The following is a 49,959-nucleotide window of genomic DNA, read 5'->3' on the forward strand; positions in this document are numbered from 1 at the left end:
CCGCGCGGCTACGATCCGGCCAACCTCGCCCTCGACATCACCGGTGTGATCCGCTCCCTGGGCGAGCCGGACGCCGCGCTGGTCGGCCACGACCTGGGCGGCTATCTGGCGTGGACGGCGGCCGTGATGCGCCCCAAGCTCGTCCGCAGGCTCGCCGTCTCCTCGATGCCGCATCCGCGGCGCTGGCGCTCGGCGATGCTCGCCGACGTCCGGCAGACGACCGCGAGCTCCCACATCTGGGGATTCCAGCGGCCGTGGATCCCCGAACGGCAGCTCACCGCCGACGACGGCGAACTGGTGGGCCGGCTGATCCGGGACTGGTCCGGGCCGCGGCTGCCGGAGGACGAGGCGGTGGAGACCTACCAGCGGGCCATGTGCATCCCCTCCACCGCGCACTGCGCCGTCGAGCCGTACCGGTGGCTGGTGCGCTCGATGGCCCGGCCGGACGGCGTCCAGTTCTACCGGCGCATGAAGCGGCCCGTGCGTGTGCCCACGCTGCATCTGCACGGGTCCCTCGATCCGGTGATGCGCACCCGGAGCGCGGCAGGCTCCGGGGAGTACGTCGAAGCGCCGTACCGCTGGCGGCTGTTCGACGGGCTCGGCCACTTCCCGCACGAAGAGGATCCGGTCGCTTTCTCGACCGAACTGGTCAATTGGCTGAAGGATCCCGAGCCCGATCGGTGACCACGCCGTCGCGCCCGGCACCCGGTTCTGAACGTCTGTACGACGAACAGCCAAATGCCCGGCGCATAGGCCAATTGGCCGCTCCGATAACGGTTATCGACCTTGGGGCAGGGGCAGACGTCGGTGTATGGGCTGGACGCACGACTACAGTGACGCACCACGCAACCGCCGCTCGGCCAACGGCCTGAGCCCCCACCAACGAGGTGCCGACCCGCAACTGCCGGGCTCAGACCTGCGGGTGGGTATTCCGCGCATCCTGCGCCGCCGGGCCCGCTGGGTCTCGGTCCGCCTGCGTCACCCTCGAGGCTGACCCGGCAGAGGATCGCCGAAGGGGCCCTGCGCGGGCCCCTGTGCGACCTCCTCAGCGGGGTGCTCCCGACGGTTCCTCAAAGGGCGCAGCTGTCACTGTCCACCTGCTGGCCCGCGGTACGCCCCTCGGTGATGTCCCGCTGGATCTCGTCCGCGGTGAGGGCGTAGCCGGTCTCGGCGTCGTCGAGGGACTTCGCGAAGACCACGCCGTACACCTTGCCGTCCGGGGTGAGCAGCGGTCCTCCGGAGTTGCCCTGACGGACCGTCGTGAACAGCGAGTACACGTCACGGCGCACAGTGGTGCGGTGGTAGATGTCCGGGCCGTTGGCCGTGATACGACCACGCACACGCGCGGCACGGACGTCGTACGACCCGTTCTCCGGGAACCCGGCGATGATCGCGTCGTCGCTGCTCACCGCGTCCTTGGCGGTGAACTGCAGTACGGGCGCGTCCAGATCCGGTACGTCCAGGACGGCGATGTCGCGCTTCCAGTCGTACAGGACGACCTTGGCGTCGTACTTGCGGCCCTCGCCGCCTATCTGGACGGTGGGTTCGTCGACCCCGCCCACGACGTGCGCGTTGGTCATGACGCGGCGCTCGCCGAAGACGAAGCCGGTGCCCTCCAGAACCTTGCCGCAGCTCTCCGCGGTGCCCATGACCTTGACGATGGAACGCTGCGCGCGCTTGGCCACCGCACTGTTCGCCAAGGCCGGGTCGGGCGGCTGGACGTCGGGGATCGGCTCGTTGGAGAACGGGCTGAAGACCTGCGGGAAGCCGTTCTGCGCGAGGACGGAGGAGAAGTCGGCGAACCAGGTGTCGGCCTGGTCGGGCAGCGCGTCGGACACCCCGTGCAGCACCCTGGAGCTACGGACCTCCTTGCCCAGCGTGGGCAGGGTGGTACCGGCGAGGGCGGACCCGATCAACCACGCCACCAGCAGCATCGCCACGACGTTGACCAGCGCGCCGCCGGTCGCGTCCAGCGCGCGGGCCGGTGACCAGGTGATGTAACGGCGCAGCTTGTTGCCGAGGTGGGTGGTGAGCGCCTGGCCGATCGAGGCGCAGACGATCACGACGATGACCGCGACGACGGCGGCCGTGGTGCTCACCTCTGCGTTGTCGGTCAGCGCGTCCCAGATCACGGGCAGCAGGTAGACGGCGACGAGGCCGCCCCCCAGGAAACCGATCACCGACAGGATGCCGACGACGAAGCCCTGGCGGTAGCCGACGACCGCGAACCAGACGGCCGCAACCAACAACAGGATGTCCAGCACGTTCACCGCTTCGCGCCTCGCCTCATCAATTCGCGGTCACCACAGGTCGGCCGGGGGTCCGACCCGCCGCGAAGCGGCGATGGGGCAGAGCTTCCCCCGGGCAGACACAGCACGGTGGACACCCTGTCATGACCGCCAGTCGAGCGGGACCTGCTTCTCGCGGTCCCAGGGATGCTCCCAGCCCGCGAAGTGCAGCAGGCGGTCGATCACCCCGGCCGTGAAACCCCACACAAGGGCGGATTCGACCAGAAATGCCGGGCCGCGGTGGCCACTGGGGTGCACGGTCATGGCGCGGTTCTCCGCGTCCGTGAGATCCGCCACGGGAACGGTGAAGACGCGGGCCGTCTCCGCCGGGTCGACGACGCCGACCGGGCTCGGCTCGCGCCACCAGCCCAGGACCGGGGTGACGACGAAGCCGCTGACCGGGATGTAGAGCTTGGGCAGCACGCCGAAGAGCTGGACGCCGGCCGGATCGAGCCCGGTCTCCTCCTCGGCCTCGCGAAGCGCGGCCCGCAGCGGCCCGTCACCGTGCGGGTCGCCGTCCTCCGGGTCGAGGGCGCCGCCCGGGAAGGAGGGCTGGCCGGCGTGGGAGCGCAGGGAACTGGCGCGCTCCATGAGCAGCAGCTCGGGGCCGCGCTCGCCCTCGCCGAACAGGATCAGGACGGCCGACTGGCGCCCCGCGCCGTTCTCCGGGGGCAGGAAGCGGCTGAGCTGGAGCGGCTGGACCGTCTCCACCGCGTGCACCACCGGGTCCAGCCAGGCGGGCAGGCCCTCTTTGCTGAGCGTCACCGCACCGCCCTGCGTGTTGCTCGCGCGTGTCATCGCCACACCACCCCCCGTTCTGCCCTCTCCAACGCCCGGGAACCGACAGATCGTTCCGCCTGCCGTCCCCCGATCGCGCGTGTACTGCGTGTCCCGTGTGTCCTGCGGGTCATTCGCGTCGCGCGGGTCGCATGTGTCCTGCGGGTCGTACGAGTCGCACGGGTCGCGGGCATACGTAGGCCGGTGCGGACCGCCGTCCGCTCTTCCGTCAGCCCTTCCGTCATCCGGCCCCCAGCGGCGGGGCCGGCCTGCCGCCCGCGTCCAGGTAGGACTGGGGCGGGTTCAGGCGCTGGCCGGGGAAGCCGCCCTTCTCGTACTTCAGGAGCTCCTTCGCCTTCTCCGGGTCCGTCTCGCCCTCGCCGTACGCCGGGCAGAGCGGGGCGATGGGGCAGGCGCCGCAGGCGGGCTTGCGGGCGTGGCAGATGCGGCGGCCGTGGAAGATCACGTGGTGCGAGAGCATCGTCCAGTCACTCTTGGGGAAGAGCGCGCCGACGGCCGCCTCGATCTTGTCGGGCTCGGTCGCCTCGGTCCACTTCCAGCGCCGTACGAGCCGCTGGAAGTGCGTGTCCACGGTGATCCCGGGCCGGCCGAACGCGTTCCCCAGCACCACGAAGGCGGTCTTGCGACCGACGCCGGGCAGCTTGACCAGGTCCTCGAGCCGACCGGGGACCTCCCCGCCGAACTCCTCGACCAGGGCCTTGGACAGACCCATCACCGACTTGGTCTTGGCCCGGAAGAACCCGGTGGGGCGGAGGATCTCCTCTACCTCCTGCGGGTCTGCGGCGGCCAGATCCTCGGGGGTGGGGTACTTGGCGAAGAGGGCGGGGGTCGTCTGGTTCACCCGGAGGTCGGTGGTCTGGGCGGACAGGACCGTGGCGACCACCAGTTGGAAGGGGTTCTCGAAGTCCAGTTCGGGGTGGGCGTAGGGATAGACCTCGGCGAGCTCGCGGTTGACGCGTCGGGCACGACGGACGAGAGCGGTGTGGGACTCGGGCTTCCTGACAGCGGCGCCCTTGCTCGCCCCCTTGCCCGCGCTCCTGCTCGCGGCACCTTTGCTCGCGGCGCCTTTGCTCACGGCGTCCTTGCCCGCACCCCGCCCGGCCGCGACCTTCTCGACGGCCGCTTTACCGCTGTCGGCCTCTTCCCCGCTGACGGCCGTGTTCCCACTGACGGCCGCTTTCTTCGCAGGCATTTCGTTTGTCACCTTTGCCGTTTTCCTGCCACCGCCGGGGTCTTGTTCGCCCACAGCGGAAACGCGACGTACAACCACCCGCCCAGCCCCCTTGGCCTGTGCTCTCACCGGCGATTTGGACACTCGGCCAGCCTAAAGCCCGGCACCGACATCCGCTCCGGACCCTGAAGATCGGCCCCCAATTGGACCCCTGCCGCTTACCTCGGGACACGTGTGCGGCATCCTTGTGACAGATCACACTGTTTGGACCGTCCAGCAAAATGGGGAACACGGACCCCTGGTAAGCGGGGGAGCAAGATCCCCTGAGCAGGTCGACAAGGAGAGAACTCGTGGACGACGTTCTGCGGCGCAACCCGCTCTTCGCGGCACTCGACGACGAGCAGGCCGCGGAACTGCGCGCCTCCATGAGCGAGGTGACCCTGGCCCGTGGTGACTCCCTCTTCCACGAGGGCGACCCGGGCGACCGGCTCTATGTCGTCACCGAGGGCAAGGTCAAGCTGCACCGCACTTCCCCGGACGGCCGGGAGAACATGCTGGCCGTGGTGGGTCCCAGCGAGCTCATCGGAGAGCTGTCGCTCTTCGACCCGGGTCCGCGCACGGCGACGGCCACCGCCCTCACCGAGGTCAAGCTCCTCGGTCTCGGTCACGGCGACCTCCAGCCCTGGCTGAACGCCCGGCCCGAGGTGGCCACCGCGCTGCTGCGCGCCGTCGCCCGGCGCCTGCGCAAGACCAACGACGCCATGTCCGACCTGGTCTTCTCGGACGTCCCCGGCCGCGTGGCCCGCGCCCTGCTGGACCTCTCGCGCCGCTTCGGCGTGCAGTCCGAAGAGGGCATCCACGTCGTCCACGACCTGACGCAGGAGGAGCTGGCCCAGCTCGTCGGCGCCTCGCGCGAGACCGTGAACAAGGCGCTGGCGGACTTCGCCCAGCGCGGGTGGCTGCGCCTGGAGGCGCGGGCGGTCATCCTGCTGGACGTGGAGCGACTGGCCAAGCGCTCTCGCTAGGTGCCGGACCGCTGCGCGAGGTGAGACGGTCGGTGTGACCGTCTCGGTGGGCTGCCCGCCCCCATGCCCCCGCTCCGGTCCTTGAGAGGCCTCCTCAAGCGCCGCACCAGCTGGTCGGCACAGTGCTCCCATGACTGAAGCGGTTTCCTCCCGAGGGCTCGACTCCCAAGGACACATCGCCCGCGAAGGCTCCCTCGCGCGCGTGGCGGATGCTTTTCGGCCGGTCGTCGTGGCGGCCCGGGACCGGATCCCGGGCGTTTTCGGAGCCCGGCTGCACAGCGCGTACCTCTACGGATCGATTCCGCGCGGTACCGCGCGCGAGGGCCGCAGCGATCTGGACCTTCTGGTGATCCTGCGTGAGGAGCCGACCGACGCGGACCGGGCCGACGGCCGTGCGCTCGACGAGGCCCTCGACAAGGAGTTTCCGCAGATCGACGGCGGCGGCACTCTGCTGGTCGGCCACGCACGCGTGCTGAGCGACCTGGAGAGGCACGACCTGGGGTGGTTCCTGGCCTGCCTCTGCACGCCGCTGCTCGGGGAGGACCTCGCCGAGCACCTCCCCCGCTACCGCCCGGATTCCCTGCTCGCGCGCGAGACCAACGGCGACCTCGCCCTGCTCCTGCCGCGCTGGCGTGATCGCATCGCCTCGGCGGGCGACTCCGAGGAGGTCCTGCGGCCCCTCGTCCGGTTCATGTCCCGCCACCTCGTGCGCACCGCGTTCACGCTCGTCATGCCCCGCTGGAACGGCTGGACGAGCGACCTCTACGAGATGGCGGAGGCCTTCGGCGCCTACTACCCGCAGCGCGCGGAGCAGCTGCGGACGGCGGCCGTCCTCGGCTACGAGCCGAGCGGCGACCGCGCCGTCCTCACGTACTACGTCGACGACCTCGGCCCCTGGCTCGCCGAGGAGTACGCGCGCGTGCACGGTGTGAAGGCCGACAGGCCGTAGGAACCCCGGTCTCCTCACTCAGGAGACCAGGCCCACCCTTGGATGAGCCCGTGCTCCCTCAGGTATTCCAGCTGCGCCCGCACGGACAGCTCCGCGGCCGGCCACAGGGAGCGGTCGACGTCGGCGTACACATGGGCGACGACCTCGGCGGGGGTGCGATAGCCGTTCTCGACGGCCGTCTCGACCTGGGCGAGGCGGTGGGCCCGGTGGGCGAGATAGAACTCCACGACGCCCTGTGCGTCCTCCAGGACCGGTCCGTGGCCCGGCAGGACGGTGTGGACGCCGTCGTCGACCGCGAGGGACCTCAGCCGCCGCAGGGAGTCCAGGTAGTCGCCCAGGCGGCCGTCGGGATGCGCGACGACGGTCGTGCCACGGCCGAGGACCGTGTCGCCGGTCAGCACGGCCCGGTCGGCCGGGAGGTGGAAGCAGAGCGAGTCGGCGGTGTGGCCGGGGGTCGGGACGACCCGCAGCTCCAGGCCGCCCACCGTGATCACGTTCCCGGCGGCCAGGCCCTCCTCACCCAGCCGCAGCGCCGGGTCCAGGGCCCGCACCTTGGTGCCGGTCAGTCCGGCGAAGCGGGCGGCGCCCTCGGCGTGGTCGGGGTGGCCGTGCGTCAGCAGGGTCAGGGCCACGCGCTTGCCGGCCCGCTCGGCGGTGTCGACGACCGCGCGCAGGTGGCCGTCGTCCAGCGGGCCCGGGTCGATCACGACCGCCAGGTCGGAGTCGGGCTCGGAGACGAGCCAGGTGTTCGTGCCGTCCAGGGTCATCGCGGACGCGTTCGGCGCGAGGACGTTGACCGCGCGCGGGGTGGCCGGGCCGGAGAGGACTCCGCCTCGCGGCTGGCCGGGGAGAGCGGCTGCGTCGGTCATGCGAAGGGGCCTTCCATAGGGCTGGGCGGAACGTCACCCGGGCGGCGGACGGCCGGCGCGGCACGCCGAGGCGCTCCAGGCGGCACGAGAGGCCCGCGAAGGACCCGCCCCACGGCCGGCCGGCCTCGACCGCTCGCGCCCGTCCGCCCACGGATGTCCGTCATACGGTGCCCCCGCCCGTCGCGTCGGCCGCACCGCTCACTCCGGTCGCCCCGGTCGGGATGTGCTTGGTGAACTCGTCGTGCCCCGGCCACGACAGCACGACCTCGCCCTCCTCCAGGCGCGCCTGCGCCAGGACGGGCGTCAGGTCGAGGCCGGGGGCCGCGGCGAGCGCATCGGCGGCCGTGCCGTACGGGACGAGCCGACGCAGGGTCGCGATGGTGGGCGGCATCATCAGCAGCTCGCCCTTGTCGTACGAGGCCGCCGCGTCCGCCGGGCGGATCCACACCGTGCGGTCGGCCTCGGTGGAGGCGTTGCGGGTGCGCTGGCCCTCGGGCAGCGCGGCCACGAAGAACCAGGTGTCGTAGCGACGGGACTCGAACTCCGGGGTGATCCAACGCGTCCAGGCGCCGAGAAGATCGGAGCGCAGGACCAGGCCGCGGCGGTCGAGGAACTCGGCGAAGGACAGTTCACGGGCGGCCACGGCGACCCGGTCCGCCTCCCAGTCGGCGCCCGTGGTGTCACCGACGACGGAATCGGGCGTGAGCCCGGCGAGCAGGACGCCCGCCTCCTCGTAGGTCTCGCGTACGGCCGCGCAGACGATCGCCTGGGCCGCCGTCTCGTCGACACCGAGCCGCTCGGCCCACCACGCGCGCGTGGGGCCCGCCCAGCGGACGTGAAGGTCGTCGTCGCGCGGGTCGACGCCGCCGCCGGGATAGGCGTACGCGCCTCCGGCGAAGGCCATGGAGGCGCGTCTGCGCAGCATGTGGACGACAGGGCCGCCGGCGGTGTCCTTCAGGAGCATGACGGTGGCCGCGCGCTTCGGGACGACCGGGGTGAGGGTGCCGTCCGCGAGCGCGCGGATGCGTTCCGGCCAGTCCTGGGGGAACCACTGCCCATTCGCCATGGGCGCGAGGCTATCCCGTGGTGCGCGAATGTTCGAGGGGCACCCGAGGTCAGGGGCGTCCACGGGTGTCTGCGGTGTGTCCGGGGGGACGCTTCCGGGATGCCTGGCGCGGCACCCGGGAGAGGCGTCCGCAAGGCGCCCACGGATCGAAGGCGCCTACGGGACGGAAAGCGCCTACGGGACGAGTTCCACCTGGATCTCGACCTCCACGGGCGCGTCCAGCGGGAGCACCGCGACGCCCACCGCGCTGCGCGCGTGCACGCCCTTGTCGCCGAGAACCTCGCCCAGCAGTTCGCTCGCGCCGTTGAGGACAGCGGGCTGGCCGGTGAAGTCCGAGGCCGACGCCACAAAGCCGACGACCTTCACCACGCGCGCGATGCGGTCCAGGTCGCCCGCGACCGACTTGACGGCGGCCAGGGCGTTCAGCGCGCAGGTGCGGGCCAGCTCCTTGGCCTCCTCGGGGGTGACCTCGGCGCCGACCTTGCCGGTGATCGGCAGCTTGCCGTCCACCATGGGCAGCTGGCCGGCCGTGTACACGTACGGGCCGGACTGCACGGCCGGCTGGTAGGCCGCGAGGGGCGGCACGACCGCCGGCAGGGTCAGCCCCAGCTCGGCGAGCCTCGTCTCGACCGCGCTCACGCCTTCGCCCGCTTCAGGTAGGCGACGAGCTGCTCCGGGTTGTTCGGCCCTGGCACGACCTGGACGAGCTCCCAGCCGTCCTCGCCCCAGGTGTCCAGAATCTGCTTCGTTGCGTGGACGAGCAGCGGCACGGTTGCGTATTCCCACTTGGTCATGGGGCCGACTGTATCCGCTGTCGCCCGAGGGCCCGTTCCCCAGGCCATGTGGCCGATATCAACCCCCCTTGTCCACAGCCTCCCGATTGCCTCGGGCGCCGAATGGTTACGCTCGAAGACGTGAGCAGGCTCCAGGTCGTCAGCGGTAAGGGCGGGACCGGCAAGACGACGGTCGCCGCGGCCCTCGCGCTGGCCCTCGCCACGGCAGGGAAGCGAACGCTTCTCGTCGAGGTGGAGGGCCGGCAGGGCATCGCACAGCTCTTCGAGACACAGGCGTTGCCCTATGAGGAACGGAAGATCGCCGTCGCCTCGGGGGGCGGTGAGGTATACGCACTGGCCATCGATCCCGAACTGGCCCTTCTGGACTACCTCCAGATGTTCTACAAACTGGGAGGCGCCGGACGGGCACTGAAGAAGCTCGGCGCCATCGACTTCGCCACCACCATCGCGCCCGGCCTGAGGGACGTCCTCCTCACCGGCAAGGCGTGCGAGGCGGTACGGCGCAAGGACAAGAACGGGCGGTTCGTGTACGACTACGTCGTCATGGACGCCCCGCCCACGGGCCGCATCACCCGCTTCCTGAACGTCAACGACGAGGTCGCCGGGCTGGCCAGGATCGGCCCGATACACAATCAGGCACAGGCCGTTATGCGGGTGCTGAAGTCGTCCGAGACGGCCGTGCACCTGGTGACGCTGCTCGAGGAGATGCCCGTCCAGGAGACCGCCGACGGCATCGCCGAGCTGCGGGCGGCGAAGCTGCCGGTGGGGCGGGTCATCGTCAACATGGTGCGGCCAGAGGTGCTGGACGAAGACGGTCTGGAACTCGTACGGACCGTGACTCGTTCTTCCGTTGCCCGGTCGTTGTCCGCCGCCGGGCTCGGCGGGGCGCGGCGCGGGGGGCACGCCGAGCGGCTGGTGGATCCGCTCCTTCAGCAGGCCGCGGAATACGCCGAGCGGTACGCGCTGGAGCACGAGCAGCGCGCGGTCCTCGGCGAACTCGACCTGCCGCTCCACGAACTGCCTTTGCTCGCCGAGGGCTTGGACCTCGCGGGCCTGTACCAGCTCGCCAACGAACTGCGGAAACAGGGGATCGCATGAGTCCGGACCAGGCTCACGACCAGGGAAGCACCCGGCACCGTCTCTCTCCCGCGCCCGTGCTGGACCTCGATCCGCTGCTCGACGACCCGGCGACCCGCATCGTGGTGTGCTGCGGCTCCGGCGGCGTCGGCAAGACGACCACGGCGGCGGCGCTGGGGCTCAGGGCGGCCGAGCGGGGCCGCAAGGTGGTGGTCCTCACCATCGACCCGGCCCGCCGGCTCGCCCAGTCCATGGGCATCGACTCGCTGGACAACACCCCGCGCCGCGTCAAGGGCGTCGAGGGGGACGGCGAACTGCACGCCATGATGCTCGACATGAAGCGCACCTTCGACGAGATCGTCGAGGCGCACGCGGACGGCGACCGGGCCGCCTCGATCCTGGGCAACCCGTTCTACCAGTCGCTCTCGGCGGGCTTCGCGGGCACGCAGGAGTACATGGCGATGGAGAAGCTGGGGCAACTGCGGGCGCAGGACGAATGGGACCTGATCGTCGTCGACACACCGCCGTCCCGCTCGGCGCTCGACTTCCTGGACGCGCCGAAGCGGCTCGGGTCGTTCCTGGACGGCAAGCTGATCCGCGTCCTGCTCGCGCCCGCCAAGGTCGGCGGCCGCGCGGGAATGAAGTTCCTGAACGTCGGGATGTCGATGATGACCGGCGCGCTCGGCAAGCTGCTCGGCGGGCAGCTGCTGAAGGACGTACAGACGTTCGTCGCGGCGATGGACTCGATGTTCGGCGGCTTCCGCACGCGCGCGGACGCCACGTACAAGCTGCTCCAGGCGCCAGGCACGGCGTTCCTGGTGGTGGCGGCTCCCGAGCGGGACGCGCTGCGGGAGGCCGCGTACTTCGTGGAGCGGCTGGCCGCCGAGGACATGCCGCTGGCCGGCCTGGTGCTGAACCGCGTGCACGGCAGCGGTGCCGCCCAGCTGTCCGCCGAGCGGGCGCTCGCCGCTGCGGAGAACCTCGACCTCGTCCATGCCCGCGCGGCGGAAAATCTTGAAGAGCCCCGCATTGTGGATCAGGACGGCGGGAAAGCTGGTCTTCGTAACTCTCCCGACACGTACGGCAGTTCAGAATCTCCCGCAACCGATCCGGAGCGCGACGCCCCCACCGGCGCGAACCGGCACACGGCCACCGACACGGGCCGGACAGCGAGCGCCGACGCGAACACCGGCGCGGACGCGGACCGGACCGTGGACGACCTCACCGCAGGCCTGCTGAGGCTGCACGCGGAACGCATGCACCTGCTCTCCCGCGAGCAGCGCACCCGTGACCGCTTCACCGCGCTGCACCCCGAGGTGGCGGTGTCCGAAGTGGCCGCGCTGCCCGGCGATGTGCACGACCTCACGGGCCTGCGGGACATCGGGAACCGGCTCGCGGCCAACCGGCCGGAGCTGCCCGAGACTGCCGACGCCTGAGCCGAGGGGTCTCCTCAGCCCACCGCCGCGTAGTTCTCGTAGATCTCGTCGTCGTCGAGCGGCAGGATGCCGGCTCCACGCTCGTACTCCGAACGCGCCGTCTCCAGCAGGCGGCGCCAGGAGGTCACAGTCGGACGCCTGCGCAACAGTGCGCGGCGCTCGCGCTCGGTCATGCCTCCCCACACACCGAACTCGACGCGGTTGTCGAGCGCGTCGGCCAGGCATTCGGTGCGTACCGGACATCCGGTGCACACCGCCTTGGCCCTGTTCTGCGCTGCTCCCTGAACGAACAGTTCATCCGGATCGGTAGTGCGGCAGGCGGCCTGCGCACTCCAGTCGGTTACCCAGCCCATACCGGCGCCGTCCTCTCCCGAATCGAGGCTCCCCCACGGCGGCAGCGGCATATTCACCGCCGCCAGTTGAGGACGTTACGGAAGGTGGGCACAGCGCAACACCCCCTTCGGGCCCAATCTTGAATGGCCCGAACGGACTATGCGTAAGCGGCAGATCACCCGGGGGAGTGAGCCCGCGACATATGAGACTTTCCCGGCAACCGGGATAGTTCAGTTGAGTCACAACGGACGCCGGGTGACACACAAGGCTGATTCGGACACGCCCCCACCAAAAAGTCGGGGAACCTCCGGAACGATTCGGGGTCGCCGGACGTATTGATACGTAGCCCTGCTGCTGTGACAGTTGAGAGCAGCTTAGGCCAAGGCATTGACGCGTGTCCGGCGAATGAGAACGTAGGCTGCCCTCATGCCAAAGAAGCGCTCGGGCGGTGGTCTGTCGCCAACGCAGCAGGCCGCCAAGTTCCTCGGTGTCAGTGTGCTCGCGGGAGCCGTGCTGGCCGGTATCGCCCTGCCCGCGTTCGGCGCGCTGGGCCTAGCCGCCAAGGGGTCGGTGGAGTCGTTCGACGAACTCCCGGCCAACCTCAAGACACCCCCGCTGAGCCAGCGCACCACGATCCTCGACGCCCAAGGCGGCCAGATCGCCACGGTCTACTCGCGGGACCGCACGGTGGTGGACCTCAAGAACATCTCGCCGTACATGCAGAAGGCGATCGTCGCGATCGAGGACTCGCGCTTCTACGAGCACGGCGCGGTCGACCTGAAGGGCATGCTGCGCGCGCTCAACAAGAACGTGCAGAACAGCGGGGTCGCCCAGGGCGCCTCCACGCTCACCCAGCAGTACGTGAAGAACGTCTTCGTGGAGGAGGCGGGCGACGACCCGACGAAGGTCGCGCAGGCCACCGAGCAGACCATCGGCCGCAAGATCAAGGAGCTGAAGTACGCGATCCAGGTGGAGGAGGAGCTCGGCAAGAAGAAGATCCTCGAGAACTACCTGAACATCACGTTCTTCGGCGAGCAGGCCTACGGCGTCGAGGCGGCCTCGCAGCGCTACTTCTCCACACACGCCAAGGACCTCACCCTCCCCCAGGCGGCGCTGCTGGCCGGCATCGTCCAGTCCCCGAGCGTCTACGACCCGGTCAGGGACGACGTCACGGCCACCAACCGGCGCAACACCGTGCTGAAGCGCATGGCCGAGGTCGGCGACATCTCCGAGGCCGAGGCCGCCAAGGCGCAGAAGTCGCCGCTGGGCCTGAAGGTCAAGCAGCCGAAGAACGGCTGCATCGCCGCCGTGAAGGGCGCCAGCTTCTTCTGCAAGTACGTGGAGCGCGTGTTCCTCAGCGACCCGGTCTTCGGCAAGACCAAGGAAGTGCGGGCGAAGCTCTGGAACCAGGGCGGCCTGACGATCAGGACGACTCTCGAACCGCAGTCCCAGAAGTCCGTCCAGGACTCGCTCAAGGACCACGTCTACAAGTCGGACAAGGTCGCCGCGGCCGCCACGCTCGTCGAGCCCGGCACCGGCAAGATCCTCGGCATGGGTCAGTCGAAGCCGTACGGCTACGGCAAGAACGAGACCGAGTACAACTACTCCGTCAACGCCTCCATGGGCGGCTCGAACTACGGCTTCCCGACCGGCTCGACCTTCAAGCCGTTCGTGGCCGCGGCCGCGCTGGAGGAGGGCCGCCCGGCGAACCAGAGCTACCCGGCGCCCTACGAGATGCCGTACCCGGAGACGGTCCAGACGTGCAGCAGCAAGCCGTGGACCAACCAGGGCAACGACAAGCTGGAGAACGAGAGCGAGTCCGAGAAGGGCCCGTACCAGCTGAAGAAGGCCATGGAGCTTTCGGTCAACACCTACTTCGTGCAGATGCTCGCCGACATCGGCATGTGCCCCGTGGTGAAGATGACCGACAAGCTGGGCGTGGTCCAGGGCAACGGTGACAAGGTCCCCGAGGTGCCCTCGTCGATGACCCTCGGCTCCACCGGCCTCTCCCCCCTGACGATGGCGACCGCGTACGCGGCCTTCGCCAGCCGGGGCATGTACTGCACCCCGATCGCCATCGAGTCGATCACCCAGACCGTGGGCGGCACGAAGAAGTCGCTGGAGGTGCCGAAGTCGACCTGCTCGCGCGCGATGAGCGAGAAGACCGCGGACACCATCAACACGCTGCTGAGCGGTGTGACCGACTCCGGTACCGGCAAGCAGGCCGGTCTGTCCGGCCGCGCCAACGCCGGTAAGACGGGTACGACGGACTCCCGCAAGAACGCCTGGTTCGTCGGCTACACCCCGAACCTCGCCGGCGCCGTCTGGGTCGGCAGCGCCACCCAGAAGGTCGAGATGACCGACATCACCATCGGTGGCGTCTACCACTCCCAGGTCTACGGCGGTGACACCCCCGGCCCGATCTGGCGCGACGCCATGACCGGCGCGCTCGAGGGCAAGGAAGCCCCGTCCTTCAACCTCGTCAACATCCCGAACCCGCCCGACAAGGACCGCGGTGACGAGAACGACGACGACAACGGTGACAACAACGGCGACACCGGGGGCAACAACGACGGCTTCCTCACCGGTCTGCTGACCAACGGCACGACGAACGGCGGGAACTCGACCGGCGGCAACGACGGAGGCACGTTCTTCCAGGGCCAGAGCAACGGAAACGGAAACGGCGGCGGACGCGGCTGAGGCCGGTCCGACACCGGCCCATCCCGACACCGGCCGGTCCCGCCGGTCCGCCGGTAGGCCGGTCCGCTGGTCCGCTGGTCCGCTGGTCCGCTGGTCCGCTGGTCCGCTGGTCCGCTGGTCCGCTGGTCCGCTGGTCCGCTGGTCCGCTGGTAGGGAACATGGCGAACGGCCCCTGCTTCTCGTACGGAGAGGCGGGGGCCGTTCGTCGTTCAGGGGCACTCGTCGTGCGGGGCCGTTCGTCGTGCAGAGACCTTCCAGACGTGCAGAGACCATCCGACGTGCGGGGCCGGTGGCGCTCCGCACAGGCTGACGCTCCGCGCAGGCGCGTGGCCGTCACATGGACGGGTCAGGCTGTCATCCCGCGAGCAGCTTCTTGACGACCGCGGCGACGCGGCCGCCCTCGGCCAGGCCGGCCACCTTCGGGTTCACGATCTTCATGACGGCGCCCATCGCCCGCGGCCCCTCGGCGCCGGCCGCCCTCGCCTCCGCGACGGCCTGGGCGACGATGTCGTTCAGCTCCTCTTCGCCGAGCTGCTTGGGCAGGTAGGTGGCGAGCAGCTCACCCTCCGCCTTCTCCCGCTCGGCCGACTCGGCCCGACCACCCGCCGCGAAGGCGTCCGCGGCCTCACGGCGCTTCTTCGCTTCCTTGGTGATCACCTTGAGGACCTCGTCGTCGGAGAGCTCGCGCTTCTCCTTGCCCGCGACCTCCTCCTTGGTGATCGCGGTGAGCGTGAGCCGGAGCGTCGAGGAGCGGAGCTCGTCGCGCTCCTTGATGGCGGCGTTGAGGTCTTCCTGAAGCTTCGACTTGAGCGTGGTCATGGGGTTGATTGTCGCAGGTGTCGGCGGCCGCACGCCCGCCGATTTAAGGGGCGGCGGGGCAAAGGCTTCTGACGGCGTCTGACACCATGGACGTATGCGCGCGCGATACGGAGTTCCCCTGTCCATTGCGGCGGCCGGCGCCGCCGGTCTGGTGTACGCGGCGGGCTTCGAAGCCCGCTCCTTCCGCCTGCGGCGGGTGACGGTCCCCGTCCTCCCCGCCGGGATGCGCCCCCTGCGCGTGTTGCAGGTCTCCGACATCCACATGGTCGGCGGCCAGCGCAAGAAGCAGCGCTGGCTGCGTTCCCTGGCCGGCCTGCGCCCCGACTTCGTGATCAACACCGGGGACAACCTGTCCGACCCGGAGGCCGTGCCCGAGGTCCTGGACGCCCTCGGCCCGCTGATGGAGTTCCCGGGCGCGTACGTCTTCGGCTCAAACGACTACTACGGCCCCACGCTGCGCAACCCCGCCCGCTACCTCTTCGAGAAAGCCCAGGGACGCCACGGCCTGAACGGCAACGCACCCGCCGTCAACGTGGTCCACAACCCGTGGGAGGACCTGCGCGACAACTTCGACGCGGCGGGCTGGCTGAACCTGACGAACACCCGGGGCGTGCTGAAGGTCGAGGGTGCGTCGATCGAGCTGACGGGCGTGGACGACCCGCACATCAAGCGCGACCGCTACGCGCAGGTGGCCGGCGGCCCGTCGACGTCGTCCGACTTCTCGATGGGCGTCGTGCACGCGCCGTACCTGCGGGTCCTGGACTCCTACGCGGCGGACGCCTATCCCCTGATCCTGGCCGGCCACACCCACGGCGGCCAGCTCTGCATCCCCTTCTACGGCGCCCTGGTCACCAACTGCGACCTGGACACGGACCGCGTGAAGGGGCTGTCCACGCACACGGCGGAGGGGCACACGTCCTACCTGCACGTGTCGGCGGGATGCGGAACGAGCCGCTACACGCCGGTACGGTTCGCGTGCCCGCCCGAGGTGACCTTGCTGACGTTGGTCGAGAAGGAGTAGGGCGAGGAGCGAGAGGGGGGCGGCGGCGGTTCCCCCGTCTTCCCCCGAACGGCCCTCCCATATCGCCCCTTCTGTCACGGTTGCCTAGCTTGAGGGTATGACCGCGCCGATACCCAGGGACAACCCGGATCTGCCCGCGATCCCGCGGACCCACGCGCTACTGCTCTCCTCCGTCCCCGCCTCGGCGGTGGTCGCCCCGGTGCGCCGTCCACTGGCCGCCGTCCTGCGCCTGCTGCTGGCCGGCACGGCGGCCGCGGGCGTGACGCTCGCCCTCCTGCTCGGCAGCCCTCTGCGGGTCCTGAGCCACTTCGCGATCCAGAGCGACATCCTGCTGGCCCTGGTCGCGCTGCTGTCCGCCCGCCGCGCGTGGACGGCCCACCGACCCCTCCCCGCAGCCCTGACGGGCGCCGCACTGCTCTACGTCACGATCACCGGCCTCGTCTACCACCTGTTCCTGGCGGACGCGGCGGCCCCCTTCTCGGTGACCGGCACGACGACCACCCCCACGGGCTGGCACCTGGTCGCCGTCCACCTCGTCCACACGGTGACACCGACAGCCGCCGTCCTTGACTGGCTGCTGCTCACACCCCCGGGCCGACTGCGCCTGCGCCGGGCCGCCACCTGGATGATCTACCCCGTGGTCTACCTGGCGTTCTGCCTCACCCGGGCCCAGCTGATCCCGGCCGGCACCCCGGGCCGCTACCTCTACCCCTTCTTCGACGTCGAGGCCCACGGCTACAAACACGCCCTCGCCAACGCACTCCTCCTCGGCCTCTCCTGCTACGCCCTCGCGGTCCTCCTCGTGGCCCTCGACCACGTCCGCCCGAACCCGATCAGCCACCGCGCCAAAACCGGATTTCGTCTCGGGCCACCGGTGGGCTAAAGTAAACGACGTCGCCGCGACAAGCAGGACAAGCAGCGACATCGGGGTGTAGCGCAGCTTGGCAGCGCGCTTCGTTCGGGACGAAGAGGTCGTGGGTTCAAATCCCGCCACCCCGACAGTGAAGTACCAGGTCAGAGGGCCCTCACCATACCGGTGAGGGCCCTCTGCTGTTGTTGTGTGTCTATCTGCGTGACTACGGCCCGCACTCCGGCCACTCGCCGGGGCTCAGCCGCGTCCTGCGGCCCCGTGCCGCCAACACTGCGCCGAGAGGACTCCGGCGCCCAGAGCAGCATGAGCGGGAAGCGTCAATGCGGACCTTCTGATCCGGGAAGCTGCGGTGCACGCAACTGCGATGACGCTCGCCGCGCCTGAGCTGGCCGTACACATTCCAAGAGCGCCGAAGACGCTGAGAGCGATGACCAAGGCGAAGGGCATGGCGTGAAGCTACACACTCAGAGTTCGAACGCCGAGTCCGGGTATGGACGCACGCCAGGTACAAGATTCACCGACTCCCGGTCGCGGCCGTGACCTCGTGCCAGATGCGTGCCAGATCCTACGGGGACTCACGGGGAACAGCGGGGAGAGCACCCGGAAGACGCACCAGCGCCGTCTGCAATTCGAAGCAGGTCAGCCCAGCAACCGCCGCCAAGAAAACCTAGCTTCCCAAGCTGAGGGCTCAGTGCTGACGGTCTGCTGCTCAGACCTGAGGACCGAGGCCTACTGGGATGCCCGCCCGGGTGCCCAAGCGGACTCAACACCGTGCCACGACGACGGTCCGCCCAGTGCCCGGACGAGATGTTCCTGGGAGGGATCGAGCGAGCGTCGGGCCGCGTTGACGAACTTCACGTGCGCCTCGTACAAGCCGCTGTGAATCGGCCGGAGTTCCCCAAGGTCTGCCGGCTGACGGCCGTGGAACAGGATCGTGAACTCCTCGATGACGTCGCAGATCTGCTCAGCCGCCGCCATGGCCTCCTGGCTTGCCACCAGGGACATCGACTGCAGAGCAGCGTTGAACGGCGCCCAGACGACATTGGGGGTGCGTCTGTCCACGAAGGCTTCGCGGAGCTCCATTTCCACGGCGCCGAAGGCCTGGAGAAACTTCTCGTAGGCGGCGGTTCGTGCCTCCTGGAGCCACTGACGGTTCTGACTCCGCCGTCCCACGACACCACCGGCGATGACACCCACCACGGTGGCGGCGATGCCTCCGACGGTGGATATCAGGAGTCCCCACGGGACAGCCACGCTACGTCTCCCTCCGGTTCGTTCGGCTCAGGATCCCGCACCAGGACCAACAAGATCAACGAGCTGAGCGAGGGCCAGACGCAAGGGGGCAGCAGCGGTCAACAAGGGTGACTGAAGGACGTGTTAGCGCCCTCCGGACCGGCCAAGGAACCCGCAGGTCACCAACATGATGCTCCAACCCCTCTCCTGAAGTGGTGCTCCTGAAAACACCAGCGCCTTCTGATGGTGCGGTCGCTAGGCTCGGGCTCGTGAGCGCAGAAGCCCAAGTCATGGCGAATCACCGTGTCCACGTCGTGCCTGTGGTCTTGGCTCTGGCCAATCCACCGTGGCAGCGGGACGTGTGGCTCGATCCTTCGGAGTTCGAGAACATCGACCACGTCTTCCACACGCTCTTCGATGACTTCTGTGACGCCGATGAGCCCGAGCGGTTTCTCGGCATCAGCTTGAGAACGGAGGAAGAGGTAACCCTCATGCGGGCCCTCGGCGTCGCGCTCAACGCTGCCGCCGCGGAGGCACCCCACGACACCGACGCTGAGTACCTTCAGGCATCAGCCTGGCCCGGAGTCGTGGTCATCGCCGGACGCCTCGCTCAGGTCATGGTCTCGAACGACCTGCGCTTTCTGAGCTGTGGGCAGCATGCGTGAGTGACGGTGCCGCGTATGACCTCGCCGTCGGCGATCGCGTAGAGATGCTCGACCCGTGCCTTCTTGGCCGCGTAATCGGGGTCGCGGGAGGTCTTCCAGGTCTTTATGCGTTGAAATGAGACGCCCTCCTCGCGGAGCAGGATCCGAAGGCCCTCGTGGCTGATGTCGTCGACCACCCCCTCGGAGACCAGGAAGTCGGCCAGCTTGGCCAGGCTCCAGGTCGAGAACGGCAGACCGTGCTCGGCTGGCCTGGACTTGGCGATCTTCTTGATCTCCCGGCGCTCTGGAGGGGTGAAGGTCTTTGGCCGGCCGCCTTTGTACTTGGGGTAGAGGGCCTGGAAGCCGTCGGTGTTGAAGTTGTGGAGCACGTCCCGGACCCGATCCGGGCTGGTGAACGTGACCTCGGCGATTTTGACCACGGGCATGGCTTGCGCGGATAACAGCACCATCTGGGCCCGCCGCCAGGTGACCACCGAACCGGTGCCTCTGCGGATGATCCGCAGCAGCCGCCTGCCCTCGTCGTCATCAATTTCCCGGACCTGCACACGTTCAGCCACGTGATCATTCTGGCCGTCCTTTACCGGACTACGGCTCAAGGCTCTCGGCCATACGCCACAGTGAGTGGTCATGGGCATCTGGGTGAACATCATCACGGCCGCCAGCGGACTGCTCGGTGCCGGAATCGGCATCACCGGCACCCTGCTCAGTGAGCGGTGGCGCGCACGATCGTCAGAACAGCAAGATCAGCACGCAGCCGTTCTCCGTCTTCGAGACGAACGCAAAGACGTCCTGATCCGGTTCTTCGTGCTCGTACGAGAACTCGAACGAGCTGCGGAGCGGCGTTCCGCTGGCGAGGAGGTGACCGCGTACGAGGCCGCAGACCTGACCAGCCGTCTCTGGCTGCTTCATGTCGAGGTGCACATCCTTTGCAGTCAACCGGTGGCCGACGCCGTCTATGCCCTCACCGAGCGACTTACCGAGGCTGTGCGGCAGCCCGTTGGCGAAGCCATTCACCTGTACCTTTCCGCAGCCCGACTCGCCGCCATCTCAGCCGCACGCAACGAGCTCGGCGTTCCGACCACGCAGGTCGTAGCCAGCTCTACCGCAGGTGCGTGACTATCGACGCAACACATCAGTGCTGCCAGGCACAGCAACCAAGCGACGCGTCGCGAACAGGGCGAACGTTGCCGATGCGGCACTAGCTTCGCTCCGGGGCGGCTTACGGACCCGTTGACGGTTCCATGGCCGGGGAAGACGTAGGCCAGTCCGTGGCACTCGCACGGCTTCGGTCTCGTCCGGGCGATGTGGCCGGCCAGCAGTGAGGCGAGGAAGTCCGGCGTGTCGATGTCGCGGTAGGAGTCGTCCTTGGGCGGGCAGCGGTGCAGTTCGCCCGTGTCCAGTTCGTAGAGCTGCCCCTCCACGCGGATGCTCTTCGGTCTGACGAACTCGGGCTCAGGGCCGACGATCTCGCCCCAGCGCATGCCGGTGCAGCCCTTGACGAGGTCGGCAACGAACTCGTCGTCGCGGCCGGACAGCAGCGCCGTTCTCTCGGCGAGCAGCACTCCGCTATAGGTTGGATGGCTAGCCGATTGCTGTGCCGTGCGCCACGGCTCGCCGCCCCATTCGGCACATTCAATGTCGATGGAGGCACGAAGGATCGGTCTATGACTTAGAATTCTTAAGTATTCCCTGGACGGGTACTTCCGAGTTTACGGCGACCCACCCGAGATCATATCTATTCCTTTCCGTTTCCAATTCTTCAGGGTTGCCATAAACTTCATAGATGGATTCATTCTTCTTTCTGTTCTTGAAGCTGAACGACGAAATCAAGGCGTCCGGCTCCTCTTCTGGAGACCAGAAAGCGACAACATGTCGAGGCTTGCGTGTCACATTTATCAGGTTGTTATTGTGGCGCACGCCGCCGTAGTAGATAAGCTGTTCTATGCATTCTTTGGGGTCGCAGTAGTATCCATCTTCCCTCTTCAGCCAGGAAGCCTTGGGGAAATAGAATCCATCGTCAATCTTTCCGCGATCACGCCTCAAGAATGCGAGCTGCAAGCGAGCTTCCAGCGTTTCGTAATCGGTCTTCTTGGGGAATTTTACCATCGCCTCCTTTCTGAATTCTTCTCCGGACGCCAGCGTCGATCCCGGCCCCTGGAACTGCCCGGATGCGATTCGCGTGTCTTTGACGTTGCTTTCATATCTTCCCGCTTCCAGGCCCCACCAGTCATCCTCCCAGCCCTTCTTCCACTCCTTCATCTTCTGCCCCGCTGCAGAGAACTTGGCCGCGCGGCCGTACACGGTGTAATCGTCGACGAGGATAATGGCAGAGACGCCTCCGTCATTCTTCGCGTAGAGCCTGAGCGGTACGAGTATATAGGGCAGATCAGGGCCAGTTTCGGGCTTTCCGAATTCCGCCTTCAGGACGATATGCAGAGGGGTGGACGTGGGCTGATAAAGAGTCGAATACCCCAAGCTGATCGCTGTGAGAAGCGCGGTGACCGCAACCCCTAGTGCAAACTTCTTGGGATACGGTATCTGCTGCCAAACCTTCTCGCGAATGAGGACACAGAGGGCCCATAGAGACCAGAGCCACAGCGAAAGGAAGGCGAGAAGGCCAGGTATTAGCTCTCTCTCTTGAAGCCACAGGAACAGCAAAAGGCTTGAGGTGGCCAGCGCGATGAGCACTCCTAGAAGTACTAGAGATCCCGAAAATCTCAGCTGCCGCTTGCCCCAGTGATCGACGACTGCGAGCGTAGCTATCCCCTGCTCCGCAGCTGCCAATAGGAACAGGATTCCAACCAGACGCTGGGCGAAGGTAAGGGCTCCCAGGGCATCCGGCCAGCCGATTACTACGTGCATAGCCATCGAGCCGAACAGCCCTACGCCCATCAAGGTTATGACTACATGGCGTCTCCAGGCGTTGTCAGGCCATGCACTGCTGTCACCGCCACGCCAGTAGACGCACGCCTGGTCCTCGATGTCCATGTTGTCGGGGTAGTTGTGGCGACGGAGCACCTGCCGCATCTCACGCAGGGACCACGCGCTGCCCACAGTGCTTCCATTGATTGTGATCTTGCGAATACCGCGGCTGTCGGGTGGCTCCACGATCACCCATGGCCGAATGCTCATGCACTTATCCTTGACTTCTCGTCGGCCATCGGCGCGCCGAACTGCTCCGTTCGGCTGATGCACAGGTTCGCTTCGCTGGGCTCGAACTCAGGTTGTCGTTGTGGGATATGCGGGAGGAAGGTGCGGCCGGCCGCTGCGAGACAGCTGTCGACGAGCGCCAGGCGTTACTGGATGTCACGGAGCCCTGGCGAACGATGCAGATGAGGTCGTTGAAGCGCGCACTGAACACGGCGAATGGCTGTTGGCTCTGCCATCAAGAGTCACGTACACCGGACGCTGGAAGTCGCCCGCGCCGTCCGGGTCGCAGTAGCCGACGCAGCCACCGCTGGCGCCCCGGGCCCGATCACCGTCGCCGTCCTCATCGCGGAAACCGCGGCCTAGCCAACCACTCGTCAACAGCAGCTCAGCGCATTCGGCCCGATGCGGTCCCGTGTCTTTGGCCTCACCCTCGGCGCAGGTCACACGTGGCGAGCACCGCCGGGGCGACGACGAGACACGCGTGGATCCGTAGGTCCGGCGAGTCACGCCAGACATCGCCGAGTGCAGCGCAGGCGCACCGGACGGGGAGGGGAGGAGAGGGGAGGGGCGTCGGTGCGAGCCGCCGTGCGGGCTTCAGCCCCGGTCCTGCGCCGTTCCCTCCACGGTGGGCGCCGAGGCGGCGGCGGGGGGTGCGATGTGGGCCTCGGCCGATGGGGAGGCCGTGGTGTCGGAGGCCGTGGTGTCGGAGGCCGCGCTGTCGGGGGGCGTGGTGTCGGGGGCCGTGGTGTAGGGGGAGGGGGTGTAGGGGGAGGGGGTGGCTGTCGGGGTTGGGACGGGGGTTACCGAGATGCTGGTGCCGAGGCGGATGTGGGCGTGGAACCACTGGGCGTCCTCGGTGCTGAGGGCGATCACGCCGCCTGAGGCGTCGTAGTCACCGCGGGCCTCGAAGTCCGGGGCGAAGGCGCCGACGTAGAGCAGGCCGCCCTTCTTGTCGCGCAGTTCGACCGCGTACGCGACGTTCACCACGGTGCGTCCTTCGGAGGGCAGGTCGGCGGCCAGTGCTATCCGGACCGGCTTCGCGACCACCGTCATCGGGGTCGTGCTCGTGGGCCCGGGCGAGAGGTCGAACGTCGAGAGGACCGGCATCACCCGGCCGCCGAACGTGAGGCCGCTCCCGGGCAGGTCGAGCGTGCCGGAGACGGTTACCGGGGTGGCCGCCGACGGCGGGGCGGAACCTGAGGATGCCCCGGCGGAGGTTCCGCGCCCGGCCGGGTGGTCCGGGTCCTCGCCGAGATGCAGGGTCAGGGCGAAGCCCACCAGCGCGAGGGCCGCGGTCCCCGCGCCCAGGGTGGCGGCGGCACGGCGGCGGCGCCTGCGGCGCGTCGCCCGAGCACGTGTCGCGGGGCCGCCGACGATCGGAGCGGTCGCCCGGGTGGCGGCCAACTCACGTAGCGCGGCCGACAGTTCATCGGACACGGCGGCTCTCCTTTCGGACCGGCCCGTCGACCTCGTCGACGCCGTTGTCGGCCTCGTCCACGCCTTTGTCGGCCTCGTCCTCCGTGAGTCGCTTCGCCAGTTCTGCCCGCCCCCGGAACAGCCTCGCCTTGACCGTCCCCACGGGCGCGCCGGTCTCGGAGGCTACCTGCTCCACACTCAGGTCACACAAATGGTGCAGTACGATCGCCATCCGCTGGGCCTGGGGCAGTTCGCGCAGGGCGGCCACGAGCGCGGTGCGCTCGGGGCCCGGGCCCGGGGTGGATTCGGGTGGCGGAGTACGCCGCACGAGTTCCAGCCAGCGCCTCGCGCGCCGCCAGCGGCTCACCGCCAACCGCATGGCCACCGTGCGGATCCACGCCTCGGGAGCGCTGTCCGACAGGAAGTGCTGTCGCCGGTCCCAGGCCCGTACGAACGCTTCCTGTACGACGTCCTGGGCCTCGCCGTGGTCTCCGGTGAAGGCGTAGAGCTGTCCGGTCAGCCGGGGGAACGCGGTCGCGTAGAAAGCGTCGAACTCGTCCTCGGTCATGCCCCCACCGGAATCTCTGCCCTTTCCTTGCAACCTCGCCACCTCCGTCGTGCGTACAGGTCGCGTAGGTCGCGTAGGTCGCAGCCGGCGAATCGCAACCCCACCGGGAAGACGGCGTACACGGACTCCAGGCTCCCTCTCCCCTGACGGCGTCGGCTCACTGCCTGCTCAACCTACTTGTACGACCGAACGGTTGCCCGACCAGGACGGACGGCCTCATGCGTCCGGCCACGACCGAGTTCCCGAGCCGAAGGACCGCCCACGTGCCACCGACCCCCGACGTACTCCCCGTCCGCCCCGCCCGCCCCGCCCGCCCCGTGGTGGTCGCCGCCGCCGGCCACGACTTCGCCACGTACGCCCGGACGCACTGGTCCCGGCTGGTCGTGACCGCTCGGCTGCTCACCGACGATCCCGGTGCCGCGGAGGAACTGGCGAGGAGAACGCTGGTGCGGATGTGCGCGCGGTGGCGACGCGTTCCGCGCAACGACGTGGATTTCCATGTGCGGCGCTGCCTGGTGCGCAACCACCTGCGTCGGCTGCGCGGACGACGGGCCGCGCGCCGACGGGCCGTTGTGGTGCTGCGGGTCTGGGAGGGGCTGGCGGACGCGGAGATCGCCCAGCTGCTGGGCTGCTCGGTGGGGGCGGTACGCGCCCATGCCAGACACGGTCTGAAGGAGGCCGGCAGCGACCCCGGTCAGCTGCGCGAGGTGTTCACCCGTAGCGCCGCCCGGAGCGTCGTCCCGTCCGAGGTGCCTCTTTCCGACATCCAGGCGGGGGGCCGCACCCGGCGACGGCGTCGCCTTGCCGTGGCCTCGGTCGCGTGCGCGGCACTGCTCACACCCGTCGCCCTCCTCGCCGCCGACCGTCTCGGGGGCGGCGGTGCGCAGGACGGGACGTCCGGAGCCCGGCCGGGGGACGGCAGCCGTCAGGCCACGAGCCCGATCCGGGTCGTGGCGCCGGGTGAGCGGGTGACCGTCGGGGCGGGGGTACGGATCTGGCTGACCGCCGACGGTGGGCACTGGTCGGTGCCCGTGAACCTCCGTGGGGACGACAGCGACCACCCACTCGGCGAACCGGGCGTCTCCCTGCGGATGGACAGCGTGAACGGCGGGTTCTTCCTGTCGGGTCTCTTCCACGGTCTGAGCGGCGAGCCGGGCCGCGTCGAGGTGAGAACCGGCGACGGCGGCAGGACCACCGCGAAGGTCCTCGTCCTCGCGGGCAGTCCGGGGTGGGGCATGTGGTACGTGAGCACGCCACTGCCGGGGAAGAACGTGGAGGCGCTTTTCTCCTTGGGAGGGGACGAGCGGATCGTCACCGTGTACGACGCCTCGGGCAGGGTCGCCGCACGGTCGGACCGTGAGTGGTGGCGGATATGAACGTGATCGGGAGCGGGAGGACGAAGGGGAAGAGGGACGGGGACGGGGACGGGACCCGGGGCGAGGACAGGACCCGGGGCGAGGACGGGCACGAGACCGGGACCCGGGACGGGCACGGGAACGGGACCCGGGACGGGCACTGGAACGGGACCGGCGACGGGCACGGGACCGGGACCGGCGACGGGAACGGGGACAGGAGCGGGGTGGACGGGCTGCCGCGACCGGCGCGCACGGCACGGCGGCCGAGGAAGGGGATGCTGTCGGGGCGCCGGCACCGTGAGCGCGCGCCGCTGCGGATCCGGCTCCGGCGCAACCGGGGCCGGCGGCTTCGCCGGCTGTTCTACGCCTTCCTCACGCTGCTCGCGACGCTGTGCGCGGCGGCCGTCGTGGCGTACCACCTGACGTCCATTCCGAAGCCACACCCGGAGACCGTCACCCAGAGCACCGTGTTCCTCGACGCGGACGGCGCCTATCTGGGCCGGCGCGGACCGGTCGACCGGCAGGACATCCCGCTGTCCGCGGTCCCCCGGCATGTGCAGGAGGCGGTGATCGCCGCGGAGAACCGTTCCTTCCGGACGGACAGCGGGATCTCGCCGAAGGCCATCACGCGGGCCGCGCTGGCGACGCTGACGGGCGGCGACCCGCAGGGCGGCTCCACCATCACCCAGCAGTACGTGAAGAACGCGCTGCTGAGCCCGGAACACTCGCTGGCCCGCAAGGCGCGTGAGGCGCTCATCGCGATCAAGCTGGACCGCACCCGCACCAAGGACGAGATCCTCGAGGGCTATCTCGACACCGTGTACTTCGGGCGGGGTGCCGCCGGGATCCAGTCCGCCGCGCGCAACTACTTCGGCGTGGACGCGAAGAGCCTGACGGTCGCGCAGGGTGCCGCGCTGGCGTCCATCCTCAACATCCCCTCGTACTACGAGAAGGCGGGCTCCGATCCGAAGGTGACGGCGAAGCTGGAGAACCGCTGGGAGTGGGTGCTCGACGCGATGGCCGCGAGCGGGAGCATCACGGCGAAGCAGCGGGCCGCGGCGCGTTTCCCGGCGTTCCGGTTCTATCCGCCGGGCGAGACCGAGGGGCAGCGGCAGTACCTGATCGACGTCGCCGCGAAGGAGGCCGCCGACCGGCTCGGCATCACCGAGGACCGGCTCGCGAGCGGCGGCTACAGCGTGACGACCACCTTCGATCTGGCGCTGCAGGACAGCGCCACCCAACTGGTGCAGAGGCATCCGGGGGGCAGGAAGGGCGTGCGGGTGCACACCGCCGTAGTGGGCATGGTGCCCGGCGACGGAGCGGTGCGGGTGCTGTACGGGGGCTCGGACTACGCGCGGCAGTCGTTCAACGACGCGGTGAGCGGGGCGGTGGAGGCGGGGACGGCACTGGATCCGTTCAGCGAGGTGGAGCACGCGGGCGAGCCGCTGGGCAAGCTGCTGAAGATGCCGGCGCCGACCCCGCTGGACCTGGCATCGGCGTACGCGACGGTGGCCGCGGACGGCAGGTACACCAGCCCGTACACCGTCGCGCGCATCACACGGGAGGGCCGCACCGTCTACCGGGCGGGTCCGGACGTGCGGCAGGTCCTGGACGAGAAGGAGGCGTTGGTGGCGGGCGCGCGATCCGGGGCCGGGCCGACGCCCGTCGCCGTCGCCGTCGATGCCGATGCCGATGCCGATGCCGATGCCGATGCCGCCGCAGGCTCCACGGAAGCGAAGGGTTTCGCCATCGCCGGAGCGGGCGGCGGGATCACCCGGCGGACCGTGTGGACCACCGGGTACGACGGCCGACTCGCCCTGACGGTCGCGCTGTTCGCCGACCGGGCAGGCAGCAAGAAGGGCACGACGGTGCCCGCGCAGCTGCCGAACGAGCCCTCGCCGACGGAGTTCGCGCAGAGCGTGGCGGCGGGGATCTGGGATGCCGCCACCTCCAAGGGCGGGTCGAAGGGTGCCTCTGAAAGTGACGCGGCGAACTGACATGACGAACTGACATGACGAACTGACATGACGAACTGAGATGGCGAACTGACGTGGAGAGTGGCGGCGAGCCGGGCCCGGCCCTGATCTTCGAATGGCCGTCGGAGCCTTTCGACGCAACGCGCGGGCAGGGCCTACTTTCCGGTCGCCGCCCAGGGCACCCCGCATCGGACGCGAGCCGCGACGGCGAGGGTCGCGACCGCGCCGGCGACGAGCAGAGGGTGCCCGACCAGCCATGTCTGAGCGCCCTCGAACGGGTCGCCGGCGGTCAGCGTCGCGCGTTCGAGCATCCAGGACACCGAGAACACGAGCCCGATGGCGGCCACTCCGATGCGGAACGCCGGGTAGACGGTCGTGCGGGACAGCACGATCAGGGACGGCATGATCAGGACGACGACGAGCAACTGGGTCAGTTCGATGCCCAGGTTGAAGCCCAGCAGCGTGGTCACGAGCGACCCGCGGTCCAGGCCGAGGTCGCCGATGAGCGAGGCGAAGGCGAGGCCGTGGACGAGCCCGAAACCCGCGGCGATGAGCACCTCGCCGCGCGCCACCAGCGGCCGAATCGCGTGGACCGCCGAGACGGCGATGGAGAGGGCGATGAGCGTCTCGACCGGTCGTGACGGGACGTGGATCACTCCCGAGGCGGCCAGGGCGAGGGTGAGCGAGTGGCCCAGGGCGAACGCCGACACGACGTGCACGACGCGTACGAGACTGCGGCGCGGCGATGTGACTGCGGCAGCCCCGGTGGCCTCGGCGACTCCGTCAGCCCCTGCGACCCTGGTGGCCCCGGTGCGCCATCGGCCGCCGACGGCCACCAGCGGGGCGGGGACGAGCAGCATCAGCAGGAACAGCAGGTGGTCCGCGCCCTCACCGACATGCTCGATGCCGAGCCCCGCCGTGGTGACGAAGCCCTTCAGCCAGGAACCCTCGTCGGCCGGGACCCGCAGGCTCTTGGTGTCCCAGTCGAGGACGCCGAGGGTCTCGGCGTCGTCCGCCTTGAGGATGCCGCGGTCGAAGTCGTACCGGACGGTGGCGATGACCTTGTGGGTGAGGAGTTCCTCGACGATGACGTCGTAGCGCAGACGGAAGTCGGTGACCTGTCCGTCCGGCGGGCGGATGGTGAGCGGGTAGACGAGGTGCGCCGTCCCGTCGATCGTCCGCACCGACGCCGTGCCGAGCCCCACGGTCCAGGGGCTGCCGTCCTCGCCGACGGCGCTGATGTGCTGCGCCGTGTAGCGCTTGAGGAAGGACCGGTCCTCGCCGAGCACGCTGGTGCCGGTGAGATCGCGGTCTACGGCGATCGCCAGGCGGTCGATGGGCAGCTGCACCTCGCCCTCGACCCGGTCGTCACGGATGTCGAGCAGAACGGCCGAGGTGCTCATCGGGTGGGCGGCGGCCGGCGACGCGAGGCCGCCGACCAGCAGGAACGCCGAGAGCAGCAGGGCGGAGACGAGACGGCGCACGGACGTCACTCCCAGCCGTAGTCGGAGGTCTCGTCCCGGAAGATCGTGTGCTGGTGGATCTCGTCGGTCGAGGCACCGGGCTGGTTGGAGAACTCGATCCAGGCGGACGGCCCGTCGAGACGGACGTACGTCTGGTCGTTGTCGATGGTGGTTCCGCCGCTCCAGCCGATGTACGTCTCGTCGTACTCGGCGACGTACTTGGCCAGGAGCCGTGCCGCGGCCTTCTCGTCCAGGTCGTCGACCCAGGTGCGCAGCATCGCGGTGACCTTCGCCTGCTGCTTCTTGGTGAGGCTGCTGACGAGGACGCCCTCGGGTGCGGTCGGGAAGGGGCCGTCGTTGCCCGGACCGAGGTAGAGGTCGTCGAAGCTGCCGTCGATCTCGGCGGCGGCCAGTTCGCCGGCGGTGAGCGACTGGACGGCGCCGATGGTGGCGGCCCTCTTGTCCGCGAGCGGGGCGTAGGCCTTGTCGTCGAGGATGAACTCCTCCGGCTCGACCGCGGTCAGGGTGGGTGACATGGTCACGTTGTTGCCGGCGTAGGTGATGTTGTAAGCCGCGTGGTGACCGCCGTACTGGACGGTGAACTCGCCGGATTTGCTGGGCTGTCCGAAGAAGGAGAGGTAGTACCACTCCGAGCCGAAGTTGGCGCCGCCTCCGCCGCCGCCGGGCCCGCCGGGGCCGCCGGTGGCGCCGTCGGTCGGGGCTCCGGAGGGAGGCGTGCGGGTGGCGGTGGGGGAGGCCGACGCGCTGTCACCGGTGTCCTCGCCGTCCGACAGCGACGCGAGGTAGTCGTCCGCCTTGCGGATCTCGACGAGTTCCTCGTAACCCTGCTTGCTGAGCGCCGCCTCCATGACCTTCATGGCCGCCGCGTCCTGCGCGTCGGTGAGGTCGCCCAGCTTCAGGCCGTTGCGCTCGACGACGGGCGTCGGGAAGTTCGACCAGCCGGTCTTCTTCGCCTCGTCGTCGAAGTCGTAGAGGACGGCGTCCTTCTGTTCGTCGGACAGCGTCGCGAGGAAGGCGTCGGCGGCCTTCACGACCTCGGCGGTGTTGGCGCCACCGGCTCCGGTGCGGGCCGCGGAGGCCGGGACCGCCTGCTTGGCGACCGTCGCGGAGGCGGACCCCGGGTCGAACGCGAGATAGCCGACGGTACCGAGGGCGACGCTGAGGCACGCGGCGAGCACCACGGGCCGGCGCAGAACGGGGCGTGTGTGGGAGGACATGGGACTCCTGTGGCCTGAGGACGGTGGGGTCCTCCATCGTGGGAGAGGGGTCTCAGAGCACGGCCGGAGCCAGTCCGGAATTGGATGAGAAGGAGCTCACAGAACGCTGTGCGAGCATGCCCGCATGCCGGAACGCGTCCTCGTCGCCGATGACGATCGTGCCGTCCGCGAAGCCGTCGAGCGGACACTGGAGCTGGAGGGGTACGACGTCGTCACCGCCGGTGACGGCGTGGAAGCCCTGGTCCTGTCCCGCAGGGAGTCCTTCAGCGCGCTCGTCCTCGATGTGATGATGCCGCACATCGACGGTGTGGCCGTGTGCCGTGTGCTGCGCGCCGACGGTGACCGCACCCCCGTGCTGATGCTCACCGCACGCGCCGGGATCCCCGACCTGGCGCACGGTCTGGACGCCGGCGCCGACGACTACCTGCCCAAACCCTTCGAGGTGCCCGAACTGCTCGCGCGGCTGAGGGCGCTCCTGCGCCGGGCCGTGCTGACGGCATCGCCCACCTCGCCCCTCTCGCCCACCTCGCCCACCTCGCCGGCCGACAGGACCAGGGAGAGGGAGGGCGACGAGGGCGCGGAGGGCGCGCGCTCCCGTGACGTGCTGCGGATGGCGTCACTGCGCATCTCCCCCGGTACGCGTCGCGTCTGGTGGGGGGCGGCGGAACTCCGCCTGACCAGAACCGAGTTCGACCTGCTGGAGCTGCTGGTGCGCGACGAGGGGCTCGTCCTGGACCATGCGTCGATCTACCGGAGCGTCTGGGGTCCCGACGCCGGTGTGGACGCGAAGAACCTCGCCGGATACATCGGCTATCTGCGGCGCAAGCTCACCGATGCCGGGGCACCCGACCTGATCCGCACGGTACGCGGCGTGGGTTACGCGGCGCGGCGGCCGTGAGCCTGCGCTCGCGGTTCGCGCTCGCCTTCGCCGCCGTCGGTGCCGTGGTGGCGGTGACGGTCGGTGCGCTGAGCTACCTCGCCGCCTCCGACAGCGTGTTCGCGGAGGTCGACCGGACGTTGCGGTCGACCACCGTGGCCCTGACCCGTGGCATGGAGAAGCGCCAGGAACAGACTCCGGCCGACCGGGTCAGCCAGAACCCCGGCAGTCAGGACTCTGTCGGCCAAAGCTCCGGCGGTCAGAGTCCCGACGGCCAGGATCCCGTCGGCCAAAGCTCCGGCGGTCAGAGTCCCGACGGCCAGGATCCCGTCGGCCAAAGCCCCGGCGGTCAGAGTCCCGACGGCCAGGATCCCGTCGGCCAAAGCCCCGGCGGCCAGGATCCCGGCAGTCGGACCCCTGCCCCCTTTCCCGGGCTGGACCTGCCCGCCCCCGGGGGTGAAGCGGCACCGCAGCCGGTCCTGCAGGCCGTGGGCCGGGACGGGACGCCCATCCGCCTGAGCGGCCCCCTGGCGAAGCTGCCGGTGTCCGACGCCGCGCGCGCCCTCGCCGCCTCCGGCGAGGCCGGACAGTCGGACATCACCGAGATCGACGCGGGCGGTCACAGCTACCGCCTGCTGACGACCGCACTCGGCGAAAGCCGCGGCGCCCTGCAGGTGGCCGTCCAGGTCGACCAGACCCGCCAGGTGCTGGCCGGCATGGCGCGGCAGATCGCGGCGGTCAGTCTGGCGGTGATGCTCGTGGCGGCGGCCGCGGGCCGGCTGCTCGCCGGACGCGTCACCCGACGGCTGGCCCGGCTGGCCGAAGTCGCCGAGGAGGTCAGCACGGACGGCCGGGTCGCTCACGACGCCGCGGAACCGGTGGGCGGACGTGACGAGGTCGGGCGGCTTTCCGCGTCCTTCAGCAGGATGCTCGGCCGCATGGTCGCCGCCCGCGAGGCCCAGGAACGGCTGGTGCACGACGCCGCCCACGAGCTACGGACTCCGCTGACCAGCCTGCTGGCCAACGCCACCGTGCTGCATCGCGCCGCCGAGCTGTCCCCCGACTCCCGCGACCGGCTCCTCGACGACGTCCAGCACGAGACGCGCGAACTCGGTCACCTCGTCGACGAACTCGTCGAACTGGCCCTGGCGGGCGGTCGCGAGGAGGCCGAGGAATCCGTGGACCTGGCCGAGGTGGCGCGGCGGGCGGCGCGACGCGTGTACCGGCGCACCGGACGCCTGGTCCATGTCGACGCCGACGACTCCGTGGTCCGCGGCCGCCCCCAGGGCCTCGAACGCGCGGTGGGCAATCTGCTGGAGAACGCGGCCAAGTTCGACGCCGACGGCGACGAGCCCATCGAGGTGCACATCCGCCGGGGAGCGGTCACCGTCCATGACCGGGGGCCCGGCATCGCCGCCGACGACACGCGGCGCGTGTTCGACCGCTTCTACCGGGCCGACAGCGCTCGCGGCCTGCCCGGCTCCGGACTCGGCCTCGCCATCGTCCACGACGTCGCGGGGTCCCACGGCGGATCCGTGTCGGCGGGTACGCGGCCCGGCGGTGGCGCCGCGGTGGGCTTCACGGTGAGCCGCTCACGTCTTCTGCCGGTCTCCCGCCCACCGACGGAGGCCGCGGCGGCGGACTGACCGCGTCCATGCGTCCATGCGTCCGTACGTCCATGCGTCCATGCGTCCATGCGTCCGCATCGCCGCGGTGCCGTCCGGGACTCGTGGACGTGCGGCCCGATCGCCGGTGACAAGGCGAACGGACTTCGCCGGCCGGTCCGCCGACTGGTCCGTCCGCCGACCGGTCCGTCCGCCGGCCCGTCGACCGGTCTGTCAGGAGTGAACGTCTGCCGCGGCTGCCATGGACGACTGTGCGGCCCGCTCGGTGGTGTCCGGAGGGACGACCAGCAGGTCCCAGCGCCCTTGGCCGGGCGCGAGCAGGACGACGGTGTCCGGGGCGGATGTCGTCACGGTTCTGCGCAGTCGTACGACCTGGTTGCAGACGAGGGTCCGGCCGGGCGTCGCGGACCACTTCGACCCGCTGACGGTGACGCTGGTGATCTGGCCCCATTCGGGCGGCAGTCCGCCCAGGAGACGGGGGAGTTCGGAGAGCAGGTCGTAGGAACGGGGCCACCATGCGCCGTCGATGGGCCGTGGCATGGTGCCGCGGGGCGCCAGGCTCAGGCGGAGGAGGGGCTGGGACGGAAGCGGGGGCTGCAGCGCGGTGGTCATATCTGCTCCTGTCGGCCGCCTTCGGCGGTCGGATCAGTGGGCGGTGGCCGGTGGGCGTGAATCGCCAGCCCCTTTTTGCCCTGGCGGGGATGGATCCCTCCGGAGAGAGCGCGGCCAGGGGAAGCGTTGCCCCTGCCCGGGGGAGCCCCTGCCCGGGGGACGCAGGGCCGCGGGGGCGGCCTTCAGCGGCTTCCGCCGTCCATGAACGGGTGCCCGCGCGAGCCGTCGTCCTCGCGCCTCGGCGGAGAGCTTCCGGTGTCGTCACAGGCGAAGAACCAGCGGAGCGCGTCGGCGACCTGCCGGGCGACCGCCGGGTACGACGACACCCTCGGCGCGGCCGAGGCACGATCGGACCGGTGAGCGGCTTCGGCTGCCATAAGGCGGAACCTGCCTCGAGCGCGGAGCACCCGGTGTGGTCGAACCAGGAGGACGAGACCGGCCTGAACGCCGGTGTACGAAGGATCCTCGCTCCCCCAACCTACTCCCCCACGCCCCAGGAAGACGCGGGTCCATGACGACGGCCCGCTCCGGGACCTCGGACCCGGGCCTGTCGTTCCGCCGGCGTCGCGGCGGCTCAGCGGGTGACACCCACCGACGAAGACACGACCCACACGGCGTACCGGCCCTGTGGGGGCACCTGATGGAGGCTCCGGACCACGTCCCCGCCGAGCGGGCCGATGCCGCCCGCAATCGTGCCCGGCTGCTGGAGGCGGCCGCCCGGCTGGTGGCCGAGCGAGGGGCCGAGCACGTGACGATGCAGGCGGTCGCGGAGGCGGCCGGGGTGGGAAAGGGCACGCTGTTCCGCCGGTTCGGCGACCGCGACGCGCTCCTGCTCGCCCTCCTAGGCGAGGCGGAGGCCGAGTTCCGGGAGGCGTACGTCCGCGGTGCCCCGCCGCTCGGACCTGGTGCCCCTGCCAGGGAGCGGCTGGTGGCGTTCGGCTGTGCGCTGATCGAGCGCATCGCGGCCGAGACGGACCTGGGCGCCGCGCTGGGGCGTCAGGTGATCCACGAGCGCCGCCACGCCTCCGGCACCGGCCGCGCCTTCCACCGTCACGTCTCGGCCCTTCTCGAAGAAGCCGGAGTCGACGGGGACCACGACATGCTCGCGCACGCCCTGCTCGCCTTCACGAACTTCGAGACGACGGACTACCTGCACGTCGCGTGCGGGGCCCCCGTCGCACGCCTCCAGGCCACCTGGGCGGACCTGGTACGGCGGGTGACCCCCGCCGAGAGCCCGCCTTCCGGCTCGGGGTGGAGGTCGCCGTTCCTCCGCCGGCCGTGTCGATGTCCCGGCGGGTGCGGGTGCCGCTGTGAGCCGCCTCCGCACCCGCCGGGACCGCCCGCCTTCAGGCGGCCTCCTGGGCCGGCAGTCGCCCCTCCTTGACGGCGGTGACGAGTGCCTCGTGGTCGCGCTCGTTCTGGTCGGCGTACTGCTCGGCGAAGGTCACCAGCGCCCGGTCGAAGCTGTCGCCGCCGCCCAGATAGGCGGCGATGGCGATCCGGTCGCCGGACCTCGCGTGGGCACGGGCGAGCGTCGCGCCGCACAGCGCGCCGAAGGTGCGCATGCCGCGGGGCACCATGTCCTCGGCCACGGCGACCCACTTCCAGTCCCGCAACTGCCGTACGTAGAAGTCCCGTCGCCGGCCGTCGATGCCCTCGACGCGCTCCCAGCCCAGGAAGATGTCGCTGGTGGCCTGCATCAGCCGCTGTCCGGCGACCACCCGCTCGCCCTGCGTCCGGTACGTGCTCGCCCCGGCGAAGGGCGCCAGCACCGACTCGTCGGCCTCCTTGGCCTGGAGGAACAGCGGATCCTCGTCGTCCCTGCCGAGCAGCAGCACGATCCAGCAGCGGGTGCCCACGCTGCCCACGCCGACGACCTTGCGGGCCATGTCGGCCACCCGGTACTGCTCCAGCAGGTACCGCCGGTCCGACTGGACGGACTGGCCGTAGCGCTCGATCAGCCGGCGGATGCCCTTCTCCACGTCGCCGCCTCGGCCTTCACCGGGAAGCAGGTCGTCGAGACGGGTGATGAGCGGGGGGTCCGGCGCGATGAGGCGCCTGCCGTCGACGACGTGGGTGAGCTTGTCGAAGACCTGGAGGGTGTCGTGCGAGAGCGCCTTGGTCACGGCCTGCGCCCACCGCTCGCGGCCCCGCGCGGACAGGTCCGCCCCGAACTTGTCCCGTACCCAGTTGACATCGAACTGGGCGTACCAGACGGCCAGGTTGCCGAGTCCGGCGAAGGACCGCATGCTCTCCCGGTACGACCGCACGGTGGCCCGTACGATCGAGGCCCGCTGCTTGGTGCTGAAGCCGTTCGCCCGGCCCGCGATGACGAGGCTCGAGGCCAGGCGCTTGACGTCCCACTCCCAGGGACCCGGCAGCGTCTCGTCGAAGTCGTTGATGTCGAACATGAGGCGCCGCTCGGGTGAGGCCAGCAGCCGGAAGTTCAACATGTGTGCGTCACCGCACAGTTGGGTGCGCAGCCCCGTCGTCGGGGTGTTCGCGAGGTCGGACGCCATGATGGCGGCGGCCCCCCGGTAGAACCGGAACGGGGACTCGGACATCCTGCTGTAGCGGATCGGCACGAGGCCGGGCAGCCGGGTCGCCGACTGCCTCTCGATGATCTTCAGCGGGTCCGGCCGCTTCGGTCCGGGCGCGAACTCGGCGTGGCTGGAGCGGGGCGCGGTCGCCCGCGCGGCCTTGCCGAGCGCGGCCCGTTCCTGCGGGGCGCGGTGCCGCACGTCGTGTCCGTCCAGTTGGTTGTCGGTCATGGCTGCGGCTCCGTGGGGTGGTCTCGCCGGACGCCCGGGGCGTCGGCGAAGGTCATGGCCATGGCGTGGTTGCGGGGGTGCGGGCTCCCTTCGGCCGGTCATGAGCGGTCCGCGTGCCCGCGCCTCGATCGACGGGAGCGCGGTCGGCGTCGGCCGGTCCGCGTGCCCGGACGCCTGCCGTATCGCCGGTGTGTCCGCTTCCAGGGCACCAGGGATCCGCTCCGCGGACTTCACCCGCCTCGGGTGATCTCCCGGCCCCGGCCACGCCACAGGCCCCGGCCACGCCACCGGCTCCGAGGGGCAGTGCCGTACCCCGCGCATCACCGAAGAAGTCATCACGGCCCCGCGGGAACGCTGACGCCTGGGCGGCCGGGTCGCGGCGAGCCCGGCGAGCCGCCACCCGGCTGACTCCATTGGCGGGTCGCCGATGCGTTCTGCGGGAGCCCGGCGAGCCGCCACCCGGCTGACCCCGCCCGCGGGTCGCCGACGCGTTCCTCGGGAGCCCGGCGAGCCGCCACCCGGCTGACCCCGCCCGCGGGTCGCCGACGCGTTCCGCGGGAGCGTGGCGAGAATGCGACCATGCCCCCCACAGCGGATACGCACGGCAGTTCGAAGACGGCGCGGATCGTCCTGCTGACGCTCGCGGCGGGGCAGTTCCTGATGGCGCTCGACAGCTCCGTCATGAACGTGTCGATCGCCACGGTGGCCGAGGACGTGGACTCGACCGTGACCGGCATCCAGGGCGCGATCACGGCGTACACCCTCGTGATGGCGATGCTCATGATCCCCGGCGGCAAGGTCGGCGCGCTGATCGGCCGCAAGCGGGCCTTCATGATCGGCTGCGTCATCTACGGATGCGGGTCGCTGACCACGGCTCTCGCCCCGAACCTGCCGGTGCTGATGGTCGGATGGTCGCTCCTGGAGGGGATCGGGGCGGCGCTGATCCTGCCCGCGATCGTGGCGCTCGTCGCCGGCAACTTCACGGTGGAACGCCGCCCCGCCGCCTACGGACTCGTCGCCGCCGCCGGGGCGGTCGCCATCGCGCTCGGGCCGCTCATCGGAGGCGTGGCCACCACCTACTTCTCCTGGCGCTGGGTGTTCGCCGGGGAGGTGATCCTCGTGCTCGGCATCCTGGTGCTGGCCCGGCGGGCCGCCGACGCGGTGCCCGACCGGCGGCCGCGCATCGACCTCGCCGGGGCCGTGCTCTCCGCCCTGGGGCTCGGGATCTTCGTGTTCGGCGTCCTGCGCTCGTCCGAGTGGGGCTGGTTCCGGCCGAAACCCGACGCACCCTCCTGGCTGGGAGTCTCGCCGGTCGTCTGGCTGATGCTCGCGGGCCTGTTCCTGATCTGGGTGTTCCTCCGCTGGGAGAGCCGGCTCGTCGGCCGGGGCAGGGAGCCGCTCGTGCAGCCGGCCCTGCTGGAGAACAAGCAGCTCACCGGCGGCCTGACGATGTTCTTCTTCCAGTACCTCGTACAGATGGGCGTCTTCTTCGTCGTACCGCTCTATCTGTCGGTCGCGCTCGGCCTGTCGGCGCTCAAGACCGGCGCGCGCATCCTGCCGCTCTCGCTGACCCTGCTGGCCGCCGCGATCCTGATCCCGCGGCTCCTCCCGGACGTCTCACCGCGCAGGGTCGTGCGGTACGGGATCCTCGCGATGTGCGCGGGGGCGGTGATCCTGATGGCCGCGCTCGACGCGGACGCGGGCGCGGAGATCGTCACGATCCCGCTGCTGCTGATCGGTCTCGGCATGGGCGCGCTGGCCTCCCAGCTCGGCTCGGTCACCGTCTCCGCGGTGCCGGACGAGCAGAGCGCGGAGGTCGGCGGCGTCCAGAACTCCGTCACCAACCTCGGCGCCTCCATCGGTACGGCACTCGCCGGTTCGATCATGATCGCCACGCTCACCACCTCGTTCCTGACCAGCGTCGAACAGAGCCCGGCGGTCCCGGATCGGGTCAAGAGCGAGGCGGCCGTCCAGCTCCAGAGCGGGGTGCCCTTCCTGTCGGACGCCCAGCTCAAGACCGTCCTCCAGGACGCCGACGCGAGCGCGGCCGTGACCGACGCCGCGCTCGACGCGAACGCGGAGGCGCGACTCGACGGCCTGCGCGCCGCCCTCGCCGTCCTCGCGCTCGCCGCTCTCCTCGCCCTGTTCTTCACCCACCGGATCCCGACGACCCAGCCGGGCTCGACCAAGCCGGGCCCGACCGAGCCGGGCCCGACCGAGCGGTAGCGGGACCCCGCCATCTTCCGCGGCACCGAGCGGTAGCGGGACCCCGCCCGTCTTCCGCGGCACCGAGCCGTAGCGGGGAGCCTCCGCCTTCCGCGGCAGGAGACCCGCCTCCTGGCGCGGGGCCGGGCGCGGGGCCAGGGCTGGGGGCGGTCACCGTCATCTCCGTCGAAACCCGAGGATCGTCACACGCCGCACCGTTGGCCACCGGTCCCTCCCCTCGTGCGGACCGGTGACGAACGGTGCGGGCGGAGTCGACCACGCCATGACGGCGCGGTTCGCGCGCCGGGCGCGCGGTCGCCCGCGTCACGCCCGGTTCATGCGCTTCTGCATCCGGATCCTGCCAGGTGAGGCCCGAACCGAGGAGGATCCGATGTCCGGTCAGCCACTTAACCGCAGGTCAGCCATATAAAGTGGTTTTTCCGGTCCGGATTGCAGGTGCGGGGGAAGTTAGGGGTGGAGGCCTTGAGTTCCGACTCGGGCGCACGCACAGCCTTCGCGGAACGACTCGCGCTGCTGTACAAGGAGGCCGGCAACCCTCCGCTCAAGCGCGTGTCCGAGACGGTCGCCCGACTCCAGCGGGTCGACGAGCGGGGACGGCCCGTAAGGGTGTCCACCCAGCGGATCAGCGACTGGCGACGGGCCAGGAACGTACCCGCCCAGTTCGCCGCCCTCGCCGCCGTACTGCACGTCCTGATACCCGAGGCGCGGCGCGCGCGGCCGGCACCGGTGTCCACCGGGCTGTACGACCTCGGCCAGTGGCAGCGGCTGTGGGAGCGGGCGGTGGCCGATCCCGTCGTCGGCGATGCCCCCGTCGCCCCGGTGACGGAGGAGGCGGGCGAGCGGCCGGCGACCGAGACTCAGGGTGTCCCCGGCGGGGTGTGCCCCTACCGCGGGCTCGCCTCGTACCGCGAGCAGGACGCCCGTTGGTTCTTCGGCCGGGAGCGGAGCACGGACGCCCTCGTCGTCCAGCTTCGCGCGGCGGAACGGACGGGCGGCCTGGTCATGCTGGTCGGCGCCTCCGGCGCGGGCAAGTCCTCGCTGCTCAGCGCCGGTCTCGTGCCCGCCCTCCAGAACGGTGCGGCGGCCGACCGGAACCGCGGCGGCCGGGCGGCGAAGGCCGGCGGCTCCGGCTCCCCGCGGGTCCTCCAACTGGTGCCGGGCGCCGATCCGCTCGCCGAGCTGACCAGCCGTATCCCCGAGCTCGCCCCTTTCACCACATCGACCTCTGCCTCTGACTCCGCCTCCGCCTCTACCTCTGGCTCCCGGTCTGGTTCTGGCTCCCGGTCCGGCTCTGGCTCGGCCAGGACCACAGCCACAACCACAACCACAGCCACAACCACAGCGACAGCCGCCGGCGAAAAACCCGGCACCCCCGGCTTCGCGCGGGCCGTACGGGAGGCCGTCACCGCCTGGGCGCGACGAGACGCGGCCGCCTCCGCCGAAGCTCCCGCCTCTTCCGAAGCCTCGGCCTCCTCCGAAGCTCCCGCCTCCTCCGAAGCTCCCGCCTCCTCCGAAGCTCCCGCCTCTTCCGAAGCGACCGGCCCCTCCGCTCCTTTCGCCCCCTCCGCGTCCTCCGTGTCCTCCGCCTCTTCCGCCCTCGCCGCCCTCCCCGCCCTTCCCGTCATCATCGTCGACCAGTTCGAGGAGGCCTTCACCCTCTGTACCGACGAGGCGGACCGGCGCCTCTTCATCCGGCTCCTGCACGACGCCTGCACCCCCGCCGACCCCGACCCCGGCACGGCGGGCAGGCCGTTACCGCCCCCCGCCCTCGTCGTCCTCGGTGTCCGCGCCGACTTCTACGAGGAGTGCCTCAGCCACCCCGAGCTCTCCGACGCGCTCCAGCACCGGCACATGGTGCTGGGGCCGTTGTCCACTTCGGAGCTGCGCGAGGCGGTGACCGGGCCGGCCAGGGCCGTGGGGCTGGAGCTCGAACCCGGACTGGCGGAGCTGATCATCCGTGAGGTGACCGTCGACGGCCCGCGTGGAGCGCACGCGGGCGCGCTCCCCCTTCTCTCGCACGCCCTGCTCGCCACCTGGCAGCGCCGGAAGGCGGGACGGCTGACGCTGGCCGGCTACCGCGCGGCGGGCGGGATCCAGGGCGCGGTGGCGGCGACCGCCGAGCGGGCCTGGTCCGGGCTCGACCCGGCGGCGCGTACGGCTGCCCGGCTGCTCCTGATGCGGCTGGTCCGGCTCGGCGAGGACACCCAGGCCACCCGGCGCCGGGGCACCCGTCGGCAGCTGGCGGAGGAGTCGGCCGACCCCGGCAAGACGGAGGAGTCGCTCGAGGCCCTGGTGCGCGCCCGGCTCGTGACCCTCGACGCCGAGACCGTCGAGATCACCCACGAGGCGCTCCTGCACGCCTGGCCGCGGCTGCGCGACTGGATCGACGAGGACCGCAGCGACCATCTGCTGCGTCAGCGGCTGGAGGAGGACGGCCGGGCCTGGGACAGCTCGAACCGTGACGCGGCGCTGCTCTACCGGGGCTCCCGGCTGGAGCAGGCCCGCAGCTGGGCGAAATCCGCCGGCGACACCTTCCTGACCCGCAGCGCGGTGGAGTTCCTGGCCGCGTCGGTCAGGCTGCGCAGGCGCATCGTGTGGATCAGCCGGGGCGCGGTGTCGGCGTTGGTGGTGCTGGCGATCCTCGCCGTCGGCGCGGCCGTGGTCGCCTGGCAGCAGCGCAACGACGCCGTGTTCGAGCAGGTGGTCGCGGAGGCCGACCGCGTCCAGTACACGGATCCGTCGCTGTCCGCGCAGCTCGACCTGGTGGCGCACGACCTGCGGCCGGACGACGCGGGCACCAACAACCGTCTGATCTCGATCGTGAACGCGCCGCTGGCCACGCCGCTCCTCGGCCACACCGGCGCCGTCTACCTCACCTCGTTCAGACCGGACGGCAAGGTCCTGGCCACCGCCAGCTACGACCGGACCGTCCGGCTCTGGGACGTCGGCGACCGGTCCCGCCCCAAGTCCCTGGGCAAGCCCCTCACCGGCCACCGGAGCTGGGTGAGCAGCGCGGTGTTCAGCCCGGACGGCCGTACCCTCGCCAGCGCGGGCGACGACGGCACCGTCCGGCTGTGGGACGTCCGGGATCCCGCGCACCCACGCCCGCTCGGGAAGCCCCTGACCGGCCACACCGGCACGATCTACCTGCTCGCCTTCAGCCCGGACGGGCGGACACTGGCCTCGGCGGGCGAGGACCACACCGTACGGCTGTGGGACATGACCGCACCGGGCCGGCCGACGGCGCTCGGCGCGCTGACCGGCCACACGGCCGCCGTGCGCTCCGTGGCGTTCAGCCCGGACGGCCGTACTCTCGCGGCCGGCGGTGACGACAACACGATCCGGCTGTGGGACACGGCCGACCCGCGTCGGCCGAAGCGGATCGACAGGGTCCTGACGGGTCACACCGACACCGTGCACTCGCTGGACTTCAGCCCCGACGGGGCCACCCTCGCCAGCGGCAGCACGGACGACACGATCCGGCTGTGGAACGTGACCGACCCGGGCCGGGCGACCCAGCTCGGCCCACCGCTCACCGGGCACACCGGTCCCGTGTGGTCGGTCGCGTTCAACCCCGCCGGGACCATGCTGGCCGCCGGCAGTGCGGACAGCACGGCCACCCTGTGGAACGTGAGCGACCCGGCGTACCCCTCGCAGGTCGGCGAGCCGCTCGCGGGGGGCAGCGGTGAGATGTACGCCATCGGCTTCAGCCCCGACGGCCGGACCCTCGCCACCGGCAACGGCGACGGCAAGGTCAGGCTCTGGTCGGTCCCGACCTCGGACATGATCGGCCGCAGCGGCGCCTTCCGGCCGGACGGACGGGTACTGGCCACGGCCGCCCGCGACGGCAGGCTCCGGCTGTGGAACGTGGCGGAGCCCGACCGGCCCGTCACGCTGGGCGCGCCCTTCATGGCCGCCGACGGCGGCGAGCGCACACTCGCGTTCTCCCCCGACGGCCGTACGCTCGCGGTGCTGACGGCCAACCGGGCGGTGTACCTGTGGGACGTCACCGACCCGGCCCGGCCCGTCTCCGCGGGGCCGCCCGTCGAGCTGCGCACCCGGTTCCTGGGCCCCGACGCGCTGGCCTTCGCGCCGGACGGCCGCACGCTGGCGACCGCCTACGACGACCGCACCATCCAGCTGTGGGACGTCGGCGACCCGGCCCACGCCACCGCGCTCGGCTCCCCCCTCACCGGGCACAAGGGGTTCGTCAACACTCTCGTGTTCAGCCCGGACGGACGCACCCTCGCCAGCGGCAGCGCGGACCACACGGTACGGCTGTGGAACGTGACCGACCCCCGGCACGCCACCCCCGCCGGCAAGCCGCTCACCGGGCACGTCGGCCCGGTCAACGCGCTCGCCTACAGCCCGGACGGCCACACGCTGGCCAGCGGCAGCGACGACGACACGGTACGGCTGTGGGACGTGACCGACCCGGCGCGGGCGTCCCGGCGGGGCCCGCCCCTCACCGGCCACACCGAGGCGGTGGCGTCGCTGACCTTCAGCCAGGACGGCGACACCCTCGCCAGCGGCGGCAACGACAACACGGTCCGCCTGTGGAACGTGACCGACCCGACCGGGGCCTCCCCCATCGGACAGTCGATGAGCCCCAACGCCAAGACCGGCAACTTCCTGTCCTTCAGCCCCAACAGCCACATGCTCGGCGTCTCCAGCGGCGCCGACACCGTAAGGCTGTGGAATCTGGACGTCGACGAGGCGATCAGGCGGATCTGCGCGACCACGCGAGGCGTGCTGACGGCCGACAAGTGGCACGAATACCTGCCCCGGCTCTCCTACGAGCCCCCGTGCGAGGACTGACCGGGAGAGTGATCCCGATCACAACGGCAGAGCAGCTGAGAAGTCGGCTCCCGCCGACCCGGCTGCCTTGTTAGCCTTGGCCATAGCCCGGTCGCTGGTGCATCCCCCGTCGCCAGCGACCGGGCCTTTTCCTGCCCTTCTCCCGGCCGGTCCCGCCCTTTCCCGGCCCTTTCCCGGCCCTTTCCCGCCGAGCCCGTCCCGGTGAGCCCCCTCGGTGTCCCCTCGGCGTCCTCTCCATGCCCCCTCGGCGCACCCCGGTGCACCCTCGGCGAGTTCCGTGGACCGGGAGTCGTAGGCTGGCGACGTGCCGATACCCAGCAAGGTGAGCGCGGTCCGTGACAACGGGGGGCGCGAGCGCTCAGGGCGCCTCGACCTCCCGGCACTTTGCCCGGAAGTGTGCTCGTGAGCCGACGCATCGTCATAGTCACCGCCGTGCACGCCCCTTCGGCCCGGTATCTGCCCGAGGCCTACGAGTCGCTGCGCACCCAGGAGTTACCCGCCGGCTGGGACTGGCACTGGGTGATCCAGGAGGACGGCGCGACGGACGAGGTCGCGTGCCGCGTGCCCGACGACACCCGGGTGACCTTCCGTCAGGGGCGGCCGGGCGGACCCGGAGTCGCCCGCACGATCGCGCTCGCGCACGCAGAGGGCGAGTACGTGAAGGTCCTGGACGCCGACGACCGGCTCGCGCCCGGCACCCTCGCCCGCGATCTGGCCGCCCTCGAACGCGATCCGGGCCTCGGCTGGGCGACCTCGAGCGCCCTGGACCTCCTGCCGGACGGCTCCACGGTCGGCTTCCCCGGCGATCCCGCCGAGGGGCCGATCGAGCGGGGGACCGTGCTCGACCACTGGAAGGCGAACGACTTCCGCGCGCCGGTGCACCCCGCGAGTCTCTTCGTACGGCGGGACCTGCTGACCGCGCTCGGCGGCTGGATGGCCCTGCCGGCGTCCGAGGACACCGGCGTCCTGCTGGCGCTCAACTCGGTGAGCCGCGGCTGGTTCTCGGCGCGGACCGGGCTGCTCTACCGGAAGTGGGACGGCCAGGTGACGGGCCAGTCCGCGCATGTCGACCCCGCCGAACGGGAGGCGCGCATGGCGGTGGTGGAGGCGCGTACCCGGGCGCTGGAGTCCTTCCGCTGGAGTTACCCGCCCCGGGGCGCCCTCAGAGACTGATGGCCTGCGACGGGCAGCGCTCGGCCGCGTCCCGCACCCGCGGGTCGTCGCCCGTGTCCTCGCGTCCCGGGACGACGGCTCCGAAGCCGTCGTCCGCCGTGGTGAAGACGGAGGGCACGCGGAATGCGCACTCGCGGGAGCCGTAACAGAGTTCGCGGTTCACTGAGACCGTCATACGACGTGCCTGCCCTCCGGCCCCCTCAGTCAACCGCCCCGCCGGCCAGGGCCATCCAGTGGGCGAGCCTGCGCAGCGTGGCCTCGTCCACCTGGTCGACCAGGGTCCGGACGGCCGTCACGTCGTCCGGCGCGAGATCGTAGAGGCCCGCCTTGCTCAGGCCCGCCATGAGGACCTGGTGCCGACGGTCCTCCATGCGTTCCGCGAGCTTGGCGTGGCCGGGCCGCACGGCGCCGTCGCCCGGCGACGGGGGCGCGGCCTCCGGTCCGACCGCGGCCGACGACGGGTCGAAGCGCTGCCACTCGCCGTCCTTCGGCCCCCACAGGGCGACGGCGACCTCGTCGCCCCGGGCCCGTTTGACCTGCGTCATCTCGCCGATCGCGTACAACACGGGGGTGCGGTCGGGGGATTCGGCGCCCGGCCGCCAGGACGTCGAGGCCGGGTCGTAGAACATCGCCACCCAGCGGGGAACGCCCGGCGGCCGCGGGCTCCGGGGAGGACGGCTCGGACGATCAGGTTCGGTCTCCATGGCGCTCGCCCCTTCCGTATCGGTATCTGTATCGGCGTCGGTATCGGCGTCAGTACGAGTGATGGCGTCGGTATGGGTGATGGCTTCAGCACGTCAGGGCGACCATAACTGACGGATCGTCAGCTATCCAGACGGCCGGGACGGATTGCCGAGACGTAGGGGCAGGCGGCGCCGGGCGGCGGACGGTCGGCGCGGGCACCTGCCAACCGACGGTCGGGGCGGGCACCTGCCAACCGGCAGGAAGCACCGGGAGCCTCTCCGCGACCGTGAATCGCCTGCTCACCAGGGCGGACTCCACCCTCCGAACGACACCGGGTGAAGGAGGCCTCGGAGGTCTAGATACCGCCGGCGCTGTCGCGGGTGAGCGCCAAGTCCCGGTGCTCGTTGCAGCGCGGAAGGACGGTGGGGTCCACGTCCGGGTGCCGCTGGTGGGCCTGGAGAGCGGCGCTGACGAGCGTCATGAGCAGGTCGATGTCCGTCTCGCACTCCAGGTGGACGGTCACCCAGGGCGAGCCGGGCAGCAGCCGGATCGCGCTGGAGTGCCTCAGGTCCCTCTCGAACCGGTGGATCGCCTTGCCGGTCAGATGCAGGTCGACACTCCGGTCGGAGTGGAAGTGCGCGATCTCGACCCCGCCCGAGCGCAACGCCCGACCGGTGCCGCAGCTGGGCCGGACCTCCGCGAGGTCGGGCCAGGTCGCCAGTCGTGTCAAGGCACGCGAGGCCGCCGTCATGGCCCCATCATGAGGCGCTAACCGCCCGGCCACCAGGGGTTGAGGGAGCCTTAACCGCGCCGTATCGCGAAGAGTTGCGCCCTCAGTTGTTCCACGACTCGTCGTAGGGGTCCCGCGGGGTCGGGGTCGGGGTGGCGGTGGTGACGCTGATGAAGGGGATGGGGCCGTTGTTGACCGGGTCGTGGGTGGTGCGAGGGGTGTAGGTGCCGGTGACGGCCAGCCAGGTGTCCGGCTGGAGGACCGGGGGGATGTCTCCGGTCAGACCGACCTTGACCGGCTGGGCGTCGGCGGCGCAGCAGTTGAGGGCCATGCGGACCAGGTAGGGCGTGCCGTCGTGGTCAAGGGCCACGAAGCCGGTCAGGCGGACCTCGCGGCCGGTGAGGGTGCGGCCGTGGTCGTATACGGCTCGGCCCGCGTAGTCGACGACGCTCAGGGGCAGCGGGTCCGTGGCGGGCAGGGCCGGGTAGGCGAGGGGCTCCTGGAGGGCCGTGCCCGTGCGGGTGGCGCTGTACGAGCCCAGGGCCGGCGGGGCGACCAGGATCAGCGCCAGGAGGGGGAGGATCAGGAGCCAGGAAACCCGGGGTTCGGGGTGGGCATGCTCGGGGACGGCGTGTTCGGGACGGGCGTGTTCGGGGCGGGCATGTTCGGGACGGGCATGTTCGGGACGGGCATGTTCGGGACGGGCGGGGGCTTCCGCGTCTGCCTCCTGCTGCTCCTGCCCTTGCTCCTGCTCGCGCTTCGCCGTCGTCTTCGTCGTCTTCGTTGCCTTCGTCGTCTTCGTCGTCTTCGTCGTCTTCGTCCTGCGGTGTTCGTACCAGGCCGTCGCCAGCGCCGTGACGATCAGGATCGCGCCGGACGCCAGCAGCAGCGGGCGCAGGCCCGCCTTCACGTAGCGGAGGTAGAGGTCGGTGGTGCCGGCGTGCAGCAGGGCCGCGCCGAGGAGGAAGAGGACGGCCGCCTGGGACTGTCGGTTCACAGCAGGAGCCATCCCGTCAGGACCGCCGACGCGATGGCCAGCGCGAAGGTCGCCGGGGCGAAGCGGAGCGCGAAGCCCCGGCCGAAGGTGCCCGCCTGCATCGCGAACAGCTTGAGGTCGATCATCGGACCGACCACCAGGAAGGCGAGCCGGGCCGTGAGGGAGAACTGGGTCAGGGACGCGGCGACGAACGCGTCCGCCTCCGAGCAGATGGACAGGACCACCGCGAGGACGGCCAGCGTCAGGACGGCGACCGCCGGGTTCTCCGCGGCCGTGCGCAGCCAGCTCTCCGGGGCGACGGCCTTCAGGGTCGCCGCCGCCATCGCGCCCAGGACCAGGAAGCCGCCGGCGTGCATCACGTCGTGCCGGACCGAGTCCCAGAAAGCGGCCCCCTTGGTCTCCCCCTCGTGCGGCGCGTGGGCCGGCAGCCGCAACCAGTCCGTGCGGCCCAGCCGTTGCCACAGCCAGCCCATCGCGCACGCGACGAGCAGACTGGCGACGAAACGGGCCAGCACCATCTCGGGGTTGCGGGGGAAGGCCACGGCCGTCGCCGTCAGCACGATCGGGTTGATCGCCGGGGCGGAGAGCAGGAAGGCGAGCGCCGCGGCCGGGGTCACGCCCCGGCGGACCAGGGCGCCGGCCACGGGGACCGACGCGCACTCGCAGCCGGGCAGCAGCGCGCCCGCGAACCCGGCGACCGGGACCGCGAGTCCGGGGCGGGACGGCAGGGCGCGGGCGAAGAAGGACGGCGGTACGTAGACCGCGATCGCCGCCGACAGCAGCACCCCCAGCACCAGGAACGGCAGCGCCTGCACCACCACCGCCACGAACACCGTCGTCCAGCTCTGCATCACCGGGGCGGACAGCGCGCGCCGGATGGGGCTCTGCAGCAGCACCATCAGGAGCAGCAGCATGGTCAGAACCAGGGGCGAGGTGAGCCGCCCGGGCTCGTCGGGCCGCACGGGAGGTACGGGAGGTGCGGGAGGTGCCTGCGGTCGGTCCCGGGGGGCGCCCTCCTCGTGCGGGGCCGCTCTGGTGATGGCCACGGGTCGCGCACCTCCGGCTTCCGTGTTCTCCCTGATGCCTGTTTCTCGCATTCCCTCCCCTTTCATACGGGGGTTACGTACGGGGTGTTCACCTCATCCGTGGAACCTCCCGTCCCGGTGAGGCAGTCTTCTCCCTCGTGGGGAGCGTTCCGAATCAGGGTCAGCCGCCGGGCACCGCCGGCGCGCACATGGTGGTGTGCGGTGACGACGGTCTCGCGCACCGGCTCGCCGCCGAACTGCGGGGGGTGTACGAGGAGCAGGTCACGCTCGTCGTGCCGCCCGCCGAGCGGACGGTACGGCCGCCGGTCGTGGGGCGGGCGCGGGCCGTGTCGGCGGCGCTGCTCGACCGGGTGGTGAGCGCGGCCGTCAACCGGGCGGCGGGCAACGGCACACCCACCGCCCCGAGCGAACCCGCCAACGGACAGCGGACCTTGGAGGCCGTGGAGGCCACCGAGGCGGTGCTGGCCGAGGCGGGCGTGGAGCGGGCCGCCGCGCTGGCGCTCGTGTACGACGACGACGAGACCAACATCCGGGCCGCCCTCACCGCTCGTCGGCTCAACCCCCGATTGCGGCTCGTCCTGCGGCTCTACAACCGGCGGTTGGGCCAGCACATCGAGGAACTCCTCGACCAGGCGGCCGCGTTGGCCGCCGAGAGCGCGGGCGCGACGGGGGACGCCTACGACACCTCCGCCGGTGACGCCTCGACCACCGTGCTCTCCGACGCCGACACCGCGGCCCCCGCGCTCGCCGCGACCGCCGTCGTCGGCACCAGCAAGGTGGTGCAGACGGCCGGACTGCTGCTGCGCGCCGTGGAGCGGCCGCCGGCCGGTCCCGGGGAGTCCGACCCACCGGGCCTGCCCACGCTCGCGCTGCTCTCCGCGATCGGCAGCGACCCGGCCTTCGCGGACGGTTCCGAGGCCAGCGGTGAGCAGGGGCCACTGCTGTTGCCCGACGCGGCGGCCGTACGCGAGGCGGCCGTGTCCGGGCGGCGCGGGTCCGTCGTCCTGGAGCAGGTCGCCTACTCCGCCGGGCCCGCGTTGCCGGCCGGACGAGGCGTCGGGGTCGTGGTGCCGTTCGCCTCGCTGTTCTCGCGGCGGCTGCGGTGGTCGCTGGCCGGGCTGGTCGGGTGTGTGTTCGCGCTGGCGGTGGCGCTGTGGCTGGTGACCGGCATCCATCCGCTGGGCGCGCTGTATCTGACGCTGCTGGATCTGTTCGCCATCAACGACCCGGCCGTCGGGGCCACCACCGAACGTCAGGTCCTTCAACTCCTCTCCGGACTGATGGGGTTGCTGCTGCTGCCGGTGCTGCTGGCCGCGGTGCTGGAGGCGCTCGGGACGTTCCGCGGGGCGGGAACCCTACGCCGGCCGCCCCGGGGTCTCGGCGGGCATGTCGTGCTGCTCGGGCTGGGGAAGATCGGCACACGGGTGCTGACCCGGTTGCGTGAGCTGAACATCCCCGTGGTGTGCGTCGAGGCCGGACCGGAGGCGCGGGGGCTCGCGGTGGCGCGGCGGTTACGGGTGCCGGTGGTACTGGGGGACGTCACGCAGGAGGGGGTGCTGGAGGCCGCGAAGATCCACCGCGCGCATGCGCTGCTCGCGGTGACCAGCTCCGACACGACGAATCTCGAGGCCGCGTTGTACGCGCGGTCGCTGCGGCCGGACCTACGGGTGGTGCTGCGGCTGTACGACGACGACTTCGCGACCGCCGTGTACCGCACCCTGCGGGCCGCGCATCCGCAGGCGCTGACCCGGAGCCGGAGCGTGACACATCTCGCGGCGCCCTCGTTCGCCGGGGCGATGATGGGGCGGCAGATCCTGGGGGCGATCCCGGTGGAGCGGCGGGTGTTGCTGTTCGCCGCGCTACGGGTAGGGGGACATGCGCAGTTGGAGGGCAGGACGGTCGGGGAGGCGTTCCGGGCCGGGTACTGGCGGGTGTTGGCGCTGGACACCGGCCGTGAGGGCCAGGGCGGATCCGGACTGCTGTGGGACCTCTCGGACGCGTACAACCCCCACGGGGGGAAGTGTGTCCAACTGGCGTGGCAGAGGTACTCGAACTCCCATTGGCGCCCCGCGGCGCGGCCCTTCGGCCGCCGCGAGCCGTCCTCCGACCCCGTATGCCC

43 protein-coding genes, 1 tRNA gene and 2 pseudogenes (1 of these 46 running past the window's edge) are annotated in these 49,959 nt (G+C 70.7%); 20 read left to right on the top strand and 26 right to left on the bottom strand.

The window, feature by feature from the left end; all coding sequences use genetic code 11:
- Window positions 1-684: the 3' portion of an alpha/beta fold hydrolase gene (locus tag QQM72_RS35765; protein WP_314224954.1), read on the top strand. It extends 267 nt beyond the left edge of the window; only the last 684 of its 951 coding nucleotides appear in the window; the start codon falls outside the window, past its left edge; it ends in the stop codon at window positions 682-684.
- Window positions 685-811: 127 nt separating this feature from the next.
- Window positions 812-994: a hypothetical protein gene (locus QQM72_RS35770; protein WP_078615678.1), complete on the top strand. Its 183-nt coding sequence runs from the start codon at window positions 812-814 to the stop codon at window positions 992-994.
- Between the two features lie 76 nt (window positions 995-1,070).
- Here QQM72_RS35770 and QQM72_RS35775 read toward each other — a convergent pair whose 3' ends face one another.
- The 3 genes from QQM72_RS35775 to nth all read right to left on the bottom strand — a co-directional run bounded on the left by QQM72_RS35775 (window position 1,071) and on the right by nth (window position 4,278).
- Window positions 1,071-2,270, bottom strand: a complete 1,200-nt coding sequence (locus QQM72_RS35775; protein ID WP_314224955.1) for a MarP family serine protease — start codon at window positions 2,268-2,270, stop codon at window positions 1,071-1,073.
- Window positions 2,271-2,390: 120 nt separating this feature from the next.
- Entirely contained in the window at window positions 2,391-3,086 is a 696-nt protein-coding gene (locus tag QQM72_RS35780) for an NUDIX hydrolase (protein WP_314224956.1), read from the bottom strand.
- Between the two features lie 220 nt (window positions 3,087-3,306).
- Window positions 3,307-4,278 carry an endonuclease III gene (nth, locus tag QQM72_RS35785; RefSeq protein WP_314224957.1) on the bottom strand — a complete coding sequence of 324 codons (972 nt, stop codon included), beginning with the start codon at window positions 4,276-4,278 and terminating at the stop codon, window positions 3,307-3,309.
- 329 nt (window positions 4,279-4,607) lie between these two features.
- Here nth and QQM72_RS35790 point away from each other — a divergent pair, with 329 nt between their 5' ends.
- Entirely contained in the window at window positions 4,608-5,282 is a 675-nt protein-coding gene (locus QQM72_RS35790; RefSeq protein ID WP_020129286.1) for a Crp/Fnr family transcriptional regulator, read from the top strand.
- 130 nt (window positions 5,283-5,412) lie between these two features.
- The gene (locus QQM72_RS35795) at window positions 5,413-6,231 is read left to right on the top strand and encodes a nucleotidyltransferase domain-containing protein (protein ID WP_314224958.1); all 819 of its coding nucleotides are present in this window, start codon (window positions 5,413-5,415) and stop codon (window positions 6,229-6,231) included.
- Between the two features lie 14 nt (window positions 6,232-6,245).
- Here the strand turns inward: QQM72_RS35795 and QQM72_RS35800 are convergent, their stop codons facing one another.
- From QQM72_RS35800 to QQM72_RS35815, 4 genes are all read right to left on the bottom strand, one after another.
- Window positions 6,246-7,100: an MBL fold metallo-hydrolase gene (locus tag QQM72_RS35800; protein ID WP_314224959.1), complete on the bottom strand. Its 855-nt coding sequence runs from the start codon at window positions 7,098-7,100 to the stop codon at window positions 6,246-6,248.
- A 160-nt stretch (window positions 7,101-7,260) separates the two neighbouring features.
- Window positions 7,261-8,166, bottom strand: a complete 906-nt coding sequence (locus QQM72_RS35805) for an NUDIX hydrolase (RefSeq protein ID WP_314224960.1) — start codon at window positions 8,164-8,166, stop codon at window positions 7,261-7,263.
- 174 nt (window positions 8,167-8,340) lie between these two features.
- Entirely contained in the window at window positions 8,341-8,805 is a 465-nt protein-coding gene (locus QQM72_RS35810) for a RidA family protein (protein WP_020129282.1), read from the bottom strand.
- Window positions 8,802-8,960, bottom strand: coding sequence for a DUF4177 domain-containing protein (locus tag QQM72_RS35815; RefSeq protein WP_020129281.1), 159 nt, complete (start codon window positions 8,958-8,960; stop codon window positions 8,802-8,804). The genes QQM72_RS35810 and QQM72_RS35815 overlap by 4 nt, the downstream gene beginning before the upstream one ends.
- A gap of 120 nt (window positions 8,961-9,080) precedes the next feature.
- Here QQM72_RS35815 and QQM72_RS35820 point away from each other — a divergent pair, with 120 nt between their 5' ends.
- Entirely contained in the window at window positions 9,081-10,058 is a 978-nt protein-coding gene (locus tag QQM72_RS35820) for an ArsA-related P-loop ATPase (protein WP_314224961.1), read from the top strand.
- The gene (locus tag QQM72_RS35825) at window positions 10,055-11,473 is read left to right on the top strand and encodes an ArsA family ATPase (RefSeq protein ID WP_314224962.1); all 1,419 of its coding nucleotides are present in this window, start codon (window positions 10,055-10,057) and stop codon (window positions 11,471-11,473) included. Before QQM72_RS35820 ends, QQM72_RS35825 begins: the two co-directional genes overlap by 4 nt.
- A 14-nt stretch (window positions 11,474-11,487) precedes the next feature.
- Here the strand turns inward: QQM72_RS35825 and wblA are convergent, their stop codons facing one another.
- Window positions 11,488-11,826 (bottom strand): transcriptional regulator WblA, encoded by a 339-nt coding sequence (gene wblA / locus QQM72_RS35830; protein ID WP_020129278.1) that lies wholly within the window; start codon window positions 11,824-11,826, stop codon window positions 11,488-11,490.
- Between the two features lie 406 nt (window positions 11,827-12,232).
- Here wblA and QQM72_RS35835 point away from each other — a divergent pair, with 406 nt between their 5' ends.
- The gene (locus QQM72_RS35835) at window positions 12,233-14,506 is read left to right on the top strand and encodes a transglycosylase domain-containing protein (protein ID WP_314224963.1); all 2,274 of its coding nucleotides are present in this window, start codon (window positions 12,233-12,235) and stop codon (window positions 14,504-14,506) included.
- Between the two features lie 354 nt (window positions 14,507-14,860).
- Here QQM72_RS35835 and QQM72_RS35840 read toward each other — a convergent pair whose 3' ends face one another.
- Window positions 14,861-15,325 carry a GatB/YqeY domain-containing protein gene (locus tag QQM72_RS35840; RefSeq protein WP_314224964.1) on the bottom strand — a complete coding sequence of 155 codons (465 nt, stop codon included), beginning with the start codon at window positions 15,323-15,325 and terminating at the stop codon, window positions 14,861-14,863.
- Window positions 15,326-15,419: 94 nt separating this feature from the next.
- On the opposite strand from QQM72_RS35840, the gene QQM72_RS35845 reads away from it, so the two are divergent.
- The 3 genes from QQM72_RS35845 to QQM72_RS35855 all read left to right on the top strand — a co-directional run bounded on the left by QQM72_RS35845 (window position 15,420) and on the right by QQM72_RS35855 (window position 17,345).
- Window positions 15,420-16,346 (top strand): metallophosphoesterase, encoded by a 927-nt coding sequence (locus tag QQM72_RS35845; RefSeq protein WP_314224965.1) that lies wholly within the window; start codon window positions 15,420-15,422, stop codon window positions 16,344-16,346.
- A 97-nt stretch (window positions 16,347-16,443) separates the two neighbouring features.
- Window positions 16,444-17,229, top strand: coding sequence for a Pr6Pr family membrane protein (locus QQM72_RS35850; protein ID WP_314224966.1), 786 nt, complete (start codon window positions 16,444-16,446; stop codon window positions 17,227-17,229).
- Between the two features lie 42 nt (window positions 17,230-17,271).
- Window positions 17,272-17,345, top strand: a tRNA-Pro gene (locus QQM72_RS35855).
- A gap of 601 nt (window positions 17,346-17,946) precedes the next feature.
- Here the strand turns inward: QQM72_RS35855 and QQM72_RS35860 are convergent.
- Entirely contained in the window at window positions 17,947-18,471 is a 525-nt protein-coding gene (locus QQM72_RS35860) for a hypothetical protein (protein WP_314224967.1), read from the bottom strand.
- Window positions 18,472-18,719: 248 nt separating this feature from the next.
- Here QQM72_RS35860 and QQM72_RS35865 point away from each other — a divergent pair, with 248 nt between their 5' ends.
- A complete protein-coding gene (locus QQM72_RS35865; protein WP_314224968.1) occupies window positions 18,720-19,115 on the top strand; it encodes an SCO4402 family protein in 396 nt (131 codons plus the stop codon).
- Window positions 19,116-19,129: 14 nt separating this feature from the next.
- On the opposite strand, the pseudogene QQM72_RS35870 reads toward QQM72_RS35865, so the two are convergent.
- From QQM72_RS35870 to QQM72_RS35895, 6 genes and pseudogenes are all read right to left on the bottom strand, one after another.
- A pseudogene (locus tag QQM72_RS35870) lies at window positions 19,130-19,672 on the bottom strand (helix-turn-helix domain-containing protein); the annotation flags it as partial.
- Window positions 19,673-19,844: 172 nt separating this feature from the next.
- Complete coding sequence (locus QQM72_RS35875; RefSeq protein ID WP_314224969.1) at window positions 19,845-20,129, bottom strand: hypothetical protein; 285 nt, start codon at window positions 20,127-20,129, stop codon at window positions 19,845-19,847.
- A gap of 155 nt (window positions 20,130-20,284) precedes the next feature.
- Window positions 20,285-20,677: pseudogene (locus tag QQM72_RS35880) on the bottom strand (LacI family transcriptional regulator); the annotation flags it as partial.
- A gap of 100 nt (window positions 20,678-20,777) precedes the next feature.
- Window positions 20,778-22,247, bottom strand: a complete 1,470-nt coding sequence (locus QQM72_RS35885) for a Yip1 family protein (protein WP_314224970.1) — start codon at window positions 22,245-22,247, stop codon at window positions 20,778-20,780.
- A gap of 612 nt (window positions 22,248-22,859) precedes the next feature.
- A complete protein-coding gene (locus tag QQM72_RS35890) occupies window positions 22,860-23,702 on the bottom strand; it encodes a hypothetical protein (RefSeq protein WP_314224971.1) in 843 nt (280 codons plus the stop codon).
- Entirely contained in the window at window positions 23,692-24,249 is a 558-nt protein-coding gene (locus tag QQM72_RS35895) for a SigE family RNA polymerase sigma factor (protein ID WP_314224972.1), read from the bottom strand. Before QQM72_RS35895 ends, QQM72_RS35890 begins: the two co-directional genes overlap by 11 nt.
- A 263-nt stretch (window positions 24,250-24,512) precedes the next feature.
- Here QQM72_RS35895 and QQM72_RS35900 point away from each other — a divergent pair, with 263 nt between their 5' ends.
- Both QQM72_RS35900 and QQM72_RS35905 read left to right on the top strand, forming a co-directional pair.
- A complete protein-coding gene (locus QQM72_RS35900; protein WP_314224973.1) occupies window positions 24,513-25,625 on the top strand; it encodes a sigma factor-like helix-turn-helix DNA-binding protein in 1,113 nt (370 codons plus the stop codon).
- Between the two features lie 254 nt (window positions 25,626-25,879).
- Window positions 25,880-27,601, top strand: a complete 1,722-nt coding sequence (locus tag QQM72_RS35905; protein WP_314224974.1) for a transglycosylase domain-containing protein — start codon at window positions 25,880-25,882, stop codon at window positions 27,599-27,601.
- Between the two features lie 134 nt (window positions 27,602-27,735).
- Here QQM72_RS35905 and QQM72_RS35910 read toward each other — a convergent pair whose 3' ends face one another.
- Window positions 27,736-29,064 carry a HupE/UreJ family protein gene (locus tag QQM72_RS35910; protein WP_314224975.1) on the bottom strand — a complete coding sequence of 443 codons (1,329 nt, stop codon included), beginning with the start codon at window positions 29,062-29,064 and terminating at the stop codon, window positions 27,736-27,738.
- Window positions 29,065-29,069: 5 nt separating this feature from the next.
- Entirely contained in the window at window positions 29,070-30,281 is a 1,212-nt protein-coding gene (locus tag QQM72_RS35915; RefSeq protein WP_314224976.1) for a DUF3500 domain-containing protein, read from the bottom strand.
- 124 nt (window positions 30,282-30,405) lie between these two features.
- Here QQM72_RS35915 and QQM72_RS35920 point away from each other — a divergent pair, with 124 nt between their 5' ends.
- Together QQM72_RS35920 and QQM72_RS35925 are read left to right on the top strand one after the other, a co-directional pair.
- Entirely contained in the window at window positions 30,406-31,179 is a 774-nt protein-coding gene (locus tag QQM72_RS35920) for a response regulator transcription factor (protein WP_314224977.1), read from the top strand.
- A complete protein-coding gene (locus QQM72_RS35925; protein WP_314224978.1) occupies window positions 31,176-32,804 on the top strand; it encodes an ATP-binding protein in 1,629 nt (542 codons plus the stop codon). The genes QQM72_RS35920 and QQM72_RS35925 overlap by 4 nt, the downstream gene beginning before the upstream one ends.
- Window positions 32,805-32,996: 192 nt before the next feature.
- On the opposite strand, the gene QQM72_RS35930 is transcribed toward QQM72_RS35925, so the two are convergent.
- Window positions 32,997-33,395 (bottom strand): DUF5994 family protein, encoded by a 399-nt coding sequence (locus QQM72_RS35930; protein WP_314224979.1) that lies wholly within the window; start codon window positions 33,393-33,395, stop codon window positions 32,997-32,999.
- A 182-nt stretch (window positions 33,396-33,577) separates the two neighbouring features.
- The gene (locus QQM72_RS35935; RefSeq protein ID WP_314224980.1) at window positions 33,578-33,772 is read right to left on the bottom strand and encodes a hypothetical protein; all 195 of its coding nucleotides are present in this window, start codon (window positions 33,770-33,772) and stop codon (window positions 33,578-33,580) included.
- A gap of 263 nt (window positions 33,773-34,035) precedes the next feature.
- Here QQM72_RS35935 and QQM72_RS35940 point away from each other — a divergent pair, with 263 nt between their 5' ends.
- The gene (locus tag QQM72_RS35940) at window positions 34,036-34,779 is read left to right on the top strand and encodes a TetR/AcrR family transcriptional regulator (RefSeq protein ID WP_314224981.1); all 744 of its coding nucleotides are present in this window, start codon (window positions 34,036-34,038) and stop codon (window positions 34,777-34,779) included.
- Here the strand turns inward: QQM72_RS35940 and QQM72_RS35945 are convergent.
- Window positions 34,742-36,166, bottom strand: a complete 1,425-nt coding sequence (locus tag QQM72_RS35945) for a DUF2252 domain-containing protein (RefSeq protein WP_314224982.1) — start codon at window positions 36,164-36,166, stop codon at window positions 34,742-34,744. The genes QQM72_RS35940 and QQM72_RS35945 overlap by 38 nt on opposite strands.
- Window positions 36,167-36,745: 579 nt before the next feature.
- Here QQM72_RS35945 and QQM72_RS35950 point away from each other — a divergent pair.
- The 3 genes from QQM72_RS35950 to QQM72_RS35960 all read left to right on the top strand — a co-directional run bounded on the left by QQM72_RS35950 (window position 36,746) and on the right by QQM72_RS35960 (window position 44,383).
- Window positions 36,746-38,392, top strand: coding sequence for an MFS transporter (locus QQM72_RS35950; RefSeq protein WP_314224983.1), 1,647 nt, complete (start codon window positions 36,746-36,748; stop codon window positions 38,390-38,392).
- Window positions 38,393-38,845: 453 nt separating this feature from the next.
- Window positions 38,846-43,210 carry an nSTAND1 domain-containing NTPase gene (locus QQM72_RS35955; protein WP_314224984.1) on the top strand — a complete coding sequence of 1,455 codons (4,365 nt, stop codon included), beginning with the start codon at window positions 38,846-38,848 and terminating at the stop codon, window positions 43,208-43,210.
- Window positions 43,211-43,612: 402 nt separating this feature from the next.
- Entirely contained in the window at window positions 43,613-44,383 is a 771-nt protein-coding gene (locus tag QQM72_RS35960; protein ID WP_314224985.1) for a glycosyltransferase family 2 protein, read from the top strand.
- Here QQM72_RS35960 and QQM72_RS35965 read toward each other — a convergent pair.
- The 5 genes from QQM72_RS35965 to QQM72_RS35985 all read right to left on the bottom strand — a co-directional run bounded on the left by QQM72_RS35965 (window position 44,373) and on the right by QQM72_RS35985 (window position 47,840).
- Entirely contained in the window at window positions 44,373-44,558 is a 186-nt protein-coding gene (locus QQM72_RS35965; protein WP_314224986.1) for a ferredoxin, read from the bottom strand. The genes QQM72_RS35960 and QQM72_RS35965 overlap by 11 nt on opposite strands.
- 25 nt (window positions 44,559-44,583) lie before the next feature.
- On the bottom strand, window positions 44,584-45,087 hold the full coding sequence (locus QQM72_RS35970; protein WP_314224987.1) for a hypothetical protein: 504 nt from the start codon (window positions 45,085-45,087) through the stop codon (window positions 44,584-44,586).
- A gap of 335 nt (window positions 45,088-45,422) precedes the next feature.
- Window positions 45,423-45,818, bottom strand: coding sequence for a luciferase domain-containing protein (locus tag QQM72_RS35975; RefSeq protein ID WP_314224988.1), 396 nt, complete (start codon window positions 45,816-45,818; stop codon window positions 45,423-45,425).
- 82 nt (window positions 45,819-45,900) lie between these two features.
- On the bottom strand, window positions 45,901-46,794 hold the full coding sequence (locus tag QQM72_RS35980) for a TIGR03943 family putative permease subunit (protein ID WP_314224989.1): 894 nt from the start codon (window positions 46,792-46,794) through the stop codon (window positions 45,901-45,903).
- Window positions 46,791-47,840 (bottom strand): permease, encoded by a 1,050-nt coding sequence (locus tag QQM72_RS35985; RefSeq protein WP_314224990.1) that lies wholly within the window; start codon window positions 47,838-47,840, stop codon window positions 46,791-46,793. The genes QQM72_RS35980 and QQM72_RS35985 overlap by 4 nt, the downstream gene beginning before the upstream one ends.
- A gap of 188 nt (window positions 47,841-48,028) precedes the next feature.
- On the opposite strand from QQM72_RS35985, the gene QQM72_RS35990 reads away from it, so the two are divergent.
- Window positions 48,029-49,959: NAD-binding protein (locus QQM72_RS35990; protein WP_314224995.1), on the top strand; the 1,931-nt coding region annotated here is incomplete at its 3' end.

Origin of the sequence: Streptomyces zaehneri (assembly GCF_032248645.1) — a bacterium.
Classification (GTDB): domain Bacteria; phylum Actinomycetota; class Actinomycetes; order Streptomycetales; family Streptomycetaceae; genus Streptomyces; species Streptomyces coriariae.

What these genes read in the sequence shown, in the direction of transcription:
- QQM72_RS35905 (WP_314224974.1), top strand. Translation starts at nt 25,880, where the DNA reads ATGCTGTCGGGGCGCCGGCACCGTGAGCGCGCGCCGCTGCGGATCCGG.
- QQM72_RS35835 (WP_314224963.1), top strand. Translation starts at nt 12,233, where the DNA reads ATGCCAAAGAAGCGCTCGGGCGGTGGTCTGTCGCCAACGCAGCAGGCC.
- QQM72_RS35795 (WP_314224958.1), top strand. Translation starts at nt 5,413, where the DNA reads ATGACTGAAGCGGTTTCCTCCCGAGGGCTCGACTCCCAAGGACACATC.
- QQM72_RS35780 (WP_314224956.1), bottom strand. Translation starts at nt 3,086, where the DNA reads ATGACACGCGCGAGCAACACGCAGGGCGGTGCGGTGACGCTCAGCAAA.
- QQM72_RS35945 (WP_314224982.1), bottom strand. Translation starts at nt 36,166, where the DNA reads ATGACCGACAACCAACTGGACGGACACGACGTGCGGCACCGCGCCCCG.
- QQM72_RS35915 (WP_314224976.1), bottom strand. Translation starts at nt 30,281, where the DNA reads ATGTCCTCCCACACACGCCCCGTTCTGCGCCGGCCCGTGGTGCTCGCC.
- QQM72_RS35840 (WP_314224964.1), bottom strand. Translation starts at nt 15,325, where the DNA reads ATGACCACGCTCAAGTCGAAGCTTCAGGAAGACCTCAACGCCGCCATC.
- QQM72_RS35975 (WP_314224988.1), bottom strand. Translation starts at nt 45,818, where the DNA reads ATGACGGCGGCCTCGCGTGCCTTGACACGACTGGCGACCTGGCCCGAC.
- wblA (WP_020129278.1), bottom strand. Translation starts at nt 11,826, where the DNA reads ATGGGCTGGGTAACCGACTGGAGTGCGCAGGCCGCCTGCCGCACTACC.
- QQM72_RS35895 (WP_314224972.1), bottom strand. Translation starts at nt 24,249, where the DNA reads ATGACCGAGGACGAGTTCGACGCTTTCTACGCGACCGCGTTCCCCCGG.
- QQM72_RS35845 (WP_314224965.1), top strand. Translation starts at nt 15,420, where the DNA reads ATGCGCGCGCGATACGGAGTTCCCCTGTCCATTGCGGCGGCCGGCGCC.
- QQM72_RS35770 (WP_078615678.1), top strand. Translation starts at nt 812, where the DNA reads ATGGGCTGGACGCACGACTACAGTGACGCACCACGCAACCGCCGCTCG.
- QQM72_RS35850 (WP_314224966.1), top strand. Translation starts at nt 16,444, where the DNA reads ATGACCGCGCCGATACCCAGGGACAACCCGGATCTGCCCGCGATCCCG.
- QQM72_RS35930 (WP_314224979.1), bottom strand. Translation starts at nt 33,395, where the DNA reads ATGACCACCGCGCTGCAGCCCCCGCTTCCGTCCCAGCCCCTCCTCCGC.
- QQM72_RS35885 (WP_314224970.1), bottom strand. Translation starts at nt 22,247, where the DNA reads ATGAGCATTCGGCCATGGGTGATCGTGGAGCCACCCGACAGCCGCGGT.
- QQM72_RS35920 (WP_314224977.1), top strand. Translation starts at nt 30,406, where the DNA reads ATGCCGGAACGCGTCCTCGTCGCCGATGACGATCGTGCCGTCCGCGAA.
- QQM72_RS35800 (WP_314224959.1), bottom strand. Translation starts at nt 7,100, where the DNA reads ATGACCGACGCAGCCGCTCTCCCCGGCCAGCCGCGAGGCGGAGTCCTC.
- QQM72_RS35970 (WP_314224987.1), bottom strand. Translation starts at nt 45,087, where the DNA reads ATGGAGACCGAACCTGATCGTCCGAGCCGTCCTCCCCGGAGCCCGCGG.
- QQM72_RS35825 (WP_314224962.1), top strand. Translation starts at nt 10,055, where the DNA reads ATGAGTCCGGACCAGGCTCACGACCAGGGAAGCACCCGGCACCGTCTC.
- QQM72_RS35965 (WP_314224986.1), bottom strand. Translation starts at nt 44,558, where the DNA reads ATGACGGTCTCAGTGAACCGCGAACTCTGTTACGGCTCCCGCGAGTGC.
- QQM72_RS35950 (WP_314224983.1), top strand. Translation starts at nt 36,746, where the DNA reads ATGCCCCCCACAGCGGATACGCACGGCAGTTCGAAGACGGCGCGGATC.
- QQM72_RS35935 (WP_314224980.1), bottom strand. Translation starts at nt 33,772, where the DNA reads ATGGCAGCCGAAGCCGCTCACCGGTCCGATCGTGCCTCGGCCGCGCCG.
- QQM72_RS35805 (WP_314224960.1), bottom strand. Translation starts at nt 8,166, where the DNA reads ATGGCGAATGGGCAGTGGTTCCCCCAGGACTGGCCGGAACGCATCCGC.
- nth (WP_314224957.1), bottom strand. Translation starts at nt 4,278, where the DNA reads ATGCCTGCGAAGAAAGCGGCCGTCAGTGGGAACACGGCCGTCAGCGGG.
- QQM72_RS35940 (WP_314224981.1), top strand. Translation starts at nt 34,036, where the DNA reads ATGGAGGCTCCGGACCACGTCCCCGCCGAGCGGGCCGATGCCGCCCGC.
- QQM72_RS35815 (WP_020129281.1), bottom strand. Translation starts at nt 8,960, where the DNA reads ATGACCAAGTGGGAATACGCAACCGTGCCGCTGCTCGTCCACGCAACG.